Origin of the sequence: Paraburkholderia diazotrophica (assembly GCF_900108945.1) — a bacterium.
Lineage (GTDB): Bacteria > Pseudomonadota > Gammaproteobacteria > Burkholderiales > Burkholderiaceae > Paraburkholderia > Paraburkholderia diazotrophica.
Map to the genome: position 1 here is coordinate 1 of NZ_FNYE01000010.1, position 57157 is coordinate 57157.

Annotated in this window: 52 protein-coding genes and 3 pseudogenes (1 of these 55 cut by a window edge); 33 read left to right on the forward strand and 22 right to left on the reverse strand. The window is 61.4% G+C overall.

Translation table 11 applies throughout. The annotated features are described in order from the left end of the window. Positions 1–185 (reverse strand): annotated as a pseudogene (glyA, locus tag BMW76_RS14725) (serine hydroxymethyltransferase); the annotation flags it as partial. A 641-nt stretch (positions 186–826) separates the two neighbouring features. Here glyA and BMW76_RS14735 point away from each other — a divergent pair. Next, a complete protein-coding gene (locus BMW76_RS14735; RefSeq protein WP_090866137.1) occupies positions 827–1822 on the forward strand; it encodes a helix-turn-helix domain-containing protein in 996 nt (331 codons plus the stop codon). 568 nt (positions 1823–2390) lie between these two features. Here BMW76_RS14735 and BMW76_RS14740 read toward each other — a convergent pair. From BMW76_RS14740 to BMW76_RS14750, 4 genes are all read right to left on the reverse strand, one after another. Then, positions 2391–2714, reverse strand: coding sequence for a hypothetical protein (locus BMW76_RS14740; protein ID WP_090866138.1), 324 nt, complete (start codon positions 2712–2714; stop codon positions 2391–2393). Positions 2715–3433: 719 nt separating this feature from the next. Continuing rightward, positions 3434–4753, reverse strand: a complete 1320-nt coding sequence (locus BMW76_RS14745) for an NAD(P)/FAD-dependent oxidoreductase (RefSeq protein WP_090866140.1) — start codon at positions 4751–4753, stop codon at positions 3434–3436. Positions 4754–5419: 666 nt separating this feature from the next. Then, positions 5420–5605 (reverse strand): hypothetical protein, encoded by a 186-nt coding sequence (locus BMW76_RS40340; protein WP_143062261.1) that lies wholly within the window; start codon positions 5603–5605, stop codon positions 5420–5422. 551 nt (positions 5606–6156) lie between these two features. Then, positions 6157–7656 (reverse strand): aldehyde dehydrogenase, encoded by a 1500-nt coding sequence (locus tag BMW76_RS14750; protein WP_090866507.1) that lies wholly within the window; start codon positions 7654–7656, stop codon positions 6157–6159. A gap of 481 nt (positions 7657–8137) precedes the next feature. Here BMW76_RS14750 and BMW76_RS14755 point away from each other — a divergent pair. Beyond that, a pseudogene (locus BMW76_RS14755) lies at positions 8138–8341 on the forward strand (transposase); the annotation flags it as partial. Positions 8342–8651: 310 nt separating this feature from the next. Here BMW76_RS14755 and BMW76_RS14760 read toward each other — a convergent pair. Continuing rightward, the gene (locus tag BMW76_RS14760; protein WP_090866142.1) at positions 8652–9536 is read right to left on the reverse strand and encodes a LysR family transcriptional regulator; all 885 of its coding nucleotides are present in this window, start codon (positions 9534–9536) and stop codon (positions 8652–8654) included. Positions 9537–9636: 100 nt separating this feature from the next. On the opposite strand from BMW76_RS14760, the gene BMW76_RS14765 reads away from it, so the two are divergent. From BMW76_RS14765 to BMW76_RS14775, 3 genes are read left to right on the forward strand one after another with little or no spacing between them, the layout of a single operon-like run. Continuing rightward, positions 9637–10941 (forward strand): CitMHS family transporter, encoded by a 1305-nt coding sequence (locus tag BMW76_RS14765; RefSeq protein WP_090866144.1) that lies wholly within the window; start codon positions 9637–9639, stop codon positions 10939–10941. Between the two features lie 18 nt (positions 10942–10959). Then, positions 10960–12318, forward strand: a complete 1359-nt coding sequence (locus tag BMW76_RS14770; protein WP_090866146.1) for an acyclic terpene utilization AtuA family protein — start codon at positions 10960–10962, stop codon at positions 12316–12318. After that, positions 12305–12622: an AtuA-related protein gene (locus tag BMW76_RS14775; RefSeq protein WP_090866148.1), complete on the forward strand. Its 318-nt coding sequence runs from the start codon at positions 12305–12307 to the stop codon at positions 12620–12622. Before BMW76_RS14770 ends, BMW76_RS14775 begins: the two co-directional genes overlap by 14 nt. Positions 12623–12797: 175 nt before the next feature. Here the strand turns inward: BMW76_RS14775 and BMW76_RS41120 are convergent, their stop codons facing one another. The 3 genes from BMW76_RS41120 to BMW76_RS14790 all read right to left on the reverse strand — a co-directional run bounded on the left by BMW76_RS41120 (position 12798) and on the right by BMW76_RS14790 (position 15109). After that, entirely contained in the window at positions 12798–13379 is a 582-nt protein-coding gene (locus BMW76_RS41120; protein ID WP_177200389.1) for a hypothetical protein, read from the reverse strand. Then, a complete protein-coding gene (locus tag BMW76_RS41125; protein ID WP_177200390.1) occupies positions 13380–13715 on the reverse strand; it encodes a hypothetical protein in 336 nt (111 codons plus the stop codon). Between the two features lie 143 nt (positions 13716–13858). Continuing rightward, complete coding sequence (locus tag BMW76_RS14790) at positions 13859–15109, reverse strand: PAS domain-containing protein (protein ID WP_245763233.1); 1251 nt, start codon at positions 15107–15109, stop codon at positions 13859–13861. 238 nt (positions 15110–15347) lie between these two features. Here BMW76_RS14790 and bufB point away from each other — a divergent pair, with 238 nt between their 5' ends. Both bufB and BMW76_RS14800 read left to right on the forward strand, forming a co-directional pair. Beyond that, a complete protein-coding gene (gene bufB, locus BMW76_RS14795; protein WP_090866152.1) occupies positions 15348–16208 on the forward strand; it encodes an MNIO family bufferin maturase in 861 nt (286 codons plus the stop codon). After that, positions 16192–16956 carry an HvfC/BufC N-terminal domain-containing protein gene (locus tag BMW76_RS14800; RefSeq protein WP_090866153.1) on the forward strand — a complete coding sequence of 255 codons (765 nt, stop codon included), beginning with the start codon at positions 16192–16194 and terminating at the stop codon, positions 16954–16956. Before bufB ends, BMW76_RS14800 begins: the two co-directional genes overlap by 17 nt. Before the next feature lie 23 nt (positions 16957–16979). Here the strand turns inward: BMW76_RS14800 and BMW76_RS14805 are convergent, their stop codons facing one another. Together BMW76_RS14805 and BMW76_RS14810 are read right to left on the reverse strand one after the other, a co-directional pair. Further along, the gene (locus tag BMW76_RS14805) at positions 16980–18056 is read right to left on the reverse strand and encodes a sensor histidine kinase (protein WP_245763234.1); all 1077 of its coding nucleotides are present in this window, start codon (positions 18054–18056) and stop codon (positions 16980–16982) included. Beyond that, the gene (locus BMW76_RS14810; protein WP_090866511.1) at positions 18040–18747 is read right to left on the reverse strand and encodes a response regulator transcription factor; all 708 of its coding nucleotides are present in this window, start codon (positions 18745–18747) and stop codon (positions 18040–18042) included. The genes BMW76_RS14805 and BMW76_RS14810 overlap by 17 nt, the downstream gene beginning before the upstream one ends. A 137-nt stretch (positions 18748–18884) precedes the next feature. Between BMW76_RS14810 and BMW76_RS14815 the strand changes: the two genes are divergently transcribed. The 9 genes and pseudogenes from BMW76_RS14815 (at position 18885) to BMW76_RS14855 (ending at position 26902) form a co-directional block, all read left to right on the forward strand. Next, positions 18885–19304 (forward strand): BufA1 family periplasmic bufferin-type metallophore, encoded by a 420-nt coding sequence (locus BMW76_RS14815; RefSeq protein WP_245763235.1) that lies wholly within the window; start codon positions 18885–18887, stop codon positions 19302–19304. Between the two features lie 86 nt (positions 19305–19390). Next, positions 19391–19900 (forward strand): DoxX family protein, encoded by a 510-nt coding sequence (locus BMW76_RS14820; protein WP_090866156.1) that lies wholly within the window; start codon positions 19391–19393, stop codon positions 19898–19900. Positions 19901–19976: 76 nt separating this feature from the next. Then, entirely contained in the window at positions 19977–20759 is a 783-nt protein-coding gene (locus BMW76_RS14825; protein ID WP_090866158.1) for a 3-hydroxybutyrate dehydrogenase, read from the forward strand. A gap of 9 nt (positions 20760–20768) precedes the next feature. Further along, positions 20769–21833 (forward strand): annotated as a pseudogene (locus tag BMW76_RS14830) (patatin-like phospholipase family protein). A gap of 30 nt (positions 21834–21863) precedes the next feature. After that, on the forward strand, positions 21864–22889 hold the full coding sequence (locus tag BMW76_RS14835) for a YeeE/YedE thiosulfate transporter family protein (RefSeq protein WP_090866162.1): 1026 nt from the start codon (positions 21864–21866) through the stop codon (positions 22887–22889). Further along, positions 22886–23173, forward strand: coding sequence for a BufA1 family periplasmic bufferin-type metallophore (locus BMW76_RS14840; RefSeq protein WP_090866164.1), 288 nt, complete (start codon positions 22886–22888; stop codon positions 23171–23173). The genes BMW76_RS14835 and BMW76_RS14840 overlap by 4 nt, the downstream gene beginning before the upstream one ends. A gap of 30 nt (positions 23174–23203) precedes the next feature. Then, positions 23204–24553: an adenylate/guanylate cyclase domain-containing protein gene (locus BMW76_RS14845; protein ID WP_090866166.1), complete on the forward strand. Its 1350-nt coding sequence runs from the start codon at positions 23204–23206 to the stop codon at positions 24551–24553. A 105-nt stretch (positions 24554–24658) separates the two neighbouring features. Then, positions 24659–26062: an NAD(P)/FAD-dependent oxidoreductase gene (locus BMW76_RS14850; RefSeq protein ID WP_090866167.1), complete on the forward strand. Its 1404-nt coding sequence runs from the start codon at positions 24659–24661 to the stop codon at positions 26060–26062. 48 nt (positions 26063–26110) lie between these two features. Beyond that, entirely contained in the window at positions 26111–26902 is a 792-nt protein-coding gene (locus BMW76_RS14855) for an acetoacetate decarboxylase (protein WP_090866168.1), read from the forward strand. Positions 26903–27105: 203 nt separating this feature from the next. Here the strand turns inward: BMW76_RS14855 and BMW76_RS14860 are convergent, their stop codons facing one another. After that, positions 27106–27999 (reverse strand): LysR family transcriptional regulator, encoded by an 894-nt coding sequence (locus BMW76_RS14860; RefSeq protein ID WP_090866170.1) that lies wholly within the window; start codon positions 27997–27999, stop codon positions 27106–27108. A gap of 105 nt (positions 28000–28104) precedes the next feature. Between BMW76_RS14860 and BMW76_RS14865 the strand changes: the two genes are divergently transcribed. Beyond that, on the forward strand, positions 28105–29220 hold the full coding sequence (locus BMW76_RS14865; RefSeq protein WP_090866172.1) for an NADH:flavin oxidoreductase: 1116 nt from the start codon (positions 28105–28107) through the stop codon (positions 29218–29220). Between the two features lie 59 nt (positions 29221–29279). On the opposite strand, the gene BMW76_RS14870 is transcribed toward BMW76_RS14865, so the two are convergent. Next, a complete protein-coding gene (locus tag BMW76_RS14870) occupies positions 29280–30263 on the reverse strand; it encodes an AraC family transcriptional regulator (RefSeq protein ID WP_090866174.1) in 984 nt (327 codons plus the stop codon). Between the two features lie 111 nt (positions 30264–30374). Here BMW76_RS14870 and BMW76_RS14875 point away from each other — a divergent pair, with 111 nt between their 5' ends. Beyond that, complete coding sequence (locus tag BMW76_RS14875) at positions 30375–30914, forward strand: carboxymuconolactone decarboxylase family protein (protein WP_090866176.1); 540 nt, start codon at positions 30375–30377, stop codon at positions 30912–30914. Between the two features lie 120 nt (positions 30915–31034). Beyond that, positions 31035–32441 (forward strand): FAD-dependent oxidoreductase, encoded by a 1407-nt coding sequence (locus BMW76_RS14880; protein WP_090866178.1) that lies wholly within the window; start codon positions 31035–31037, stop codon positions 32439–32441. A gap of 327 nt (positions 32442–32768) precedes the next feature. Here the strand turns inward: BMW76_RS14880 and BMW76_RS14885 are convergent, their stop codons facing one another. From BMW76_RS14885 to BMW76_RS14895, 3 genes are all read right to left on the reverse strand, one after another. Further along, a complete protein-coding gene (locus tag BMW76_RS14885) occupies positions 32769–32978 on the reverse strand; it encodes a hypothetical protein (RefSeq protein WP_143062263.1) in 210 nt (69 codons plus the stop codon). A 23-nt stretch (positions 32979–33001) separates the two neighbouring features. Beyond that, the gene (locus BMW76_RS41130; protein WP_177200391.1) at positions 33002–33190 is read right to left on the reverse strand and encodes a helix-turn-helix domain-containing protein; all 189 of its coding nucleotides are present in this window, start codon (positions 33188–33190) and stop codon (positions 33002–33004) included. A 261-nt stretch (positions 33191–33451) separates the two neighbouring features. Next, positions 33452–34588, reverse strand: coding sequence for an adenylate/guanylate cyclase domain-containing protein (locus BMW76_RS14895; RefSeq protein WP_322789270.1), 1137 nt, complete (start codon positions 34586–34588; stop codon positions 33452–33454). A gap of 387 nt (positions 34589–34975) precedes the next feature. On the opposite strand from BMW76_RS14895, the gene fae reads away from it, so the two are divergent. From fae to BMW76_RS14940, 10 genes are all read left to right on the forward strand, one after another. Continuing rightward, positions 34976–35509: a formaldehyde-activating enzyme gene (gene fae / locus BMW76_RS14900; RefSeq protein WP_090866184.1), complete on the forward strand. Its 534-nt coding sequence runs from the start codon at positions 34976–34978 to the stop codon at positions 35507–35509. Between the two features lie 233 nt (positions 35510–35742). Beyond that, the gene (locus tag BMW76_RS14905) at positions 35743–36792 is read left to right on the forward strand and encodes an NAD(P)H-dependent flavin oxidoreductase (protein ID WP_090866186.1); all 1050 of its coding nucleotides are present in this window, start codon (positions 35743–35745) and stop codon (positions 36790–36792) included. A 21-nt stretch (positions 36793–36813) separates the two neighbouring features. Beyond that, complete coding sequence (locus tag BMW76_RS14910) at positions 36814–37209, forward strand: group II truncated hemoglobin (RefSeq protein WP_090866188.1); 396 nt, start codon at positions 36814–36816, stop codon at positions 37207–37209. Positions 37210–37490: 281 nt separating this feature from the next. After that, positions 37491–37826, forward strand: a complete 336-nt coding sequence (locus tag BMW76_RS14915) for a hypothetical protein (protein WP_090866190.1) — start codon at positions 37491–37493, stop codon at positions 37824–37826. Between the two features lie 126 nt (positions 37827–37952). After that, a complete protein-coding gene (locus tag BMW76_RS14920) occupies positions 37953–38339 on the forward strand; it encodes a hypothetical protein (RefSeq protein WP_090866192.1) in 387 nt (128 codons plus the stop codon). Then, positions 38336–38476: a hypothetical protein gene (locus BMW76_RS41135; protein ID WP_177200392.1), complete on the forward strand. Its 141-nt coding sequence runs from the start codon at positions 38336–38338 to the stop codon at positions 38474–38476. Before BMW76_RS14920 ends, BMW76_RS41135 begins: the two co-directional genes overlap by 4 nt. Before the next feature lie 44 nt (positions 38477–38520). Further along, positions 38521–39915, forward strand: coding sequence for an APC family permease (locus BMW76_RS14925; RefSeq protein ID WP_090866193.1), 1395 nt, complete (start codon positions 38521–38523; stop codon positions 39913–39915). Positions 39916–39931: 16 nt separating this feature from the next. Continuing rightward, on the forward strand, positions 39932–40609 hold the full coding sequence (locus BMW76_RS14930; RefSeq protein ID WP_090866195.1) for a hypothetical protein: 678 nt from the start codon (positions 39932–39934) through the stop codon (positions 40607–40609). Continuing rightward, positions 40596–40883, forward strand: a complete 288-nt coding sequence (locus tag BMW76_RS14935) for a hypothetical protein (RefSeq protein WP_245763236.1) — start codon at positions 40596–40598, stop codon at positions 40881–40883. The genes BMW76_RS14930 and BMW76_RS14935 overlap by 14 nt, the downstream gene beginning before the upstream one ends. A gap of 457 nt (positions 40884–41340) precedes the next feature. Then, complete coding sequence (locus BMW76_RS14940; RefSeq protein WP_090866199.1) at positions 41341–41829, forward strand: hypothetical protein; 489 nt, start codon at positions 41341–41343, stop codon at positions 41827–41829. A gap of 8 nt (positions 41830–41837) precedes the next feature. Here the strand turns inward: BMW76_RS14940 and BMW76_RS14945 are convergent, their stop codons facing one another. After that, entirely contained in the window at positions 41838–43721 is a 1884-nt protein-coding gene (locus BMW76_RS14945; protein ID WP_090866201.1) for a sensor domain-containing diguanylate cyclase, read from the reverse strand. A 72-nt stretch (positions 43722–43793) separates the two neighbouring features. Between BMW76_RS14945 and BMW76_RS14950 the strand changes: the two genes are divergently transcribed. Beyond that, entirely contained in the window at positions 43794–45608 is a 1815-nt protein-coding gene (locus BMW76_RS14950; RefSeq protein ID WP_090866203.1) for a histidine kinase, read from the forward strand. 21 nt (positions 45609–45629) lie between these two features. On the opposite strand, the gene BMW76_RS14955 is transcribed toward BMW76_RS14950, so the two are convergent. The 5 genes from BMW76_RS14955 to BMW76_RS14975 form a co-directional block, all read right to left on the reverse strand. Further along, positions 45630–46766 carry a porin gene (locus tag BMW76_RS14955; RefSeq protein ID WP_090866206.1) on the reverse strand — a complete coding sequence of 379 codons (1137 nt, stop codon included), beginning with the start codon at positions 46764–46766 and terminating at the stop codon, positions 45630–45632. 157 nt (positions 46767–46923) lie between these two features. Further along, positions 46924–47517 (reverse strand): dimethylamine monooxygenase subunit DmmA family protein, encoded by a 594-nt coding sequence (locus BMW76_RS14960; protein ID WP_090866208.1) that lies wholly within the window; start codon positions 47515–47517, stop codon positions 46924–46926. Between the two features lie 27 nt (positions 47518–47544). After that, positions 47545–49224, reverse strand: a complete 1680-nt coding sequence (locus BMW76_RS14965) for an APC family permease (RefSeq protein WP_090866210.1) — start codon at positions 49222–49224, stop codon at positions 47545–47547. Positions 49225–49372: 148 nt separating this feature from the next. Next, a complete protein-coding gene (locus BMW76_RS14970; protein ID WP_090866212.1) occupies positions 49373–50443 on the reverse strand; it encodes a heme-dependent oxidative N-demethylase family protein in 1071 nt (356 codons plus the stop codon). A 15-nt stretch (positions 50444–50458) separates the two neighbouring features. Next, complete coding sequence (locus BMW76_RS14975) at positions 50459–51415, reverse strand: PDR/VanB family oxidoreductase (RefSeq protein ID WP_090866216.1); 957 nt, start codon at positions 51413–51415, stop codon at positions 50459–50461. Positions 51416–51917: 502 nt separating this feature from the next. Between BMW76_RS14975 and BMW76_RS14980 the strand changes: the two genes are divergently transcribed. From BMW76_RS14980 to BMW76_RS14990, 3 genes are all read left to right on the forward strand, one after another. Further along, positions 51918–53030 (forward strand): aminomethyltransferase family protein, encoded by a 1113-nt coding sequence (locus BMW76_RS14980; protein ID WP_090866218.1) that lies wholly within the window; start codon positions 51918–51920, stop codon positions 53028–53030. Positions 53031–53186: 156 nt separating this feature from the next. Then, positions 53187–55379: an oxidoreductase gene (locus BMW76_RS14985; RefSeq protein ID WP_090866220.1), complete on the forward strand. Its 2193-nt coding sequence runs from the start codon at positions 53187–53189 to the stop codon at positions 55377–55379. Between the two features lie 151 nt (positions 55380–55530). Then, positions 55531–57157, forward strand: partial view of a heterodisulfide reductase-related iron-sulfur binding cluster gene (locus BMW76_RS14990; RefSeq protein WP_090866222.1) — the 5' portion only. It continues 536 nt past the right edge of the window; the window shows 1627 of its 2163 coding nt (coding positions 1–1627); it begins with the start codon at positions 55531–55533; its stop codon lies off the right edge, out of view.

Below are 57157 nucleotides of genomic sequence, written 5' to 3' on the forward strand. Positions count from 1 at the left end.
CCAGGATAGCCTTCGGCGTACTTGTTCGTGAGCTGCGAGCCCTGCGCGGCCATCACGGCCGGGCTCGTGTAATTCTCGGAAGCAATGAGCTCGATGTGCTCTTCCTGGCGCCGGTTCTCGTCCTGGATTGCCTTCCAGATTTCGGGGTCGATGTTTTCAACGGTGCTGGTAGCGCGATTGAACATGATGGATTCGCTGATGTGGGTTGGGAATTGAGGTGCTTGAAGTTATCGGACTCTTCATTCAATCGCACTCTGCATGTCCTGGCTAGAAGCATTGCGACATGCACCTGGAATGCGCGCGGCTACCAGTCCCGCTACGATTCGTCGACTTCGAAGAACGGCTTAATGATGAGCATGCCCGCGTGGTTTAAAGGGATGTCGGCATTACCGAACCGTTCGCGCGCCGCGCCGACCGCGCTTTGCAGGTCGCTCTGCTTCAGTACGTCCGCGCCGGTTCCGATAACTTCCAGCCCTTTATCGCGCAGATTGGTGGCGGGCGTCTAACGGCATCATCGTTGCCGTCGATAATGGCGACCTTCGCGCCTTGCGCCACAAACAGCTCGCATGCGGCATGCACCGCAACCGTCCCACGCACCGTCGTCGATAGCGACGTTGCCGGCGAGGCGGCCGCCAATCTTTGTACTCGTATGCACGTTCTCCGGGTCGATGGGATACACCCTGTCGAACCCGAAGTTATTGCACTGGAAAGCACCTCACTATCGGATTTCGGCAAGTAAGGGTTTTTACGGGCATCTGATTTGCCGCCTCCGCACGTTATCCTCTTTGGACGAAACACCATGTGATGCGGCAACCCGCTTTTTCTGATGAGTACGGCCCCTGTTTCGACGACTTCTTCCAGTGCCCGGCTTTTGGCGCGCACGGTCGCATTTTGCTCATTTACCGACGTGGACGAGCAGGCGCGTGCATTCGCCGGCTGGAGCCTCCAATACACGCAGATCTCAGGCGGACTTTTCCACGGATCGTCATCCATCGTTTCGCTCGGCGGGATCAGGCTGCTTGTCGAGCATCTGGACAAAGTCATCATGCAGCAGGGCTCCGTGCCCCCCGACAGGTTGGCTGTCGCCGTGCCACTAGAACTGGAAGGCCACGCCAGAATGTGCGGAGAAAAAAGCGAACGTGACAGCCTGCATGTGTTCTCCAGCGGCCCGGAGTTTGAGTTCTTTTCGCCGGACCGGCATGTTCTCGTGAACGTCGAAATAGAACCTGAGAAGCTGTCGACCGATTCCATGCGTGCGCTGGGCAAGTCGCTCGTCTCCCGACCGATGGGGCCGCTCATCCCGATGACCGCCGAAGCCGCAGGCAATCTGCGCGACCTTCTCAAGCAGACGCTCGCCGCCGCGGCGCAGTCATCGCCGGGTGAACAGGCAGACACTGACGATCGCATCCAGCTTCTCGAAAGAACCATCCTCTATGCCATTTCCGAAGTCATTTCGGTTGCGCCGGGTGCGGCCACCCATGTCGCTCCGGCAAAATACTGGTCGCTCGTGAATTCGGTGCAGGAAAAGCTTCAGGATCCAGCGAGTTGTCCATTATCGATCGCCGAGCTATGCGTGCAGTTGGGCGTTAGCAGAAGGACAGTGCAGTATGCCTTCCAGGAAGCGCTTGGCCTGAATCCAATCGCATACCTTCGGGCGGTGCGCCTGAATCACGTGCGTCGGGAGTTGAGGCTCGGTGAATCCGTCACGTCGGCCGCGACGAAATGGGGCTTCTGGCACCTCAGCAGCTTCGCGCATGACTATCGCGTCATGTTCGGCGAGTTGCCGTCCGCAACGGCCAGGCGTTTTTCGCGCCGCGATTAACAGGCCGTTCCGCGATACATCGAAAGGCTCCTCGCAGCGTCCGGACTCTTGGACTGACAAGCGGGCTCGCTCTCGTCGCGGCGCACATGAAAAGGACGGCCTGCGGGAGAAGAATCTGTTGCGATGGACCACAACAGCCGGGGCGGCGGGAAGGATGCTGCAAGCAACGATGATTACCAGGACGATCGTCACGACCACGTTTGCCAGCACATGCGGTAGCGAGCATGCCGCTCCGATTGCCCGCACTTTTTCGCACGACATCAGCAGATTTTGTTTCGTCGTTCGTTTTCGGCACCGTGCCATTCACGCATCACCGTGCCCTCTTCTTCGCCTATCCGTTCGTGGAATTGTAGGCACTCGGCGCACGGTCTCGCATTCTTATGCGTGGTCAGATAATGGTGACGATCGTGGAATTCGATTGCGTACTGCACCCGTCAAATCAGGCGGCCCTGTTCGACCTGACGATGCACAAGATGGTGCCGGCCAATCGGCCTCGTCTTTTTCGCCGTCGAAGCAACAAGCAGGTTAGCAGCGTCCATCGAAAGGAAACAGGCCCCGCATCATTTTGTTAAGAAGCATTTTTGTGGAGTAAGGCCGCGAATTCCGCACACCATCGCCGGAAAGCTGTGGCGCGACCATAATTCATGTGATAACCGACGGCCACCACGGCGCGGTGGCTCAGTAAATGCCCTCGATGGTCGGCCTGCCGGACGTCGGTCGCAAGGTCAATCTCGCCGGTCGCGCCAACTTGCCGCAGCAGTTTGGCAGCCTGTTCGCGCTTCACACCGTACAGGTGAGCAACCTGATGGAACTCGAACCAAGCCGCATTTCCTTCGAGCCTTCCACGGATTGTTCTGCTACTAGCGGTGCAGATAAACTCGACCGTCGTCATTGTGTGTGCTCCCTTAACCGTATGACGTCCTCTGTCGACCATGTGGGCCAAAATCGACGACTCACTCGTTCCAGGTTCTGGCTCCTGGTGGACTTCGGCACGCACCAACCTGCTTGGGAATCGTTAGGCCGTGCTCCAGTCGCTTTATCTTCTTTCCTCCACGTGGGCCCGCCAAAAGCAACGAGGACCCCGACACGGCTTCGTGCGCATCCATAGTTGACTATCATCCAATGGCCAAGCCTTCAGGAAGCGCTTCAGCTTTTCCGCTACCCGCTGAACGTTGAGGACGGGTCGGAGTCACCATTCAATCGCAGTTGGGATGTTTCGACTAGAAGAATTGCGACGTGCGGATGGAATGCATTCGTGATGTCGGGCATGCCAGGCAAGCGCATTCGTGAGAGCAGCGAGACGGCCCTGAAAAGCCCCGCGCAAGGAAACGAGCCGGGAGGAATCGGCTGCCCGCTTGAGAACTTTGTGGCACAGCGACCGTTTATCCGCCAATTTGCGGCGTGCCCGTACCGTACGTGGAGACGCGGTCGAGTCCGTCTAAATAAGGATAAGTACACGGGCGCAGCGCATCCCCGACGACGTGCTGCGCTTCGGGACAGTTAATGATTTGCTTTGCTACCGATGAATGAGTGAGCCCGTCTCCTGAAGACTCCGGATTTTGTTTCTGCGCGTTCCTCGTTGCGGCCCGTTCGTCGATGCTGGAACTGCGCTTAACTCTCAAGACCGGCCATTTTCTGCCCCCACCATAAAGTTGCGTTCACGCCCAATGAGAGGAACGGTTCGGGCGGAGCTGCCTTGGGTCCGGGAGATCTCAACAGATGCTCGACGAGCCCGTTACTCTTCCCAGCGATCCAATTAGCCAGCAGCGTTCCAGTCACCGTCCCGCGAGTGATGCCTAGACCGTTACAGCATAGCGCTCCGTAGACGTTCGGTCCCAGCTGACCAAAGAACCCCTCGTGGTTCTGCGAGAGCGCTAACGATCCGCTCCACGTGTAATCGAAGCCGACATCGGGCAGCATCGGGAACCTTCGCTGAAAGGACAGCCTATGCCTCTTCGCCATCCGCGCCAGAACTTGTGGTTTTGGGCGTCCATCGGGATTGAAGCTGAAGCTGTTACGAATCAGGATTCGATTGTCATGCGTACGCCGAACCGTGCTTCCGAACGGGTCCGCCGGAATAACACCCCAGAATTCCTTGCCGCCTAACGCCTTTTGCTCGTGCGTGGACAAAGGTCTGCTCAGGCTCGCGTACAAGAAAACGGGCAACATGGAACGTCTGAGGAAACCAAACCTCATGCCGAACGCGTTGTTGGCCAGGATGAGTTTGTCGGTGATGATCTGTCCTTGCGCATGGCCCAGCACGACCTTCTTGCCATACTCGACCTCAGTGATCGGCGTGCGCTCGTACAGCGTCACGTTGCCCGGCAGACTGTCAGCAAGACCTTTGACAAGCGCGGATGGCTGCACGAGGATCGTTCCCGGCGTGTAAAGGGCGCGCTTGTAGAAGCGCGTCCCGATGTGCTCAGGCAGGTCGCCTCCTTCGATCACCTCGTATTGCTGACCGAGCTTATCGAGACCGCGGCGATAGGCATCGAGCACGGCGAGCCCGCGGCTTTCCACTGCGGCCTGGTACTTGCCGGACGCGCGCATCGCACAGTCGATACTGTGCTCTTCAACGATATTGCGAAGAATCGACTGGCCCAAAAGATTCAGCTGGAGCGTCGCTTTCGCCGTCTCGATGTCGCCGATATAGTCGTCGGCACCGATGTCGTGCGGGAGATCAATTGCGAAGCCTGCATTTCGCCCGGCAGTACCAAAACCGACTTCTTGCGCTTCGACAAGGACGATCTCCTGATCAGGAAAATTCAACGCGAGCTGTCGGGCGGCGGCGAGACCGGTGTATCCGGCACCGACAACCGTCCAGCGCGTGTTCTTTTTCCCTGAGTGCGACGGCCTGGGTTCGCGGGGGCCGCTAAGGTGATACCAGCCACACGCGGAATCATCCGCTGGCGTTGAAGTGACCTTTTGCATTCTCGATTCCAAGGTTTGATTCCAGTGCGCACAACGTCGATTCAGACCGGCGCGAGAGCGACTTATGCACGCCATCAGTCGCTCGAGCCGACTTGCCGACGAGCGACCTCTACACCGAACTGGATCTCCAAAAATCAAAAGCCTCTTTTAAAATCCCGTGAGCATTCCGCAATCTCATCATCCGGAATGCGCTCATTCCATTCACGCACGCAGGTAAGGAGAATCAGCAGCGCGTCTTTGCAGCAAATTAGCAAACGTCCAGAACATGCGGGCTGCAAAACTACGTGGCGCGCGGCGAAACATCGCCGCTTGAATGGATCGCGTGTCTCGGGATTACATGGAAACATGTTGCGAAGGTGGCCCGCCACACCTGCCCGATCGAGTAGCGTTCAATCGCGAACTTCGGCCCAGATAACATTTCGTGCTCTTCTACTCTTTTTAAGGCATTTCCAACGGGAAACCTTGTCTCCTGAATCGGCTCTCTGAAAGCTGTTTTCTCGCGTGAACTCCCGAGAAGAACAGTGTGGCTGTTTCGAGAAGTATCTCAGGTGCAACAGTATCGAAATGACATCTACGCCGCCAACGATATCTTCTTGGGGCGTAGCGTTACTTCTCGTTATGAAGGAGATGACGACGTCGCGGCCGTCGTCGTCATCCGTACGGCGCTCAAAATCCGTTCAAGCTGGTGTCATTTTCGAACGGCAAGTGGTCGTCCATCCAGTCGTAGTGCTCGCCAGCTTCCGCCCAGGACCAGTTGCGAGCGGCTTCGCGAGCTTTGAGGCTCTGTTCAGTTCCCCGATTATGACCCGACGATGCCTGGACTTTCGTATCAATACCATGTTCGTGTTGCAATCCCCTCTCCCTTTAGTCAACGTTGTTCAACTGGGTCGCCGATGCCTTCGTGCCTTAATGCTGTTTCTGAAAGACCGAACGTTGTCGGACATGCCGAATTACGCTGCTCAAGCGCTCCAATTTTTCATTCAGCTGGCATCCGATGGATGCTCGGCTTGTGCGCTCGTGCTGCAGCGCCGAATGGTCTCCAGGTGAGGCGCTTTCCCTGCACGGTCCTTTCGTGCGAGGTGATGGCTCTATTTCATTTGATCTTCCCGAAGCAATGTTTCTTGTCTTTCTCTAAGCTGCGTTTCATGAAAAGTTTGACGCCATTTCCTTAACTTCGATGTACATATGTTTATGCACTGTGGAGATAGCTCAGGACCGATACGACGGTCGTCACCGGCGAATCGCGATGCACCCTTTTTGACTGCATCGCGTATCCATGATCGGATGGGACTCTTCTTTCCGTGTCGCTATTTGAAGTCAGACACGCATCTGTCGGCTAGCACGTTAGCGACGTATCGGCAGGATGCCGCGTGATGCGCACAAAACGAGCCTCTCTCATGCACTTACACTTCGTCCGTTTCGTCGTCGTTCAGATCGAGCCAGAGGGTTTTCAACTGTGTGTACTGGTCGTGTGCATGCAACGAGTTATCACGCCCGCCAAAGCCCGACTGCTTATAGCCGCCGAATGGAGTCGTAATGTCGCCCTCGCCGAAGGAGTTCACCGTCACGGTGCCTGCTCGAATCGCACGCGCAGCGCGCAATGCCCGCTTGCCATTGCCAATGAAAACGGAAGCACAGAGGCCGTATTCGGTGTCGTTCGCGACGTCGATTGCTTCCTTGAGACTGTTCACCGTGATCACCGCCAGGATCGGCCCGAAGATTTCCTCGCGCGCATGCTTTGCGTCGTTGTTTTCAACGTCGATGATGGTCGGGTGGACATAGCGCCCTGCGCTCGTCTGACCGCCCAAAAGCACGTTGATGTCGCCCGACAGATAGGACTGAACCTTCTCGAAATGCTGCGTTGAAACCAGCGGTCCGACCCGGTTGGCGGGATCGAGCGGGTCGCCCACGCGCCATTCGGCGGCCAGTTTCACGATCCGCTCGAGCAGCGCCGCCTTGATGTCGCGATGTACGATCAGCCTCGCGATCGCCGAGCAGTTCTCGCCCATATTCCAGAGCGCGCCATTGACGATGTGCGCCGCTACGGCGTCGAGGTCCGTCGCGTCGGGCATCACGATGCAAGGGTTCTTCCCGCCCATCTCGAGCACGACTCCCTTGAGATTGCTTTCCGACGAGTAGGCAAGGAAGCGCCGTCCTGTGGCAGTCGAACCGGTGAACGACACCATGTCGATGTCGGGATGCCGGCCGATCGACTCCCCCACCGAACGGCCGCTGCCGGTCACGACATTGAACACGCCAGCGGGAATGCCGGCCTCGAGCGCGAGTTCGGCAACTCGCATCGTGGTGAGAGAGGTTTCGACGGCCGGCTTCACGACGAGCGAGCAACCCGCAGCGAGAGACGGGCCAATTTTCCATGCCAGCATCAGCAGCGGAAAATTCCACGGCAGGACCAGACCGACCACACCGACGGGTTCACGCACGATCATCGAGATGTGATTGTCCGACGCGGGAGAGACCTGATCGTAGATCTTGTCGATTGCCTCGGCGTGCCAGCGGAGCACATTGACGGTCTCGGGAACGTCGACGGTCTGACAATCGAAGATGGTCTTACCGGCATCGAGACTTTCCATCACCGACAGTTCGAGCGCGTTCTTCTCGATCAGCGCCGCCAGACGGAGGATGGCCTGCTTGCGTTCAGCGGGATGCAGCTTCGACCAGCGGCCGTCATTGAACGCAGTACGCGCGCTTGCGACGGCCACGTCGACATCTGCTTTCGAACAGGCCGGCACGTCTGCGAGGCGGTCGCCCGTCGCCGGATTGGTGGTCGTAAACGTCTCGCCGGACAACGCTTTGCAGGGCTTGCCATCGATGATGGCAGAGGTCGGCAATCTCAGATCATGCGCGATTCTGTGGTACTCGCTCGCGGACAGAAAATCAGTCATATCGGTCTCCATTGATATAGGTTTTCGAAACCGACCGAACGCGCATGGCCGCTCTCGAAGTCAGAAAGAAATCGACACGTTCGCACTTTCGGCTGCGGCGCAGAAAGCCGCGTCTCATCGCGCGGGATGAGCACGCTCTCGCGTACGATTTCTCCGGCTGCTTCCACAAAGTCGCTTGCGAGTCGGGCACCGTGATACGTGATGTGACTTGCGCAGGAACCGGCCGAGTGTGGTCCGCATCCGAGCGCGGGATCCGGTCGGACAGGGGAAGGCGTCATGCCTGAGACGATATCGAACTGCCAATGCGCTCGCCAACGACATATTCTTGGAGGAAGCCGGTACTTTTAGTTATGGACGCATTCAAACCCGGCAGCTTTCTGCAATGCCCGGCGACTCAGGCACGTCTTCCCGATGTGGTCTTTCGCAAGGTGGTGAGCCGATTGGCCAAATCGAAAAGGAAATCACGCGCGAAGTCTCCAACGATGAGGTGGGCCAGCGACTGATGACCATTCCCGGCATTGGCGTAATCATGGCCAGTGTATTGGCGTCAGAAATGGGCGATGGAAAACAGTATCGCTGTGGGCGCGATTTCGCAGCCGCGATCGGGCTCGTACCACGGCAGCACAGTACAGGCGGACGAAATAACCTCCTCGGGACCAGTCGCCGCGGCGACAAAAACATTCGGTCAGCTGATGGCCGTATGGTTAGGCGCGCAATCGTAGGCGGGATCGCGCGCCGTCCGCACGCGCTCCTTCGACGATCGGCGGCATGCGCCCCGTCGGCGACGTTTAACATTTCCGGCTCATCCGTCAGATTCCAGTGGGCGGACCGTTCACTCGACACTTCGACGGCTTGCTTGCCTTGGGCGATGCTGCGCCGAAGGCATCGAGAGAATGAGACACTGCCAACTCATGTACATGGTCAGGCGATCGGCGGTCCAATCAGAGTGACTGCAAGTCGGGACTGAACGACTGAAACGCGACTGTTTCCTTACGTCACCAGCCTCGGCGCATCAGTTTCACGAACTTCTCCGTTATCGCCGGCAACGTCCTGCCTCTTTTCTTGACGATCGCGATCGACCGCACGAATGCCGGATGGTCGATCCTCTTCACGACGAGCCCTGCTTCGGCTCGCACCTCGCGCGCGGTCTCGGGCAGGATGGTCACGCCCAGGCCGGCACGCACCATCGCGACGGCCGTCATCATGTACGTCGGTTCGCACGCGATATCCAACGGCTCGCGCGATTCACTCAGCGCCGCATCGACGACCGCTCTCACGCTCGTTCCCGGCGCGGTCAGCACGAGTGGCGCCTGCGCCAGATCGTTCAGGCCGATTCGCCGCTTTCTCGCAAGCGGATGCGCCTGCGGACACACGGCGACGAGCCGGTCAACGCCCGTCCGCAGGACCTCGAGCATCGGATCGAGCACCTCGCCGCCGGTTAGACCGATGTCCACTTCCTCATTGCGCACGAGGGCATTGACCGTGCTCGCGACGACATCGCGGATCTGGAAGACGACGCGCGGCACCTCGCGCTTCATGTCGATGATCAACTCGGGCAGCACGCTCGCCGCGAACGTCGGCAAGCACGCGACGCGGACAATACCGCTCTCCCCTTCACCTAGCGCTCGGGCATCGCGCAACACGGTTTCCATGTCGTGCAATGACTTACGCAGCAGCGGCAGCAATTCGCGGCCGGTCGCCGTCAACGCGACGTTACGGCTATTGCGGTCGAACAGGCGCGCGCCGACCGCTTCTTCCAGCCGGCGTATCTGCACCGTGAGCGCCGGCTGCGACAGATGCAGGCGCTCCGCCGCGCGCGTGAAGCTGCCCGCCTCGGCCACGGCGACCAGCGCACGGATATCGCGAAGATTCAAATCCATTATGGGTCGTAATAGCTGCGATCAAATCATTTCAATTGTGTTATCACCGCTTCGAACTTACTCTTGACTTCACTACAAATCAAGATTCGGAGACGCGTTCATGCTGCCGTTGCTCGGCCTCGCCACCATCGTCGTCCTGCTCGGGGCGATACTCTCAAAGCGCATGTCACCGCTCGTCGCGCTCATCATCGTTCCGATCGCGGCATCGGTCATCGGCGGGTTCGGCTTGCAGACAAGCAAGTTCGTCATCGACGGACTGAAGAGTCTGGCGCCCGTCGTGGGCATGTTCGTGTTCGCGATTCTCTACTTCGGCACCATCACCGACGCAGGCACGCTCGACCCGATCATCGACCGCATCCTGCGTGCGGTCGGCACGAAGCCCACGCGCATCGTGATGGGCACGACGCTGCTCGCGCTGCTCATTCATCTCGACGGCTCCGGCGCGGTCTGCTTTCTCGTCACGATCCCCGCGATGCTGCCGCTCTACGAACGTCTGAAGATGGACAAACGCGTGCTCGCTGCGGCCGTGTCGATGGCGGCGGGCATCAACTTTCTGCCGTGGACGGGGCCGATGATCCGCGCCTCAGCGTCGCTGCATCTACCCATTTCATCGCTCTTCAATCCGCTGATTCCGGTGCAGGCGATCGGTCTCGTGTTCGTGTTCGGCATGGCGTGGTGGCTGGGCCGGCGCGAGGAGAAGCGTCTCGGCTATTCGAGCGCGAACGGCTCCATTCCAATGCCCGAGCGCAAGCTCACGCCGGAAGAAGAGGCGCTGCGCCGCCCGCAGAACTTCTGGTTCAACATCATTCTGACCGTCGTCGTGCTCGGCACGATGGTCGCGATGGGCGAGAAGATCCCGCCCGCGATCATGTTCATGGTCGGCCTGTGCATCGCGCTGATGGTCAACTATCCGAATGTCGACATGCAGCGAAAGCGCATCGATGCGCACGCGCGCGCCGCGCTGATGATGGCGGGCATCCTGCTCGCGGCAGGCGTCTTCACTGGCGTCATGCAGGGCAGCGGCATGCTGAAGGCAATGGCGCAGGCAGCCGTCGGTTTCGTGCCGCCCACGATGGCCTCGCACATTCCGGTTGCGCTCGGCGTCCTGTCGATGCCGCTCTCGATGCTCTTCGATCCCGATTCGTTCTATTTCGGCGTGCTGCCGGTGATCGCGGAAGTGGCGTCACAACTGGGCGTGCCGGCCGTGCACGTCGGACAGGCCGCGCTGCTCGGCCAGATGACCACCGGCTTCCCCGTGAGCCCCCTGACGCCCGCGACGTTTCTCGTCGTCGGCTTGTGTGGGATCGATCTCGCGGACCATCAGAAATTTGCGTTCCCGCTCCTGTTCGGCGCGTCGATCGTGATGACGATCGCCTGCGTCGTGCTGGGCGTGTTTCCGCTTTAATCGTGTTTGGATGACGTCATGAAAGACCACATCAGGATAGGCGCGGGCGCGGGCTATTCGGGCGACCGCATCGAACCGGCCGTCGAACTCGCGGAGCACGGCGCGCTCGACTACCTCGTGTTCGAATGCCTTGCCGAGCGCACTATCGCCATTGCGCAGCAGGCGCGCCGCCGCGATCCGTCGCAAGGCTTCGACCCGTTGCTCGAAGTGCGGATGCGCGCCGTGTTGCCCGTTGCTGCGAAGAACCGCGTGCGCATCATCTCGAACATGGGCGCGGCCAATCCGGGCGCGGCCGCGCGGAAGACGGCGCAGATCGCGCGCGAACTCGGCTTGTGCAGTCTCAAGATCGCGGCCGTGACCGGCGACGATGTGCTCGATGTCGTGCTGCGATCGCCTCTGCGCTTCGAGGAAACAGGCGACGACGTGAGCACGTATGCCGACCGGATCGTGTCCGCGAATGCGTATGTCGGCGCGGCGCCCATCGTCGCTGCGCTCGCGGCGGGTGCAGATGTCGTGCTGACCGGGCGCGTTGCGGACCCGTCGTTGTTCACGGCACCGCTCGTTCACGAATTCGGCTGGAAGATGGATGACTGGCACACGCTCGGGCAGGCGACCGTGGTCGGCCATCTGCTCGAGTGCGCGGGTCAGCTGACGGGCGGCTACTTCGCAGACCCGGGTTTCAAGGACGTGCCGGATCTCGCGCGGCTCGGCTTTCCTATTGGCGAAGTCGATGCGCGTGGCAACGTCGTGATCGGCAAAGTGCCGCACGCCGGTGGGTGCGTGACCGAGGCGACGTGCAAGGAACAACTGCTCTACGAGATTCACGATCCCGCGTGCTACTACCAGCCGGATGTCGTCGCAGACTTCACGCAGGTGCGGGTCGCGCAGGATGCGAAGGACCGCGTGCGCGTGACGGGCGGACGCGGCACGGCGCGCACCGGGACGCTCAAGGTGTCCGTCGCTTATATCGACGGCTATATCGGAGAAGGGCAGATTTCCTACGGCGGACCGGGCGCAGTCGCGCGGGCGCGGCTTGCGCTCGATATCGTGCGTGAGCGGCTCGCGATCACCGGTGTAAGTACGAGCGAGTTGCGCTTCGATCTGATCGGCGTGAATGCGCTTTACGGGGACCGCCTCGCCGCCAGCCACGACGATCCGTACGAAGTTCGCGTGCGCGTCACGGGCCGCACATCGAACGCCAGCGAGGCAGCGCGCATCGGCAACGAGGTCGAAACGCTCTACACCAACGGACCGGCGGGCGGCGGCGGTGTGACGAAAGCAGTCCGCGAAGTACTTGCGGTTCAATCCGTGCTGCTGCCGCGTGAACAGGTCAATCCCGTCTTCGCAATCGTGGAGGCAAGCGATGAAATTGCGTGAACTCGCACACGGCCGCACCGGCGACAAAGGCAACACGCTCAACGTTTCCGTGATCTGCTTCGACGCGAAGCATTATGCGCATCTGCGCGACACACTGACGCCCGAGCGTGTCAAGGCGCACCTCGCCGATGTCGTGACAGGCGATGTCGTCCGTTATGAACTGCCGCTTTTGGGCGCATTCAATTTCGTGCTCGGGCATGCACTAGGCGGAGGCGTCACGCGCTCGCTTGCGCTCGACGCACACGGCAAGTCGATCAGTACCGCGCTTCTCGATATCGACATCGACGAGCCTTCCGAAACCTGAGATCCTCGCGGCCGAAACGGGGCCGCCGTTGTGTCGGGGTTGTTGTGTCGCTCAACGGGCCCCTTGGGTAAGCGCGAATCCGCGATTGAGTTAGGGGTTCGGCACTCGCAACAGGTGCGTTGCAGCAAATCATCATGATGAAAAAATCATAGCCGAAGCGCGCGGCTCAGCCTGCTCATTCGCGACCCACTCGTACCTGATGCCGAAATATTTTCGACAGATTTCCAGTTGAGAGCCCCCAACTTTCACAACGAAGCTGCGTCATCTCCGCTCGAACGAAGTCGAGCAACCTCGTCTCCGATATCGCCTCGACAAGAATGACCCATTCATCCGTGGACTGATTGCGGCTCTGGCGGCTCTCCTCGGTGTCGAGTGACGATGAAGCCATATCAGGAATCGCGAACGCAATGCTTACGATTCCTGGATGGGAAACACCATCTTCGATAACCCAACGTTCGATCTCTCGCTTCACGCGTTCAGGTTCCGGCGGCATCAGCCGCATCATCATCACGCATGTACCTTCTGTCCTGGTCAACCTGCGCATAGCTCGCCAGCCCCCTCCCGAAGATTCGACGCGCCAATGAAAAATCTGACGATCGCCCTGAACCACGTTACCGGCTCCGATACAAAAGGCGGCCAACGGGGACGCCGCGAAACCCGGGTGCCGGAGATACTTGAAGCGGCCATCCGCGTGTTCGCGTCCGGGGGAAATGGCGGCTTTACGCAGCGCGGCGTCGCTTCTCGAAACCTGAAGCACTCAATGTCCGCGGAACACGTCGAGCAGTTGCTTCTGGAGATCCATCATCGTCTGCATGAACTCGCTTTCCATTTTTGCCATCGCCTGCTCATGCTCCATGGTCATCTGCATCATCCTGTTTTTGATCTGCACCACTTCGCTTCTTTGCTGCGCCGTCAGCTTGTCCATCGACATCGTAACGGGGCTATCCCACCACGGACCATAGCTGCCGCTACGGCCGATACCTTGCGCCTGTGCATGCGACGCGCCCAGTGCGCAAACGAGAGGAACAACAGCACACAGGAATGCATTGCGAACGGTTTTCATGATTGCTCCGGAGAAGAAATGCGCCGCCATTGCGACTGACGCGTCACACCAAAGTGCAGCACGGGAGCGCAAGCCTCTGGACCTCACTCACGGCCCATCGAACATGACCTCTCCAGGCTGAACCCTCAGGAGCGATTGTGGTTGTCGATATTCACGCCTCTATCAACTGGAAATCACATGTTCGTCACATGGGACGCGGGATGCGGCAGACCATTGACGCCGGACGCGTCGGGCATGTCCGCGAGGCTGGAATGCTTCAGACGTTCGAGCACGGCCTTGCGCTCGATTTCCGCAGCAGCACGAGTCGTGAAGATTTGATACACCGCGTCGGTCAGGACGTCCTGCTCCTTCATTTCCTTGTCGTTGAAGAAGGCCATGTGCCCGATCACGTCCCCTCGCGTGCCGAAGATCGGTATGCCGTAGTAGCTCTCGTATGCCTTGTCGCGCGGGAATAACTTTCCGACACCCGATGCATGAAAAACGGGCCGGCCATCGGTGTACACCGCTTCGCACGGCGTCCCTGCAAGTTCGAACTCAATGTTTTCGCGGAAATCGTCGCGAAGCCAGTACGCGAGCGTCTGAACATTTTTTGGCGGCCAGCCAATGCACTCCGTAATGAAGGCGCATGGCACGTCGAGCGCGGCAGCAAAGTGACGCACCAGCGCACGGAAGAACGCCTCTCCTCCCATACCGGCAGTACCTTCCACGATATGCCGCAGCACGCTCTCGATATGCTTCACCCGCGTGATGTCGGTATCGAGCGCGACGATACGCAACGGTTTCCCGCTCGCATGACGAATCACCGTACCGAGCGAACTCACCCAACGATACTGACCGTCCCTGTGCAGAAGCCTGAACTGGTGCTCGAACTGGCCTACGCGTTCGTCGATGCAACACCGCAGCGTGGCCTCGACCCCAGCGAGGTCAAGGGGATGAATATGTCTGCGCCAATTCTCGATCGAATCCGGAAATTCATCTTCGCCATATCCCAGCATGCATTTCCAGCGTGCAGAGAGAGCAAACTCGTTTGTCTGTAGATTCCATTCCCATGGACCATCGTCGGAGATGCGCATCGCGAGCACATATCGCTCTTCGCTGTACTGGAGTTCCGCCTGGAGTGCCGAGCGTTTCGCATCGGCGACATGCAGTGTCTGGCTGAGCGTGCCCACCCTGTTGCGAAGTTGCTCGACCGCGCACTGCACTGCCTGCACTTCATCGGCGGCCTTACCCGACGTATCGCCGGCTTCGATATCGCCAAACGTATGCAGAATGGCCCGAAGCGGCCGGCATACGCGAAGCTCCGCCATCATGCCTGTGACAACCAGCAGCACCGCAAGCGCTACGGCGACGACCACCAGAAGACCCGATCGCGCATGCCCCGCAGCCAACCCCGGTACCGGACCGGCAGCCAGCCAGACAAGCAACAGCAGCGCACAGGCGGCAGCCGGCCAGATCAGTTTCCATTTGAGACTCATACGCAGGGCCTCATCTCAAACGTCGAAGAATTCTGTTCTTCCAAAAGATAGGCGAACATCCCGCGCTGCACCAGCGCTCGGCAAGAATGCGTCATATGACGGGAGAAAAATTCGACGAACCTGTGACGGATTCGTGATCGCTATCGACCACACTGCTGCTTATTCATCCAGCCTCGAGGTAGACCAGATGCACGCCCTCGCCGCACCGTTTGCAACGGCTCAGACGGTCCCTGCTTCGGCAGGCGTCGGCCTGCGTCCCGTTCACTATCGGCAGATTCTGGAGGAACGGCCGCGCGTCGGGTGGTTTGAAGTACACAGCGAAAACTACTTCGGTTCAGGCGGTCAACCGCTGCACTACCTGGAGAGCATTCGGGACGCGTATCCGCTCAGTTTGCATGGTGTCGGCTTGAGCCTCGGATCGGCCGGCCCGCTGGATGAGGACCATCTAGGCCGTCTGGGCGATCTCATTTCGCGCATCGAACCGGGGCTCGTGTCCGAGCATCTCAGCTGGGGGCGCGTCGGTCCGAGGCATCTCAACGACCTGTTACCGTTGCCCTATACCGAAGAGGCGCTGGAAGTCGTGTGCGATCACATCGACGAAGTGCAGGAACGACTTCACAGGCAGATCCTAGTTGAAAACATATCGAGCTACGTCCAGTTCCGCCATTCGACCATGCCCGAAGGCGAATTCATCGCGCGTGTCGCACGGCGCACGGGTTGCGGGATATTGCTGGACGTCAACAACCTGTATGTGAATGAAGCGAATAACGGCATTGATCCTGTGGCGTATCTGGATGCGCTGCCCGTCTCCGCGATCTGTGAAATGCATCTTGCCGGTCACGACCGCGCCGGCACCCTGCTGATCGACACGCACGGCACGCGAGTCGCAGCCCCAGTCTGGGAACTCTATGCACAGGCTCTCGACCGCTTCGGCCCGGTCGCTACGCTGATCGAATGGGATACCGACATCCCGCCGCTCGAAGTCCTGCTGGAAGAAGTCCGCCACGCCGCCACGGTAATGAGGTCACGCCATGCATTCACTACATGAGCTACAGGCCGCCTTTGCTTGCGCGATTCTCGAACAGGATTCGTCCAGAATCGACGGGAGCGTTTGCGGCGGCAACGGACGAGAACGCCTGTCGGTCTATGCCGGCAACGTGTATCACAACCTGCGCGAAGCACTGCGCGCCGTTTATCCCGTTGTCGACAAACTCGTCGGCGAGCGGTTCTTCGACCATGCCGCGAACCGGTATATTCGCGACCACCCATCGCAAAGCGGAGACATACAGCGGTTCGGCTACACGTTTCCGATCTTCCTCGAACACTTTCCGCCCGCTGCCTCACTCGCCTACCTCCGTGACACGGCCACGCTCGAATGGCTCGTGCATGAGGTGTTTCATGCAGCCGATCACGCTCCGTTTCAGCTCTCGCTGCTGTCGAGCCTTGCCAGCGCCGAGTGCGCCACGCTGCGCTTCGAGCTACACCCGGCATGCCGTCTGTTCGAGTCTGCCTTTCCGGTCCTGAAGATCTGGGAAGTCAATCAGCCTGATGCGATGAGCGATGAAGTCGTGAATCTGGACGCGGGTGGCGACAGGCTCCTGGTGCGCCGCATCGGCTTTGCTGTCGATATCGACGCACTAACGGCGGCCGAATTTTCGATGCTGCAGGCGCTGCACGACGGACAAAGCGTGGAAGGTGCTTATGACGTCGCTTTACGCTCTGATCCAGCGTTTGCACTCGGCGAGTTTGTCGAGCGCCGCATTCTCGACTCGACCATCGTCGGCTTTGAACTTTGACTTCGGGCAGGCGGGCACGACGCCTACGCCATCGCCAGTTCGACCGTGAAGGTGGTGCCCGCGCCCGGCGCGCTCTCGACACGAATCCGCCCGCCATGCAGCTCGATGATGCGCTGCGTAATCGCCAACCCGAGGCCCGCGTTGCCCGCGTCGCTCGACTCGCCGCGATCCGCACGATAGTAGCGATCGAAGACGTTGCCGATGTCGTCGTGATCGATACCTTGTCCCGTGTCGCTCACCTGAAGCTCGACCCGGTCTCCAGCCCGACGCACGCCGACGCTGATCTCGCCGCCGGCCGGCGTATAGCGCATCGCGTTTTCAATCAGGTTCTCGAGCACACGCTCCATCATGCCGATATCGGCGCAAACGGGCGGGCAATCGGCGCTCACGCTCGCGCTCAGCTTGAGATCGCGCTTTTGGGCGCCAAGCGCAAACTTCTGGACGACGTCCTGTGCAAGTTCGCTGATCGGAAATGCCTCGACCTGCGGCCTCACTTCGTTCGCTTCGAGCTTGGTCAGATCGAACAGATCCCGCACGAGCCTCGCGAGCCGCTCGCAATGCTTTACCGCAATCTGCAAATACCGGCAGCGATCTTCCTGAGACAATCCGTCGTCCTTGATCAGCACCATCTCCAGATAACCCTGCATGGATGCAAGCGGTGTCCTCAGATCGTGCGATACGTTGGCAAGCAACTCGCGGCGCTGCCGGTCCGCTTGTGCAAGCTGCGCCAGTTGCATCGCAATGCGCTCCGACATCTCCTGAAACGCGGCGATGATGCGGCCGATTTCGTCGTCGTTGCTATCCGGCGTGTCCACTCGCATCGGGCTTACAAAACCGCTTGTCCGAAATGCTTCGATGGCGGATGCCAGCCGCCGAAGCCTGAGTGTGAGAAAGCGGAACACGACCAGCGCGGCGATCAGGCTGAATGCCACCGTGCCGACCACGAGGTTGGTCACGAGCTCGAACAGCCGCTGCGTCTCGAACATGCGTTGCGACGCCACGATCATGACGGCGCCGATCGCGATGAACACCACCATCAGCGAGCACGCGAGACGGCCATACAGGGTAGCGAACAGACGCAGGTTAGTTCTCGGGCGCATTGCGGAACTTGTAGCCGACGCCCCATACCGTCTGGATGTATTCCGGCGAATTCGGGTCGATTTCGATCTTTGCGCGCAGCCGGTTGATATGTGAATTAACGGTGTGTTCATAGCCGCTATGGCTGTAGCCCCACACCTGATCGAGCAGCTGCCCGCGTGTATAGACCCGTCCCGGGTTCTGCGCGAAATGAAGCAGCAACTGGAATTCTTTGGCCGTCAGCAGGATCGGTGCGCCACGCACGATCACGTCGCGCCGTTCGACGTCGATCTTCAGATCTTCGCATTCGATCAGCGTGTGCTCACCGGCAGCCGTATTGGCCATCATGTCGACCAGCCGGAAAATCGCCTTCACACGCGCAACGAACTCCAGCACGCTGAATGGCTTCGCGAGATAGTCGTCCGCGCCCATTTCGAGGCCCAGCACGCGGTCGAGTTCGGTCGACTTCGCCGTCAACATCAGAATAGGCGTATAGCGGCGTTCCGAGCGCAGGCGGCGGCAAATCTCCAGGCCATCGACACCCGGCAGCATCAGATCGAGCACCACCAGGTCGTAGGGTCTGGCAAGCGCTTCCGCCAGCCCTGCCCTGCCGTCATTGAGCACGGTCGTCTCGCAGGACAGACCCACGAGCTGCATGCGGACGAGTTGGGCGATGTCGTTGTCGTCTTCGATCACCAGAACGTTGCGAGACATGACCTGCATCCTCACTGGACTGTTGGTAGACACCGCATTGCCCGCACGAACGCGGCGAATGCACTGCGTGTAGATCATTCTAGATCGCCAGCGTAGCGTGTCCAGCGCGGCCGCGCGTCGTGACGAAAAATTGATTTTTGGGCGACAAAGCCGTGAGCTGCGTTTCGCACACTTCATCCCGGGACACAGGCAATCGCGCCTGTCCTCATCACCATCCTGGAGGAAGCATCATGAAAAGCGAACGCATCATTCAAGGCGCCATTGCAAGTCTGCTTGCCATTGGCGTCGCAACGGCAAGCACGGCCTCATTTGCAGCCGGCGGCGACTTCGAGAAATGCGCGGGTATTGCAAAGGCAGGCAAGAACGACTGCGGCACCAGCAAGAGTTCATGCGCCGCCACGGCGAAGATGGACCACGACACGGAAGCATGGATTCTCGTTCCCAAGGGGACGTGCGACAAGATCGCCGGCGCGCATCTGCAGATGTCAGAGTTCGCCAAGCCCGGTGGAAAAAGCGGCGTTCTCAGTCCCGTCGCCAAAGCAGCGGCCGCGGGCTGACATAGCCCACTCCATCCCGGCGCCGCACCGAGCCGGCTGCGGCGCCTTTCGATCCGCCGGCCTTCACGACGACCCGAGGTTCCAGCATGAAGCTCTCATCGCCACTTTCCGCGACGCACGACGCCGAACCGTCCGGCGTTTCCCACAAGGCAATTTCGCTTTGCCGTTCAGCGCTGCGCGCGCTGGAATTCGCGACACCCGTACTCGACCTCGGCATTCGCATCGTGATCGGCCTCGTGTTTTTCCAGTCAGGGCTCACCAAGATCGCAAGCTGGTCTTCGACGCTCGCCCTCTTTCAAGGCGAATACGCCGTACCGCTGCTGCCGCCCGTGCTGGCTGCGTACCTCGGCACGGCCGCCGAACTGGGCTTTCCGATCTTCCTCGTGCTTGGACTCGGCTCGCGTTTTGCGGCATTCGGGCTCTTCATCTTCAACATCATCGCTGTCATCTCCTATCCGGGGCTTGGCGAAGTCGGTCTGCGGGATCACCAGTACTGGGGCCTCTTTCTGCTCGTCACGCTGCTGCACGGTCCGGGCAAGCTGTCGCTCGACTACCTGATCAGCCGCTGGCTGGGTCACGCACCGTCACGCCCGTAAATACGGCGCTATCTCCACCCGGCGCGCGCACGACAAAGGCGCGCCCCGTCCTCCAGAGTGCAATTCGGAGAATCTCATGCTCAACGGAAAAGCAGCTATCGTTACCGGCTCGACGAGCGGCATCGGTCTCGCTATCGCAACAGCGTTCGCCGCGCACGGCGCGGACGTGATGCTCAACGGTTTCGGCGACGCGGATGCGATCGAAACGGCGCGTGTGCAACTGGAGCGCGAACATAACGTCCGCGTGCGCTACAGCCCTGCCGACATGGGCGTTCCACAAGACGTGCGGCGCATGGCGCAACAGGCCATCGACGCATTCGGCAAGGTCGATATCGTGGTCAACAACGCCGGCATCCAGCACGTCGCGCCCATCGACGAGCAGCCGGACGACCGCTGGGACGCCGTCATCGCGATCAACCTGTCCTCGGCCTTCCATCTGGTGAAGGCCGTTCTGCCCGGAATGAAGTCGCGCGGCTGGGGCCGCGTGATCAACGTCGCTTCGGCCCACGGACTGGTTGCCTCGCCGTTCAAGGCGCCTTATGTGGCCGCCAAGCACGGCCTGATCGGTCTTTCGAAGACGGTTGCCATCGAGGTGGCCGAGCACGGCATCACGAGCAACACGATCTGCCCCGGCTACGTGAAGACGCCGCTCGTCGAAGGGCAGATCGCCGAACAGGCGAAGGCTCATGGCATCCCGGCAGAGAACGTCATTCGCGATGTTCTGCTCGTCCATCAGGCGCGCAAGCGCTTCGTGACGGTCGAGGAAATCGCCGCGCTCGCATTGTTCCTCGCATCCGACGCTGCTGCGTCGATCACGGCCGCTGCCCTCGCGGTGGACGGCGGCTGGACGCAACACTAGGAGGCAGCCGTGAACAGGACAACCGTCAGCCCGCGCTCAAACGGCGGCACGAAGCAGATTGCGCTGGCACTGCAAGGCGGCGGCGCACATGGCGCATTTGCGTGGGGTGTGATCGACCGCGTTCTCGAAGATGGACGGCTCGAGATCGAGGGTGTGAGCGCCACCAGCGCGGGTGCGATGAACGCGGCCGTGCTGGCAAGCGGCCTTCAGCGAGGCGGCCCGGACGGCGCCCGCGCCGCGCTCCATGCATTCTGGCAAGACGTAGCCCGTGCGGCACAGTACGCGAGCCCATTTCGCAAGCTGCCTTGGGAAACGTTTCTTCACAACGGCCACACGGACGGCCATACGCTGGACTACTCGCCGATGTACGTGATGACCGATCTCATGCTGCGGATGTGGTCACCGTACCAGTTCAATCCGATGAACTTCAATCCGCTTCGCGACGTGCTTGAACGCCACGTCGACTTCGAAGCGTTGCGCGCCGGTTGTCCGATTCATCTTCATCTCTGCGCGACGAACGTCGAAACGGGAAAGGTACGCGTATTCGACGGCCACGAGATGAGCGCCGATGCCGTACTCGCATCCGCCTGCCTGCCGTTCCTGTTCCAGGCCGTGGAAATCGACGGAGAACACTACTGGGACGGCGGCTACATGGGCAACCCCGCGATCTTTCCGCTCATCTATCACTGAGGTACGCGCGACGTGGTGATCGTGCACATCAACCCGGTTGTGCGGCGGGGCGTTCCGAAAACGGCGTCGGAGATCATGAACCGCATCAACGAGGTCAGTTTCAACTCGTCGCTGATGCGCGAAATGAGGGCGATCAGTTTCGTCACGTCGCTGATTCAGGAAGGCAAGATCGATCGGCCGGACATGAAACAGATGTTGATCCACTCGATCCGCTCCGACGAAGCGATGTCGGCGCTTGGCGTGTCGAGCAAGCTCAACGCCGACTGGCCGTTCCTGTGCTTTCTTCGCGATGAGGGTCGTGCCCGGGCTGAAACCTGGCTGCACGACAACTTCGACGCAATCGGCCAGCGCTCCAGCATCGATATCCGCGCCGAGTTCCTGTAGCTCGTCCGTCCCGCCTTGCGGAGCAATGTCATGGTCAACCTCATGCCTGGCGCCGTCCCAGGGACACTCGCCGCGCTCTGCGCGCTCGCGATGGGCATCGCCATCCGGCGAGGGGCGACCTGCACGGTAGCCGCCGTCAACGAGATCATCGACGAAAGAAAATGCGGGCGCCTGCTCGCACTCATCGCCGCATCGATGCTCGTGCTGGGCGGCCTGCTGATCGCGCAGTCGTTCGATGTGCTGCCATCGCTTCCGGCCAGTGCGCCCGTCACCCTCGCGACGGTGTGGGGTGGACTGACGCTGGGGCTCGGTGCATCGGTCAATGGCGCGTGCGCGTTGGGCACGATCGCGCGCATCGGCGCGGGACAATGGTGCTATGTCGCAACGCCCATCGGCTATTACGCTGGCTGCCACGTTGCCGCACGCAGGCTCGCCGCGACCATCCCGATCCCCGTTCACGATTCACCGGCTCCGCACGCGTCTGCGTCCATCATCGTCCTGCTCGCGGCGATGGTCGCAACGCTTGCGGCCGGCGCGCTGCACTCACGCCGCGCACGCGCCACTTCCGGCATGCCGGGCGACGATCCGCGCGAAGCCAGGCATGCAGTGTGGTCGCCGCATGCCGCAACAGCCGCGATCGGCATCACGTTCGTGCTGCTGTTCGTGATCGACGGAGCCTGGACATACACCGATACGCTCTCCGGCCTTGCGCAAGGGCACGCAGACGCTACAGCCTCGCGCGCATTGTTGTTCGGCGCGCTGCTCGTGGGCGCCACGTCAGCCGGTATCGCGCGAGCGATGCGCGGCGAACGCTCTCGCCGTCCGCGCGTGACACTCTCGCAACTGGCGCGCTGCCTGGGCGGAGGCGCGCTGATGGGCTGGGCAAGCCTGATGATTCCAGGCGGCAACGACTCGCTCGTACTGGTGGCGATGCCTCTCTTGCGGCCTTATGCGTGGGTCGCGTTCGCAGCGATGTGTGTCGCGATCGGCGCCGTATCGCTATCGCGCAGAGTGCTGCGATCGCGCTGGCATCGCGAAACGAGGGAGCTGGCATGAATCGCCGCATCGGGAATGTCCTCGTGATCCTGGGCGCATTCGGCGCCATTGCAGTGGCTGTCGACCGCAACACGCATCTCGGCCCTCACTCAGCCGCGACTTTCAAATTCGATCGCGAAAGGTGCTTCGGTATCGTGCGAGCCGGGAGAAACGATTGCGGCACGGCGAAGCATGCGTGCGCCGGCCGCGCGCCGCGCGATGCGACAGGCGACGAATGGCTTCTGCTTCCAGCCGGCACATGCACGAAGATCGCGGGCGGTGCCATCCGGCCTTCATCGGGTTAGCACATTCCCGGACACGACCAGGATTTACGAATGTCGACGCTCACGCAATCATTCGTTTCGATGCTGGGAACGCGTATGCGCGCCGAAGCATGGCCCGCGCGCGTACTGCAAGAACTGGAACGCGAGCAGTACCGTAGCGAGCTGCTCGTGACGGCCGTTCAGTTGCTGATTGCAGCCGTCCTCGCTGTGCTGTATGCATTCACCCCGCCCGGCTTTTCGCCGGATGCGCCCATTCGGGCAGTGCCGCTCGGTCTCACACTCTTTTCGGTTGTTGCACTTATACGGCTCTATCTTGCCGTGACGGGCCAGCTTCAGCGGTGGATGGTGGGCGCGACCGTCGTGACGGAAATGGCCGTGCTGATGTTCGTGATCTGGGCGTATCACCTGCAGTATGAACAGCCGGCACCGTTCTCTCTGAAGTGCACTGAGTTCGCATATGTGTTCATACTCATTGCTCTTCGCACACTGCGCTTCGAGCCGATATGGGTCCTGCTGTCGGGCCTGACGGCGGCGTCGGGATGGCTGGCGTTGCTTGCGTACGCATTGACTCATGCGCAGGGCAACACGGTGACGTGGGATTACGTCACCTCGTTGCGTTCGACGCAGATTCACTTCGGCGGCGAGCTGGACAAAGTACTGGCGATCGTGGTGACGACAGCCGTACTCGCAATCGCGCTCGCCCGCGCGCGCCGCTTCGTCATCCTGTCGGTGTCGGGTCGGCAGGCCGTCACGGACCTCTCGATGTTCTTCGACGACCCGGTCGCGGACCGCATCACACGATCTGAAGTGCCTGCAGTGCCGGGGCAGGCGGATATACGTGAAGCGACCATCGTGTTCTTCGACATGCGCGGCTTTACGGAAGCGTCGCGCACGCTCTGCGTCACCGATCTCATCGCGCTGCTTCGGGAATATCAGCAACTGATCGTGCCGATCATCCGCTCGCATGGCGGCAGTATCGACAAGTTTCTCGGCGACGGCATTCTTGCGAGCTTCGGCGCCGTCATACCCGATACGCGGCATGCAGCGAATGCATTGCGTGCCGTCGATGCCGTGATGCACGCCGTCGATGGCTGGCGTGCAACGCGCAGCCGGTCCGGCCAGCCGGCGCCGGACGTCCGCGCTGGCATCGCCAGCGGTCCGGTGGTGTTCGGCATTGTCGGCGATGGAAAGCGGCTCGAGTACACGGTGATCGGCGATGCCGTCAATCTCGCTGCAAAGCTCGAAAAGCACAACAAGGCTGAGCGCACGCGCGCGATGGCGCCGCATGCCACCTATGCGCAGGCTATCGCCCAAGGCTACGCCGAGACCAGGCCGAGAAGGTCGGCGCGTTCTATCGCGGGCGTAACCGGCCCGGTCGACGTGGCCGTCTGGATGTCGTGACAAAAAAGTGAATTCCAGGCGACTTGCGCGTGAGGACGATTTCGCACACTACCTCATAGGCCCATGCAGGCCATTCCGGCCGAAGGGCGTGCAGCAGGAGTTGACATGGAAGCTGAGAAGAACATCGTGATCGTCGGCGGCGGCTTCGCCGGCACGACGCTCGCGCAGGCACTCGAAAAGAGGTTGCCTGCCCCTTATCGCGTCGTGCTCGTCAGCGACGAAAGCTTCACGACCTTCAATCCGATGCTTGCCGAAGTCGTTGGCGCGTCAGTCTTTCCCGAGCAGGTCATCGTGCCGATTCGCCAGATGCTCAGGCGTTCACGCTTCATCATGGCGACCGTCCAGGACATCGACTACGAGCGCCGGATCGTTCATGGCACGACGCTCGCCGGTCCTCGCGAGATCGCCTTCGAACACCTGATCTTCGCGTTTGGAACGCGTGCCAACCTCGATCTCGTGCCGGGCATGAAAGAACATGCGTTGCCGCTCAAGCTGATCGGCGACGCAATGTTCATCCGCAATCAGGTATTGCGACGGCTCGCATGCATCGAGCTGGAGTCGGACCCAGCCGTCAGACGGCGCCTTGGACACTTCATCGTCGTGGGCGGCGGGTTCTCCGGCGTCGAGGTGGCGGGCGAACTGGCCGACTATCTGCATAGCGTGCGGCACTTTTACAAGCTCGTGCGCGATGAGGAACTTGCCGTCACGATATTGCACGACGCAAGCCGGCTGCTGCCCGAAATGCCTGAAAAGCTTGGCGCGATGGCGGCACAACACATGGCGGATCGGGGCATCAACGTCAGGCTCGGCACGCGCGCGTCGCGCGTCGACGCAGCAGGCGTCGTGCTGCAGGACGGCGAGTTCCTTCCTGGATCGACGGTGATCTGTACGATCGGCACGAAGCCGAACCCGCTGATCGAGCGGCTTGCTGCGCGCATCGGCATGCCCGTCGAGCGCGGCCGCATCGAAACGCACGCCGATATGAGCGTGCCCAATCTCCCCGGCATCTGGGCTGCGGGAGACTGCGCGCTGGTGCGCAATGCAGCGACAGGGCAACCGTCGCCGCCTACTGCACAGCATGCTGTAGCGCAAGCACATCAACTCGCGGACAACCTCATGCGTCGTCTGACAGGCAGGGACACGCATGCGTTCTCCTTCGTGGCGAAAGGGATGATGGCCACCATCGGTCATATGAAGGGCGTCGCGTCGATTTACGGCGTACGCGTGACCGGCTTGCCCGCGTGGCTGCTGTGGCGTGCGTTCTATCTCTCGCGCATTCCGACACTCGGCCGCAAGCTGAGAGTCTTTGTCGAGTGGAGCTGGAGCATGTTCTTCCCGACAGACATCACGCACCTGCGCTTTACCCGATCGAACGAGGCCGAAGACATTAACGGCCACAAGCCGCCGCTCGCTGACCTGTCACCGGATCACAAGGCTCACGCGAGAACACTCCTGAATTCCGTCGCGATGTCACGCGACACGGCTCAACCCACCGACGCACGCAGCTGAAACCGATATCCCCAGCAATGCCGCTGGACGATTCTTCTGGAGACCGCCATGAAACGTGAAGATGTCCTCGCCCTGCCGTCGATGCCGGCCGCCTCGCCGTCGTATCCGCGCGGCCCCTATCGGTTCATCGACCGCGAATATCTGATCATCACATATGAAACGGATGCCGATGCGCTACGCGATGCATTGCCTGAACCCCTTCAACCAGATGGCAGCAACACTGCGCTTTTCGAATTCATCCGCATGCCGGACTCCGCGGGATTCGGCGATTACACGGAATCAGGCGTCGTGATTCCCGCAAGGCTCGGCGATGAGCACGTCAATTTCACCGCGCAGATGTATCTCGATGACGAGCCGCCCATTGCAGGCGGACGCGAGATATGGGGCTTTCCGAAGAAGAACGCGCGGCCCAGGCTTTCCGTCGTACAGGACACGCTGACGGGAACACTCGAATATGCCGGGGTCCAGGTCGCTGTCGGCACGATGGGATACAAGCATCAGCATCTGCTCTACGACGTCGAAGGCAGACATGCCTGTTCCCCTGCGTCGATTATCGACAAGATGAGTACCACCCAGGTCAATCTGAAGATCATTCCGGGTGTCGACGGCACACCCGCCATCGCGCAACTCGTCGGCTACAACCTGGCCGACATTCGCGTCAAGGGCGCATGGTCGGGCCCGGCGCGGCTCGGTCTTGTCCCGCACGTCAATGCGCCCGTTGCTGATCTTCCCGTCAAGCGCGTTTTCGGAGCCGTTCATTTCATTACCGACATCACGCTCCCTTATGGACGTGTGTTGCATGACTACATGGAGGTCGTCCCACGCCAAAGCCTGGCGTAGCACATCCAGCCGCAGCGCGATGGGCAGAGCTTCGCGCGGTTAGTGGCCGCAAGGGCCGCGGCCGCGCATTGCGCCTGCGGCGGCCGCCTGGTTCGTCAAGAAACACAAGTTCCTGCCCCGGCTTCTCGGCACAGCAGACGGCCTTCAGCTTCCATGCGCGCTGATTTCCGGGAGCAACACTCCGTAGCCTGGTCTCGGCACAGCTAGCCGCATGTTTTTGACAGGTCTGAGATTTCCTTCTGAAGCGCACTGAGGAAAATGTTCACCCGATTCGGCACATATCGCCGGCTAGGGATGACCGCCCACACCGACAGATCTTCCATCGCCGCGTCATCCAGCTGAACCTGAACGAGCGAGTGATCGGCCAGTTGCCTGAAGACGTCCCAGTAACTCAGCATTGCGAGCCCGAGTCCCTGCACAGCAAGCGCGCGTGCCGCTTCCACACTGGTCGTCGTGACATACCCTTCAATGCGCTTGCGTGTCAGCTTGCCGTCGACAACGAGGGGCCATCTTCCCACCGAGTCAAGTCTGATACAGCGATGCTGGTCCAGTTCCGCTGACGCCGCAGGTCGTCCGTGCCTCTTCAGATACTCGGGCGAAGCACAAATAAGGCGTGGATTCGGGGCGATCTTTCTAGCCACCAGTTCTGAATCTTCCAGCGGGGCAATGCGCAACGCGAGATCGAGCCCCTGCCCGACTATATCGACCTGGCGATCTGACAGATCGAGGTCGATACGAAGGTCCGGGTTGCCTTCCAGCAAGCCGGGGAGCATCGGCAACACGACCGATTGTCCGAAGCCACTCGGTGCGGTCAAACGCAATACGCCAGATGCAGTGCCCGGTGACGGACTCAGTTCAGCTCGCGCGCCCGCTTCCGCATCTACCATCGCCCTGGCATACGGGACAAAAGCCTCCCCTTCCGCTGTCAGGGTCAGGGAACGAGTGGTCCGATGAAAGAGCCGCACGCCAAGGTCTTCTTCGAGCGCGGCGATGCGCCGCGATACCTGCATGGGCGCCACGTTCAGCTGACGCGCCGCCGCTGACAGGCTTCCCGCTGATGCCACAGCCAGGAATGTCTGAACGTCTGGGACAAACATCGTTTATATCCAAAAGTGTTAGGGCGGCTTCACCGTCCGACCTCTGTTTCCTGCTGCTCGCGACGCCTACCATGCAGTCACCTTCTTCACGAGACGAGCAGCGAAATGAACGACGCAACCGCCCCCATCCTTTCCCCGTATAACCGCAACGGCATCGCAGTACGCAATCGCATCGCCGTCGCGCCCATGACGCGTATCACGGCCACGGAATACGGGCAGCCGACCCAAACCATGTTCGACTACTACAAGCGCTTCGCGAAAGGTGGCTTCGGGCTGGTAACGACTGAGGGGATTTACACCGACAAGGCGTTCTCGCAAGGATACCGGTTTCAGCCGGGCCTGGCCGACGACGAACAGGCGAAGGCATGGTCGACGTTCAATCGCGAGATGCAGGAGCACGGGACCCCGGTGTTCGCGCAACTCATGCATGCCGGGGCGTTGAGTCAAGGCAACGTTTATCGAAGCCATACCGTGGGACCGTCGGCCGTTCGCCCCAAGGGTGAACAGATGAAGTTTTACTTCGGCGAGGGACTCTATGCTGAGCCGAAACAGATGACGGACGCTGAGATCGATGAGGCTATTCAGGGCTTCGTCGACGCGGCACGACGTGCCGTGAATATCGCCGGGTTCAAAGGCGTGGAAATTCATGGCGCCAATGGGTATCTCCTCGATCAGTTCCTGACGGCGGGTACCAATCGTCGAACTGACCGTTGGGGCGGCGACACGAAGGCTCGGGTGCAACTGCTCGTCGATGTTGTGAATGCGGTCAGGCTCAACGTTGGAAATGCTGTGCCCGTGGGCATCAGGATTTCACAAGGCAAGGTCAACGACTTTGGTTCGAAGTGGTCGGGGGGCGAGGCGGATGCAGAAGTGATCTTCGGCGCACTTGCCGATGCAGGCATCGACTTCCTTCACGTGACCGAGTTCGAAGCCTGGCAGCCTGCCTTCGAAGGCACGCACGACAGCCTCGTGACGCTGGCACGCCGCTATGCGCCCAACGTCACCATCACCGCGAACGGTGGCTTGCACACAGCGGAGCGAATTGAAAACGCACTTGCCACCGGGGCAGACCTGGTGACGGTCGGACGCGGCGCGCTCGCTAATCCCGACCTTCCGAAACTGCTCGAAAACCAGCGCGAGCCCCGGACATTCGATAGTTCGATCCTCCAACCGATCGCCAGCATCAAGCCTGAAGAACTCGCGATGCAGACGGCCACGTGAGGTGGCACCCGATTGCGCGTCTGTTGGCCGTGCAATCGTTCTGCGGATCGACCCAGCCTTCAGGTTGCAAGCTCCGCATGTTGTTTCTCCTGTTGCGAACGACGCCAGTCCGCTGGCGTCATGCCCAAACGTTGACTGAAGGCGCGCCGGAATGCGGCAACGGATTGATAGCCGACTGTCTCCGCCACGACCTCGGTCGAAACGCCTGGTCGTTTCAGTTCGTTGGCCGCCAGCGCCATCCGGATATCGGTCAGGAGGTCATTGGGCGAACGGCCCAGCTTGTCCTGAAAGTGACGAATCAACGTCGCACGCGACATGCTGCAGAGGCTCGCCAACTCAGGCAGCGTCCATGCTCGTGCCGGGTCGCTGAAGATTGCCGTGAGCGCGGGAGAGAGGCGCGGGTTGCCTGCGAGTGCAAGCAGCCCGACAGGTGTTTCGTCGGACTCGCTCGCCACGCGCATCGTCAGCGCAAACAGCGCCGCCGATAGCGCGTTCATCATCGCGTATCCGCCCAGATTGTCTGCACTGGCCTCTGTTCGCATCAGGGCCACGAGACCGTTTAGCTGTTCGTGGGCTGCGCCAAGCCGTTTCTCGCTGTCGTCACCGTTTGCCGCCGACGTATGCGTGACAAGCCGTGCAGGCAGATACGCACGGATGAACCGGTCGTGTGGCGGCGCCAGAATGATTCGCCCGCAGAGCATGTCGAGACGCGGGCCGGTGCCCTTGTTTTCGCTGATGGTCAGGTTCAGGGCGGCGCGCTCGTGCGCACGCTTCGGCCGCGCGCCGCTACCGTCGTGCAGCGTGTGGGCGGAGCCGTGCGCCAGCATCACGATGTCGCCTGCGCAAAGGTGCTGCGGCTTGCCGGCGCCCGGCGTCTCCAGAATGGCCGACCCGCTGAGCACGATGTGATACGGCATCTCCCCAAGGTCCGAATCGCCATAGATCACTTCCCAAGGCGCGCCATACGAGCAGCGCAATTCGAGTTGACCGCGCACAGTCATCATGCCGAGCAAACGGCTCAGCCAATCTTGGGAAAGTGACATCGCTGCCTCGTATGATACTTTTGAGCATGATATTGCGAATTCAGCGACTCAACAAGCTCATGCGAGCAACCTAAAGTGGAGGCTCCTAACCATCACTGAATGAGGTCCAACATGAGTCGCATCGCCATCCCCGCAGTCCAGAACGCAACGGGCGCCACCGCCGAAGTCTATGGCCGGGTTCGCAAAATCGCCGGCGGCAGCGTGCCGAATCTGTTCGCGGCGCTCGGTCATCTCGCGCCCGCGACATTGAATGCGGCGCTGGACGCCGAAGGTGCGCTGGCATCGAGCAGTCTGAGCAAGCGGGATCTGGAAACCATCAAGTTGCTCGTGAGCGAGCTAACGGGTTGCGACTACTGCGTTGCCGCGCACGTGATGCTGGGCAAGATGACCGGCCTGTCGCCGGAAGCGCTCAAAAATATTCGCTCGGGTCAGGCGACCGGCGATGCCCGACGCGACGCGCTCATCCGTTTCGTCCTGAACCTGCAGACGACGCGCGGCACGATCGGCGAAAGCGAACTCGCAGCCATTCGCGCCGCAGGCTACAGCGACACGCAACTCGCGGAAATCTCGCTGGCGATTGCCATGACGATTTTCACCAACACGTTCAACCGTATCAACGATACCGAGGTCGATTTCCCGCCAGTCAAATAACGCTCACTCTGACGCGCGGACAGGCGGCGCTATGAGGTGCTGCCCGCTCGGCACACCTATCGCGCCGACGGACCTATCGCGATCGTCGCGCACACACCCATAGCTGGATTGGAGAAAGTCATGTCTCAGGTTGAACAGTTCGATACATTGATTCTCGGTAGTGGCCAGGGCGGCAAGCTGCTGGCCTGGCATCTGGGCCGGTCAGGTCAACGCGTGGCCGTGGTCGAGCGGCAGTGGGTGGGCGGCTCGTGCCCTGCCGTCGCTTGCCTTCCCAGCAAGAATGAAATCTGGAGCGCGCGCGTGGCTCATCTGGCGCGGCATGCCGCCGACTTCGGCGCGAAGACGGGACCCGTCGCCATCGACATGGCAAAGGTTCGCGAACGCAAGCGCGGCATGGTCGAACGCGAAGCCGCGTTTCACGTGCAGGCGTACGAGTCAAGCGGCGCAGAGCTGATCATGGGCGTCGGCCGGTTTGTTGAGCCGAAGACCATCGAAGTGCAGCTGAACGACGGCGGCACGCGCACGCTCAGGGGAAGCCAGGTCGTGGTAAACGTCGGGACACACGCCGCAATTCCTGACGTGCCAGGACTGCGCGCGGCCGAGCCACTGACGCACATCGGCGCGCTCGATCTCGACCGTGCGCCCTCACATCTGATCGTCCTGGGTGGCGGCTATATCGGCGTGGAGATGGCGCAGGCTTACCGGCGCTTCGGCAGTCGCGTGACGATCGTCGAGCGCGGTGCACGGCTGATGGGCCGCGAAGATGCGGACGTCGGCGCGGAGATGCTGCGCATTCTTCGCGCGGAAGAAATCGATGTCGTGCTGGACGCACGGACAGTCAGCGTCGAGGGACACTCGGGCACGCATGTGCGCGTCGTCGTGCGTACGCCTTCGGGTGACCGGACTCTGGACGGAAGCGACATTCTTGTCGCCGCCGGCCGCGTTCCCAACACAGCCGACGTTGGGTTGGAGCACGCAGGCATCCAGCTTGACGAACGTGGATACATCCGCGTGAACGACCGGCTGCAGACCTCGGCACCCGACGTCTGGGCAATTGGCGAAGTCGCGGGCAGTCCGCAATTCACGCATGTATCGGTCGATGACTTCAGAATCGTGCGCGACAACCTGACGGGTGGCAATCGCAGCACCGGCGACCGTCTGATTCCGTACACGCTCTTCACCGATCCCCCACTCGCGCGCGTCGGGCTGAGCGAAGGCGACGCGCAACGCCAAGGCGTCGCCGTTCGTGTCGCAACACTGCCGATGAACAACGTCCTGCGGACGGAAGCGACCGACGAAACGCAGGGTTTCATGAAAGTGCTCGTCAGCGCAAGCGACAATCGCATACTGGGCTTCACGATGATCGGCTCGGAAGCTGGTGAAGTGATGGCGGCGATGCAGACAGCGATGATTGCGGATCTGCCCTACCAGAAACTCCGCGATGCGGTGATCTCTCATCTGACCGTCGCCGAAGGCCTGGGACCGCTTCTGTCAAAGGTGCCCGAGCGAGCTGGAGTGAGAATGTAATCGAGCTTGAAAGAAGGCGCATCTGTGTCGGATGCCCATCACACCGTGATGGGCATCGCACGCAGCGAAAAAGCCTCGCACTGATGGCCGAACTCAAGCGGACGATCAACGCTACAAACCGACCCTACCTGGTCATTCATCTGATTCGCGCGCGAATGGCCGGTAGTTAATATAATTCGGCCGTGGCATTGGCCTGCGCCGAAACTTGCTTGGCTGGCACAAGGAACGCAGTTTGCGCTTTTCCATGGACGTCGCTTCTCAAGAGTCTCAACCGACGGAATGCCTTTGCCGGCCCGCCGAGCGACAGGCCTCGGCGAGCGACGATAGTCACGCGCCACTAATACAGACCCTCTTCATCCAGTTAAGCTTGCTGAGTAGATTGGCATTCAAGTTGACGTCGAACTCGACATCGAGCCCCGGATATCGCTCTTTTAGGTTGTTTATGATCGTAATGAGCGAGCGCATCGCGATGGCCTCACCCACGCCGATGCGCACGATTCCTTGTCCCACTACCATTTTGCCGGCCGCCACTTTCAACCGAAGGGGCGCGAGTTTCTCGGTTATGCCGAACTCAGCGTCAGGGCGACGGTGCGACCGATGCATTCGAACAGTAGCACATCGAGTTCGCTTTCGAGTTCACGGATGCGCGACGATACGTTTGCCTGCGATGTGTGCAAGTACTCCCCCGCGGCGGCAAAGGTGCCTAGCCGGGTGATCCAATAAAAAGTCTCCAATTGCTGAATGTTCATAGGGCGGTGTCTCCGGTATCGTCGGGTTACGCTCAATCGGACGTACCAGGCGTGTGTAATACACGGAATCATGCACGAACTGGTCGACCAGCGCGCGCGCCGCACATGCCTCATCGAACCGATCCAGATTGACGGCAGGACAAATCGACCCGTTCGCTCCCGGACACCGAAGGCAAACGGGCTGCCGTGACCGGCAAGCCCACGCGCAAAGGCGTCGATCCCGAACTCTGGCTGCGGTTCGCCCGCTCATAGCGGCATCCGTCAATCCGACGGTCCGGAGAGGCGCCTGCTGGAAAACTCCACGTGCTCCGCATCATCGCCGCCAGAGGGTCCGAACGAGATCCAGCCCTGCCCCCATAGCGTGACCTCGTCGCGGCGGAGCATGAGCTCATGGCCACCGTCGATAGTGATGCGGGTGCCGTTCGCGCTGCAATCGCGCAACACATACTTTCCGCTGCGGCACTCGATCGATGCGTGCACCCTCGACGCACGGCGATCGTGCACGACAATGCTCATATTCGCGCCGCGCCCGATGGTCACCAGCGCGGACGCTTCACTCATTTCCACGCAGATATCCCCATACCGCAGGGTCAACAACGACGGACAAGGCAGGCGCTGCAGGTCGTTACCTGTGACCGTCAGATCAGCGCCTTGTTGCCAGATCGCCTCGAACAACTCCGTTGGCTGTCTTTTTCCTCGCACCTGTATCGGATAAAGGTGGCGCGCCATCTGACGCAGTCTCGCCGGGAGACACTCAACCGCGTCTTTGCTCGTGACGACCTGTCCCGGCGCAGCAAAGTCGGTCAGTCGGGCAGCCAGGTTCACGGTATCGCCAAATACGTCTCCCCTTTCGTCGGGCAATACGGGGCCGTGATGAAAGCCGATTCGCAGCGACATCGGCTGTCCCGCGACCTCGGGCAACCCGGAGACGGCCAACTGCATGTCGATCGCGGCCTGCATCGCATGTTCGGCGGAGGGAAACACCGCCATGACTTCGTCGCCGATAGTCTTGACGATTCGCCCTCCCAACGCTTCCGAGCACGATTTCATCAGCACAATGCACTGTGCAATCGCCTCGAAGGCAAGCATGTCCCCGACAGTCTCGTAAAGCTCCGTACTGCGGCTCACGTCCGCGAACATCACGGACCCATGAGACATCGGACGTTTCGGTTTGTCATCCATGAGCAACCCGTCGTCAGGTCGTCCAACCGGCATCGAAGCGCTGTTCGTCAGCCAGCCGGCGCAGCGCGCCTGCTCGTCAGTGTAGTACTGTGCCGTGCCGAGGGCAGCATCGGGGTCGCCCGTACGATTCTGGTGCAGATCGGCTCGAAGTTTCCGGCCCGTCAAGGTCACCGACGTGCCGATCAGATTTCCACGTTCGGGGTCAGACCGTCTCAATCCTGCGCTGCGGGATTGTCCACCGGGGTCGGCGGATGGATAGTGCCATCTGTATTTGCACAAGCGTTGCCGTAGAGCACCGTGTCGATCCGAAAATATTGAATTTATAGGCAATCACCACCGTTTCGGTATTCTTCCTTAACCAATATATAGGGACTACTACGTAACCTTAAAAATTCTATTCGAGAGATGGCAACTGATTGCGATGCGGTCAACGCGTCCGCGCAGGCCAACTTTTGCGCGACGGGACGCCGCGATTCGCATTTGCCATTTTGTCACGAAGACGATACATATTGTGTAGCGCTGTAGTTGCTCGGGCGCATTGAATCGAATGGCATCGTCCTTGCATTCCACGAATCTTCGGTATCCAACCCAAGGAGGTCGACAATGAAGCTCGATTTGACGTTCCGCGCAGGCGAAGCGACGGTGTTCGCCGCCCCCGGCCAGGTCACTGACGCGATGCCCGAAATCCTGATAGGCCGTGTCGACGGACCTGTCGGTCACGCGTTTGCCAACATGATGGCGCAGAGCAAGGGACATACGGCCATGTTCGCGATCCGCGCGTGCAATCAGATGGTGCGCCCTGCCACCATGATCGTCCCCAAGGTGACGCTCAGGGACATGACCACCATCGAGCTATTCGGTGGCGTCGTGCAGTCGGCTACGGCGGATGCAATAGTCGATTGCCTGATCGAGGGCATCTTGCCAAAAGATCAGGCTAACGAGCTATGCATCGTCAGCCTCGTGTGGATCGATCCACGCTGCGCCACGGAGACAAATCTCGACAAGAAAGATATGTACCGCACGAACTATGAAGCGACCAAGCTTGCCGTACAACGTGCAATGAACAACGAGCCGAGCGTCGAGACGCTGATTGCCAACCGGCACTCCATCAAGCACGATATGGACGACTGGAGCTGAAACGCGCGCGTTGCGGTGCAAACGATACTGGCGTTTCGACAATCGCGTATGCGCGCCCCGGTCCAGCGCATCGGCACGTGCTTCTGCCGGAGTTGGTATCGCCTCTACCCCTTCAGGGAGAGGCCGGCACGATGCCTGCCACCTATCATGGACGCACTGACGTCAATTGGAACGACGCGCCGTGCTGACGGCTTGCCGGAGGCGTTGCCGTAATCGTTACAAGAGCATCTTGTATGAACGTGAATACCGACGCAGGCCCCTATCGCAACGAGCTGACCCGTCTGTTGGGCTGCCAGCATCCGATCATTTCGGCTGGCATGGGCGGACCGGCACGATCCGAACTCGCGGCAGCCGTTTCCGAAGCAGGTGGATTCGGCCTGCTTGGAATGGTGCGCGAAACGCCCGAGCTGATCGAACGTGAAATCGCCGCCGTGCGCGCCGCGACGCAGCGGCCGTTCGGCGTCAACCTGATTCCGGCAGCAACCGAGCCGTCGCTATTTGCCGCCGAACTCGGCGTCTGCATTGCGACTCGCGTTCCGGCGCTGTGCTTCTTCTGGGATGTCGTGCCCGAGGTCATCAAGAAGACGAAGGATGCCGGGGCTATCGTGCTGTATCAGGTGGGCTCGCTCGAAGACGCGATCGCGGCTGAAAAGGCCGGCGCCGATGTGGTGATCGTTCAGGGTATCGAGGCGGGCGGCCATGTCCGTGGCCGAGCCGGCATCCTGACGCTGCTTCCCGAGGTCGTGCGGCACCTGCGCGTGCCCGTGGTCGCATCGGGCGGAATCGCGACGGGCGGCGGGCTGATCGCTGCGCTCGCAATGGGTGCGTCGGGCGTGCATTGCGGCACGGTGTTCCTGACGACACACGAGTCGTTCGCACACGACTATCACAAGCAACGCATCTGCGAGGCGCGCACTGGCGACACCGTCTACACCGATCTCTTTGCAATCAACTGGCCGCCCAATTCGCCCGTCCGCGTGCTGGCCAACAGTGTGACGGACGAAGCACGCGGGCAGCTTTTCGGACATCACCCGGATCAATTGCCGCGCGAAGTGATTGCGCATGAGGACGGGCGGCCGATCTACCGTTTCAGCACCGATTCGCCGTTGCGCGACACGGTTGGGGATCTGGAGAAAATGGCGCTCTTCGCAGGCGAATCGTCCGCGCTCGTGAGTACGCGAACCTCTGCCGCCGACGTGATCGCTCGCATGTTGCGTGAGGCGAAGGAGGCGCAGCGCGTCATCGCCGCCTACGGGACGTCGGTCAGCAAAGGCGTTGAATAGGCCAGCAAACCAGAGGACATCATGGAGCCGAAACGGCAATCGGTGCACCAGTTGATCGGTGGCGAAGCAGCAGTCGCGCGCCTCGTAAAAACGTTCTACGACATCATCGAAAGCGACCCTGACGGCGCGATCATTCATGCGCTGCATTTAAAGGGCTTCGGGCTCGCGCACGTGCGCCATGCGCAATTCGAGTTTCTGTCGGGCTACTTCGGCGGACCGCAGTACTACCTGGAGCGGATGGGCCACGCAAGTCTGCGCTACATGCACGAGCACATCGAAATCGGGCCATTGGAAGTCGAGGCCTGGTTGACGTGCATGAAAAAAGCGATTCTGGCACTCGGCTATGACGCCCACGTCGAGGCCACGCTGATGCGGCATTTCACGCGAAGCGCTCAAGCGCTGCAAAACAAGGCATAGCGGGCGTCGTGATCTGTATCGCGGAGCCACGGGCTGTCGTACGGCCTATGCTCTGCACTTCCTCGCATCGAGCACTGCCGCGCGCCCGATCTCTGCTCGATTACCCGCATATCGCGCCGCGCACTGGGCCTTCCGCGCATCTACCCCCTCAAACCATATTGACAAGCACGCGTCGAACAACAAATATTGTCGGGAAACTTTGTTGACCAGTGGGAACTAGCAGGAACAGCCGGATCGTTGACAACCGCCGGTGCTGCCGGCACGTCCAAGGAGTTGCCAGGATGGAACACGCAATTCGCAAACGCATCGAGCAAATGTTCTCCCGCGACCGACGCATGGCGCAAATCGCCCTTCTGCTGCTGTGGATCACGTTGGCCTACGTCTATTTCGCCATCACTTCGCAGACGACCGATTCATCCGTGCGCATCGCGCTCACCATCGGCGTGGGCGCGGTGCTCGTTTTCAACTCCGCGTCGATTCTTGCGATGATCCGTCATTACAAGGAAGACAAGGATCACATCTACGGCCTCGACATCCGTCACCTCGACGAGAACCGCGCCCGCAAGGCCGAACTCGCACGGCGCGACGACGAAGTACTCAGTCCCGCCGTCAAGTAAGCGCTCGAATCATCCATCTTTCGCGCATGCCGAGGTCCCTCTCGTTGCCATCCAGGCGACGGAGGCGGTACCCGTATTGACTCCCGGCATGCAGTCCGAAATTGCTAATCAGAAAGGAGACCAGCCATGGCAGCCGATTATGTGCCCCCCGTCCAGAAAGGCTTCGGCCAGCTTGTCGACAGCATCTTTCTGCTCGTGCTGGTGTACTGCAGCCTGCTTGCGCCGCTGTTGCTCAAGACGCCCGACAAGCCGCCAGAAGCCGAAACGGCAAAAGCGCACGTGACGTGGAAAGAGCTTGGACAAAACCCCGCCATGGAAGCGCAATGGCGCAAGCTCGGCTATGACGCCCAGCAAGCCAAGCCGATCATTACCAGCCGTTTCGATTACCAGATCGAACCCGTCTCGCTCATCGTGACGGCGCTCGTGATCGTCGGCTATTTCGTCTTCGTGTTGCGCGTGTCGGAAAAGCAGTACCGGCAAGTGATCGCGGAAAAATTTGGAGAGACATCGTGAACTTCTGGCAATGGCTAAGCAATGCCGCGTGGGGCCTGTCGATTCTGATCTTCGCGTGGATTCTCATCGACGCGTTCAAGGTCCACCGCGATTACGACGACGATTTCCTGACGAGTTCGACGGAAGGCAACGAGTAGATCGACAGACCGACGACAGGCATCATGCCGCAGAGGAGCAGCTCATGAGTGAGGCAGCTGGAGTAGCACAGCCAGGCGAGCGCATCGCGCTACTGAAAGTGTTGGGGCCGATTCACGTGTGGGCGCTTGGCGTCGGCATAGTGCTGGTCGGGGAGTTCATGGGTTGGAACTTCTCCGTCGCAAAGGGCGGTGCGTATGGATCGCTGATCGCCTGCTGGATCATTGGCCTGCTCTATACGTGCGTTGCGATGATCGACTCGGAGGTGACGTCGACCGTCGCGGCCGCAGGCGGGCAATACACGCAGGCAAAGCACATCATCGGGCCTCTGATGGCGTTCAACGTGGGGCTTTATCTGGTGATGGCGTACACGATGCTCGAAGCCGCGGATGCCCTCGTGGTCGGCGACCTGATCAAGGCCGTCGCCACCGACTCGGGCTACGCGAACTTCGACTCGCGTCCATTTACGCTTGTCACGATCGCGTTTCTCGCATGGCTCAACTATCGAGGTGTCTTCGTCACGCTCACGGTCAACTTCGTGATTACGGCTGTGGCGTTCATTGCGATCGTCGTGCTCTTCCTCGGTGTCGCGCCGTGGAACCCCGGGCACATGCTGATTCATCAAGAGTTGCTCACGCAACTGCCGTATGGATGGCTGGGCGTTGTCGCGGCCTTGCAATTCGGCATGTGGTATTACCTCGGTATCGAAGGCACCTGTCAGGCCGCGGAAGAGGTTCGCTCGGCCGGCCGCTCGATTCCGCTCGGTACGATGTGCGGCATGATCACGCTTCTCGTCGCGGCGGCGATGACGTGGTATGTCGCCACCGGCCTGATGCCCTGGGAATATCTCGGTCAGGCAGTGACCCCGCTCTACGACGCAGCGCGGCTCTCCGGCAGCAAAGGCTTGCAGACGCTGCTCTTCGTGGGCACGTTGTTCTCGGCGGTCGCGTCGGCCAATGGCTGCATCAACGATGCGTCACGCGCATGGTTCTCGATGTCCCGCGACCGCTATATGCCAAGCTGGTTCGGCGCCGTGCATCCGCGCTACCGCACGCCTTATCGCGCGATCATTTTTCTCGTGCCGATTGCCATTTCGTTTGCGTTCACGGGCCTGCTCGATCAGGTGATCACGTTCTCGATTCTCTCTGGCCTGCTCGGCTATACGTTCATGTCGATCAATATCGTCAAGTTCCGCCGGCAGTGGCCTCTTGGCAGCATCAATCGCGGCTATATCCACCCGTTCCATCCGATTCCCGCAATCGTGCTGGCGATACTGTGCATTGCGACCTACTTCGCAACCTATCTTGGCTATGGCACTTCGCTGCTGTCGATCATGGCGTTTTACATCATGGCCTCGATCTGGTTCGCGCTGCATCGCTACAAGTACGTCAAGCGCGGCGATCAGTTCACGATGGACTGGCCACGCCCGAAGCACTATTGATGTGGCGCGTCTTGACATGCAATCGACCGGGATCGTCCTTGCCGTCGTCTTTCTCGCCGTGCTAGCGGTGATGCACCAGCGCGATCGCCGTGCACTGAGAGCGGAACGACGCAAACTGTTCGACGCGTGCTTCGCGCTCTTCGAACGACATCGCCTGACACAGGACGCCGTCGCCTGGCCCGTGCTGGCCGGCACCTATGATGGGCATGAGGTGCATATCGCGCCGCTCGTCGACGACGTCGGGTTTCGCAAAGTGCCGTCGCTCTGGCTGCGCGTGACGGTCAAGCGCGCATTGCCGATGTCGGGAACCGTCGATATGCTCGCGCGCGCACAGAACACGGAGTTCTATTCACCTGCCGATGGCTTGCCCGTGCGGGTCGCGACGCCGCACGCATGGCCAGGCCAGATGACAATCAAGGCCGACAGGCCCGCTGCGCAACTGCCGCTTGCCGTGCTCGATCCTCATGTGAAGCGATTCTTTGCCGACCCGCGCGCGAAGGAGATGCTGGTTACGCAGCATGGCGTGAGGATGGTCTATCAGGCACACGGTGCCGGGCGCAGCGAGTATCTCGTGCTGCGTCGGGCTGTGTTTCGCGACGCGCGGTTGCCGGCGACGCTGGTCAGATCGCTGCTGGATCAGGCAGTACAGGTGTGCGCCGATGTGATGAAAGGAGATGTTCATGGTCAAGCCTGACACCGCACGGCCCGTGCATCCGTATATCGTGCTGCTGGCGGCCGTGCTGTTGCCGGGTGCCGGGCAACTGATCAACAGGATGCCGACGCGCGCGCTGATCATGCTGTTTTTCATGCTGTCGCTTGGGTTCGTTACGCTGCAGCTTGCGGCGCCGGGGCGCTCGTTTATCGGACGGCATGCGGGAGGCGTGTTCGTCTATGCCATCGCCGTGATGGATGCCTATCTGATCGCCCGGTATCGCTGGGAGATGTTTCGTAGTCGCCTCGCTGTCTGATGACGATTTTCCGACCGGCTTATCGGCACAGGCCACTGTGCTGGCCGCGCTTCGTGTCGCTCTGCTTCAGAGCCGCCGACCTTCCATCATGTGCAAGCGCGTCTTTTCGGCCGGCCCGTGTGTCGATAAGGCCCGCGACGGCGTCGCGCTGGAAGAGTGAAAAGCAGCCTCGATGCGCGTGCAACCGCCAAGGCGCTGTCATTCGACGACACAAAAAAGAAAAAGCTCACGGCGATCGGATAGACACGTGTTACCTACCCTGAGGTATTGCGGGTCGCCTGTTGAGCATTGCACCATGGACCCGTGAATCGCTACTCGAAATCGGCGGATGGCTGGCGCGAAGCGGTGTGCGGCATGTGATCAAGAGCCGTAAAAGCCGAAGCTGCTGGCCGCTACCATATCGTCACGTGGCCATCACATCATTTCGCCGTGTTTCCGGCGTAGTGGAGAATCGAGCTTGAACAGAACCGAATACATTGCCCGGATCAAGGCAGCGTACGAAGGCGAACTCTATGGGGAAACGTGGTTCGCCACCATGGCCGGCCACGCGGTCGCACCAGACCGACAGCGCAAGCTCGCCGCGATCGCGCAACTCGAATATCAGACGCGTAGCCGCATGACGCCGCTGATCACCCGCCTCGGCATCACCGGGATCGACGAAGCGGCTCAACGTGAAAAGGGAATGCGGCTCGCACGGGAACACGCGAGGCAGTCGTGGCCGGCGTTCATCGGATGGTTTATCGAAGAGATCGGGCGCTTCGTCACGCTTTACGACGAGATGGAGCGCAACAGCACGGAAGAGGACGCGGCGATACTAGGCGAACTGGCGCGCCATGAACGCGCGTTGCTCGAATTCGCCCGCCTTGAAGCGGCGGGTCTGCCCGACCGTTCGCTCGAACCCGTGCTCGCGCTGCTGAACACGCGGAGCGCCGTGAACTCCGGCTGACACAGCGCTCACGTCACGTCAACGGCGTCGCCGCCGACGTCCCATCCGGAAGCAGCCAGCACATGATCGAGTACTTTCTTTGGGTCGGTCCTGCCATGTCCGATCGACGCGCAGCCGATCCGCGTCGGCACCTTGAATTCGTGGCCCTCCACGCGAACGGGTGCTTCAAGCAGTTTCTGCAGATTCTCCTGCAGCTCGTCGAGCACGGCATCCGGATGCTCCGCTGCACGTTGCGCCAGCTGCTGCGCATCGCCGCACCACGCGAGCGCATCCGCGCTGAAGTCGACCACGAGCACGACGAACACATGCGGGTCGAGCAACGTCGCACAATTGAGCTGTCCTTGCGTGACCTCGAGCCGCCTGCCGAGGTCGATCATCACCCGATCCGCGTAGTCCTGGCCAAAGCGTGTTGCCACGTGCTCAAGTTCGCCGACGTTGATCGCGAACACCGCGCACGGCAGCGCAGTGCGCGCCGAAATGGCCGCGGAAAACTCCAGCCGGTCGATAAACATCGACGCGCTCGTGAGCCCCGTCGAGTGCTCGAACGTCAGCCGTCGGTGCGCATTCTCTTCGACCATCTGCCGGCGCGCCACCTCCACGATGAACCCTTCGAGTCCCATCAGCTCGTCGCGAGCCGAATAGACACCGCAGCCCTGATCCCACACCCACTTGGTCTGACCAGAGCGGTCCACGATCCGGTAAGTCAGCTCGTAGGGCTCGCGAGCCACCACGCGCGCCTGCACTTCGTTCCAGACGAATTCGCGATCATCCGGATGAATCAGCGAGCGGAACGTCATGCGGCTCTCGTCGATCAGCTCGAACGCCTCGTAGCCCGTCAGATCGAAGCATCCCTCGCTGACGAATTCCATCGACCAGTCGCGGTTGTTTTGCCCGCGATAGATCATCGCCCGCAGATTGGACAGCAGCGTGCGCAAGCTGTGCCGGCTCGCGCGCAGCGCTTCTTCGTTGCGGCGGCGATTCGACACGTCCGTCACAAGACCGACGGCGCCGACCAGACTGCCTTCGTCGTCGGTCACGGCGTGGCAGCGCAGTTCGACGTGAGCCGTCGTATTGTCGGCGCGGATGAGCCGCGCTTCCGTCACCAGTTCGCTCAGGTGGCCGTCGAGCAGCGCCTTCACGCGCGCATTCAGCGTTTCGGCATCTTCGGGGTGATAGAACGACGCGAGCGGCTTGGGCTCGGCGTCGGTGCCGACCGCGCGCACGAGGTTGCGCCAGGCAGGATTCCAAAAGATCAGACGTAACTCGCGGTCGACGCGAAAGAGCGCCTGAGGCAGTTGCAAAACGGCATCCTTGCAATGGTGCAGCAATTGAAGCTCGCTGCGCTGCGCGTCCACGCTCGTATAAGGCGCGGGAAACTGCAGCAGCGTCATGCTCGAGCCCCGCGCGCGCAACGCCGTGACGGAATGCAGACGGAAGCCGCCGTCGCCATAGGCGATCCGCAGCGAGCCCGAGGTGCGCTCTTCGCCGTCGCGAGACTGGGTGAGCAATGCCGTCAAATCGAGCAGCGACTGCGGATGCACGAGGTTGCTGAACGGCATGCCGACGATTTCATCCGCGTAGGGCTCCCAGCGCGCATGCTTGAGAAACGCGCTGTTGACGAACACGAGCGCGTCGTTATCGAGCAGCACGGCGGGCGTCGAAAGATTGGCGGCAAACGCGCCGAGTTCGGGCGATGAGCCGGTCGCGCGCACGATGCGCGGCGCGGTGCGGCGCGCGCCATACGCCATGCTGAGCAGCAAAGCCGCAACGCACCCTGCCAGCCCGATCGAGACATACAATAGACCATTGCTGTCGGGGCTGTATCCGAGTCTGGGAATCACCAGTGCAGCCACCGCAGCCAGCAATACCGTGGCGAACAGATAAACCGACATGACGTTCTCGCTTCAGAAAACTGGATCACTGATCGTGAGCGCGTGCGTTGCGCGTCACGACTTAACCCGCCCATGAATATGGACAAGTCTGCGCCCATTCACCGCTATCCGCTATACGCAAAGGTCTGCCTGCTGCTCACCTGCATCGTCGCCCTGATTGCGTTGCTCTACGTGGGCACGCTGATGCAGACGAGAGGAAATGAAGGCTTCCGGCAGACGCTGTTCTCTCTCGACGAAGCGATGAGATTGAGGCACAGGGCGGTAGATCTGCAGTCGGGTTCACCCGATACGGCCCGTGCACTGAGGGATCTGGCCGACTCGCTTGTTCGCAACGATACGCTACTGAACGACTGGAGGCAACGCGGTGCGCCCACGCCCGAACTCACCGCGTCGCTTGCGGCTGCGAACGCGGCGTCTGCGGCCGAACGTGAGCGAGTGCCGGATACGAAGCTCGCGACGCTCGACGCGCTGCGCTCTCAGGTTGCCTACCAGGCTCAGGTGCATACGGCCGTGCTGGGACTGCTGCAGGCCTGCACCGTGTGTCTGCTGGTCTTCGGCATCGTTTTGCTGGCATGGAGCGCGCGACGCGCGCTTCTCACGCGGCCACGCGAGGCATTGCAGGCGCTCGCGCAAACGGGTGAGGCCGTGCCGCAAGGCCGCGATGAAATCGATCGCCTGCTGAAGCTCCTGGCGCAACTCGCCGTGCGCCTGCGCACCGAGCAGGACGAGTCGGCGCGGCTCAAGCGGATCGTCGAAGACTATATTGCGTTCGCCGACCAGTCGCTCGAACTGCTGCATCACATTTGCGCGCAGCTCGCCGAAGAAGAGCCCTCCGGACGGACGCTCGAAGCCCTGCTGCAACGTCTCGTCGCCGTGCTTCGCGCGCGGCGCATCGCGCTGGTGATGACGGAAGCGACCGCGCAGCTGCTCGACGTCGATTCCGTCGTCTCGCCGAACGGCGATGTGCCCGCCATCGTGCGTTCACGCGTCACGAACGAACTGATGACGCTCGTCGGCACCCACACCTTCTCACCGCTCGAAGGCGGCGACGCACCGCCCGTGCTGGCGGCCCCCGTGCGCGTGCCGCTCGCAAGCTACGGCGTGCTGATCGCGGAAGGCGAGTCGGACACGCGCTTCGAGCAACGTCACCTGTATCTGATGGAGACCATCGCGAGCGTGCTGGCCCACGCGATCTCCAACGTCAGCCGCGATGTGCGCGACCGGCGCATGGCACTGTTCGAAGAACGCAATGCCATTGCGCGCGAGTTGCATGACTCGCTTGCCCAATCGCTGTCGTACATGAAGATCCAGCTTGCCCGCCTGCAAGCCGTGCTGCCGCCCGAACTCGCGCAAACCGACATCGCCGAAATTGCGCGCGGCATCCGCGAGGGCATCGACAGCGCCTATCGGCAGTTGCGAGAACTGCTGACGACGTTTCGCTCGCCGATGCACGCGCATGGCCTTGCTTCCACGCTCGAAGAGCTCGCCGAGGAATTCGGCTCGCGCAGCGAAGTGCAAATCTCTATTGACAACCGTGTGCCGCGCGTACGGTTGACAGTCAACGAGGAAATGCATGTCGCGCAGATCGTGCGCGAAGCACTGACGAACGTGATTCGCCATGCGCGCGCGACGACGGCACAGGTGCAACTGATGTCCGACGGCCACGCGATGACGGTGTCGATCGAGGACGACGGCCGCGGCATCGACCGCACCCAGGGCGACGAACATCACTACGGTCTGTCGATCATGCGCGAGCGGGCCCGCAGCCTCGGCGGCCGGCTCGAAGTAAAGGCCGTCGAACGCGGCTCGCGCGTCGTATTGAGCTTTGTCCCGGCTGCGCTCGCCGCACACAAGGCGCGCGCCGTCAGCGGCGCGGGCGTGCGTTGAACGGCTTTTCGGAAGGCGATCCTAGAACTTGTGCAACATCGCGATCCGGGCAACCGCCTGATTGCCCGACGAAGACACACCGCTCGAACCAATGATGTGCGCACCGTCGAAGTCGGTTCCCGTCTTGCCGTTCGTGTGCTGCCACGCGCTCTGTACATAGACCGAGGTCCGCTTGCTGAGACTGTAGTTCAGCATGAGCGCGACCTGGTGCCAGTTTGGACTGTCGCTGCCCGTGGCGGATTCGAGCCGTCCGTGCGTGTAGGTATATGCGCCGATCAGCGCGAGCTCCGGCATCAGGTAGTACTGTCCGTTGATCTCGACGTTGTCGAATTTCCACGATGTCCACGCTTGCGTGCCGATGTTCGGGGCATAGGCATTTGCGGTGGGCGACGTAACCGATACGTGCGAATACGCGAGCGACACATTGGCGTTTTCCGAGAACGTCCATTTCACGCCCGCGTCGATGTTCTCCTGCTTCGGGGCGACGAATACGGCGTCGGACGTAATAGCGCCGTCTGTCGTCGTACCGACTCCATTCAGATGCAGGTAAGCGACCACGAGCGACAGCGGACCGACGGTGTACGTCAGCCCCGCGCTATAGGCCCGGTTAGCGGAAAAGTTCGTCGCGTTGCTGAAGCCGTACACGCCTTCCAGCTGGAACCCGTACAAGGCCGGAGAGACGTACTTGATCGAATTGTTGAGCCGGAAATCGAAGTCCGCGTTGTCATTGTCGAACGGATGCGCAGCCAGATCGCCGATCGAGCTTCCAGCAGCCGTGAACGGACTCCACATATCGACGGTTGCATCGTACTGTCGGCCGAGCGTGAGCGTGCCCGCCGGTGTCGACGACAATCCGACGAATGCCTGGCGGCCGAACAGGCGGCCGCCCTCATTGAGCTGACCCGTATTCAGATTTGAGCCGTTTTCGAGGGTAAAGATCGCACTGAGCCCGCCGCCGAGATCTTCCGTGCCCTTCAGGCCAAAACTGGTTTCTGCCGTGTCGCCGCTCACCATCGCGAAGCTATGATGGCCACCTGAGTTGCTCGTGTAATTCAAGCCCGTATCCAGCACGCCATAGAGCGTCACGGAGCTCTGCGCATAACTGTTTCCACTCAGGCACAGCGCTAGAAAGGCCGCATTGCGAAGCATGTATTTCATCTAGGGTTCCCCTTGGGCGATACGCCGCCGCACATCGGGCGGGCAACTGCCATGCGCGTAAGCACATCGCGCCGCCAAAGCGGTGCGATGTGCATTTCGATCAGACCGGGAGCGAACTACAGAACTGCGGAATTACAGAACTGCGGAACTGCAGAAACTACAGATAGGGCTGCTCGATGGCGGGCAATTCGCCGGGGACTTCGGCATCTGCCTTTACACCCATGAATGCAGCAAGGCGCCGCGAAAAATGATCGCGCACGAAGAGCTGCCGTCCACAGCCGCTGCAAGCCACGATGTTTTGCGTGACGCGCTCGTTGAACGCGTGACAGTGAATGCAGTACACGCGCCGCTGCCAAGTACCGCTGTGCTGCAACCGGATCGCTTCGGGCGCAAGCGCGTACCGCTGCGCAATGCGCCCCACGGACCAGATGAACGGCTCACTGCCGAGCGCATAGATGCGCAAGCCGACGGTCGCCGTCGCCGGGTCGCGCAACGCCTCGTCCAACGCATCGAAGAGCGCGGCTTCGTTCGCGAACTTGCGCTCTGTCGCGTCATGAAACGTGACGCCCGCCCCGTGCCTCGCGGGGTCATTCACTTCCCACACGTCCATCGGCAGAAGCCCGGCGAGCGCGAGGCTCACACGCACGCAATCCTCGTTGCTCGCGCCGTTCGTGACGAACCAGTGGCGCGTGCCGCTCGGGTCGGGAGCAAGCGGCACGTATTCGGGCCGGCTTTTGTTGGTCGATATCATGGCTGTTCGATCCGTTCGACAAGAGGTTCAGTAGATAGCGAGGCTATGCGTCACCGCGACGACCACGATCCCCGCCACCACCGTCACGTATGGCAGGATGCCCGCGCGCCGGGCGACCTGGCCCGAGCCGACGAGTTGCATGTCCTCTTTCATCGCATCGGGGAAATGCCCCTTGTCGGTCACGTAGTGGCGGAACAGGAACACGGGCAAAATCAGCGCCGCGAAGCACAGTCCCGAGATCAGCGTGCCCGAGCCCCAGATGTCCGCGCCCATGCCGAGCAGCGCAAGATTGACGAACGAAAACAGCGTACCGAGCGCGAGCAGCCAGTTCGGCGCACGGAACGGCCGGCTCCAGTCGGGTCGGTCCAGCCGGTGAATCCACGCTGAATTGAGGTTCAGGAAGTTGAAGATGATGTAACCGACGTTCGACATCGCCAGCACGAACACATAGTCGGACATCAGCAGCAGGACCAGGTTGAAGCACAGGTCCGTCCACATCGCACGCGTCGGCGCGCCGTGCTCGTTGACGTGCGACAGGTACTTGGGCAGCCAGCCATCGACGGATGCCTGATACAGCGTGCGCGAAGACCCCGCCATCGACGTCATGATCGCCAGCACGAGCGCCAGCACCAGCATCACGATCAGCACACGTTCGACCAGCAGCCCGCCGTGAATCATCGGTGCCATCGCTTTCGCGACGCCCATCCCGCTATAGATATCGGGCGAAAGCATGCCGTCATACACGGCCGGCGTGACGATATTGCCCGCTGCATCCTTGACGGCAGGCGACACCATATGACCGAGACCCAGCACGCCCTGGAACGCCAGCGGCACGACGGTGAACACGAAGATGCACAAGAGGCCCGAATACAGAATGGCCTTGAACGTGTCGACCTTCGGATTGCGGAATTCACGCGTATAGCAGACGGCCGTTTCGAAACCGTATGTGGACCACGCCGCGATGAACAACCCGCCCGCCATCAACGTGATGCCCGCGCGATCCCAGGTGCCGTCGACGATCTGACCGGCGCCGTCCTTCGCGAACGGCACGAGCGGAAAGAGGTTGTGCATCGGCAGATCGCCGCTGAAAAGCGGCACTGTCCCGACGAGGATCAGCGGGACGAGAGCGGCCACGCCGAGTATCGTCTGGATGCGCGCTGCGTTCAGAATGCCCCGGTGCTGGATCGCGAACGTGATGAGCAGCACGACGGCGCCGAGTATGAACGTCGAGTTGATCCGCAGGCTGAGCCCCGAACGGATCCAGTCGAGACTCACCAGCGTGATCTGCCAGGTATTGATCGCCGCGTCCGCGGGGAATAGCACGGAGAGAATGTAGCCGGCTGCGAGTCCCGAGCCGATCGCGAGCACGGGCGACCACGCGAACCAGTTGCACCAGACCGACAGTGGCGCGAACAGCTTCGAATAGCGGACCCATGCGATCGCGCCATAGACGGACGCGCCGCCCGACTTGTGAGGAAAGAGACCCGCAATCTCCGCATACGAGAACGACTGGATGAAGCCGAGCCCGATCGAGACGATCCATACCGCCCAAGACAGCTTGCCGACCGTCGCCGCGATCGAACCGATCGAAAACAGCACGAGCGCGGGTACGCCGCTCGCCACCCAGAATGCACCCGTCCAGCTGATCTTTCGATGCAAGGTACCGTCGGCTGTTTCGACGGCGTAGTCTTCGGAAACCGCACTCATAACTGTCATCCTTTTTCCGGTGGAATACCGATTGTGGGAATCGTTCCGCGTGAAATTGCCCGCACCACGCCGCAGCAACGCGAGCGCGGGAAGGAAGCACTGCAACAGCTTGTGATTGTAAAAACCCTGTACCCCGGCGAATATCGGCCTAGGCGACTTCCGCCCCGAGCTGCTCGACTTCCGGATGCGTGCCCTTCGCGATCTCGGCGCCATCGTCCAACGGTGCGAGCCAGTCGATGGCCGTCTGGCGATAGCGCGTGAGGCCCTTGTATTCGGCCAGCTCCTGCGGCAGCGTCGACAGCACACGATGCAGACGCTTGCCCCACTTCGGCACGCGCGCCAGTTCGCCGAGTCCGATCAGGTAGCAGCGCACGCAAAAGAGAATCGCGTTGCTGCGGGGCAGGCGAAAGAGCGTCTGCAGCTCGACGCGCAGATGCAGCTTGTCGCCGACGTTTTGCGGCGTCACGCTCGCCCGGTCCGGGCCCCACTCGTGGTAGTTCTCCGGCGAGGTATCGAGGCGCGGATTGACGGTCATCGTCCAGTTCAGCCGCCGCACCGGCGCGCCCAGTTGCAGACGCAACAGGAACTTGAGCGCGCGCTCGAAGATGCCTGCCTGGTGCGCAAGCGGCACAGGGCCGTGCCATTCGACGAAGTTCATACCCAGATCGAAGTCCAGCGACCAGTCCGCCTGGGTCGTGACCATGCCGCCGTCCATGAACAGGTTGTCGTCGCGCTGGTCGATCAGGACGTAATCGCCCTGCGCCTGGCGCGTAATGTATTCGAACGGAGGACAGGGCAACGTGCTGTCGTCGCCGAAGGTGAAGGTCTGCTCGAGACCGAGCGGACGGTTTGTCCATTTCCACCTGTCCCCGCTGCGCTCCAGCGCGAAGTGCTCAGGGTAGTCCTCGGCGAGGCTTTCCATGATGAGTTCGAGCGTGTCCCACTGCGCCGGTCCCATGTGGTCGAGCACCTGGCAGCGCATCGGATCGCGTTCGAGCGTCAGTGCGCGGTCACGGCATTCCGCGACATAGTGTTCGTCGATATCGAAGGCCGACAGGAACACGGGCGAGTTGCCTTCCTTCACATGCGGCTCGATGTTGACCGAGTACATGTACTTGTCTTCCGGGAACGGAAATGGAAAGCGCAGGATCGCCTCGTCGCTGTTGCGGAACGTGAACGTATCGCGGAAGGTTTCTTCCGTCTTGAAGTCCATGGCCATGATCTACCCCTGACTTTAGATGTTCAGTACGAGGCGTTCGCTTCGCGCGCGGGACACACAGGGCAGCATCTGCCCACCTGTGGCCCGCTCCGCCTCGCCGAGGCAGAAATCGCGATGGTCAGGCTCGCCGTCGAGCACTTCCAGCGCGCACGTCCCGCATGCGCCGCCCCGGCACATGTACGGTGCGTCCACGCCCTCGCGTTCCAATGCTTCGAGAAGGCTTTCGTCGCTGCGCACATTCACCTCGCGGCCCGTTTGCGCGAGCACCGCGGTAAAAGGCGCGCCGTGCGAGCCGCCGCCGAAGCTCTCCTGATGAAAGTGGCTCGCGGGCCAACCCAGCGCGCGCGCCGTGCGGGCGACGCCGTTCATCAGCCCTTCCGGTCCGCACGTATAGAGATGGGTGCCCACCGGTTGTGCAGCGAGCAGCGCGCCAAAGCGTTCGCTCGCGTCGCACAGATCGGTGTAGACGGCGATGTCTGCCGAGGTGCGCTTCGCGATCAGCTCTCTGAACGCCGCCTCGTCTTCGGGACGGCAGCACAGATGCATCTCGACACGCGCACGCGCTTGCGCCAGGTCCGGCAGCATCGACAGGAACGGTGTGAGGCCGATACCTCCTGCGATCATCACGTGCTTCGCAGCACAACGCGCGATCGGGAAAAAGTTCGACGGCATCGAGATTTCAAGCTCGCTGCCTTCGTGCACGTCGCTGTGCATGAAGGCCGAGCCGCCGCGCGACTGAGGCACGCGTCGCACCATGATCTGATAAGCGTCACGCGAGCCGGCGGGCGTCGTCAGCGAATAGGCGTTGCGCCAGAGGCGTTCCTTGCCGCGCATCGTCACCACGACATGACTGCCTGCGGAGTACGCCGGAAGCCGTCCGCCCTGGGCGCTCTCCAGCGTAAAACGTCGCACGTCCTGCGTCACCGATTCGACGCGCGCGACACGTACGGGGATCGTTCTCGAAGCATTCATGCCGTCGACACCTCCATAGGTCTGATCGGGTGGGCGTGAGTGACAAGCGATGCTTGCCCTTCGCGTCGTTGCATTCATGGACGTAGCATCGGCCTGCAATAAACCGTTATCAATGATTCAGTGGGGGTAGTCCCTGCGCAGTAATGGTTGCCGCGCACTACCCTGCCCGCCGCGCCATCTTCTTCTTTGCGAAGCTCCCCCTTGCGTGCGCGCAAGCCGCGCTGGCAATGGTTCTGCGGCCTCGCTTACCGACGCCTTTCGCAAGCTTTGCAGTCTCGCGCCGACGTCGCATGGACTCGTCGCGTCATTGCGCGGGCGCAGCCGGAGTAGCGCGATCTACCCATCGGGAGGTAGCGCCAGCGGGCGATTGTGAGGCGAAATTGAACGGCAGAGACTTGCGGTCATCGACGCTGGCGTACCCGAGCCGTCCGATATCACCGCCTTCGCAACACAAACGCGTGCAGTCATTCCCCAGCAACGGTCCTTCTTTCGGGAAAACATCATGACAAGGCAATCCATTCTCAACGTCCGTCATCGTGAGCTAGGTTCGAAGCTCGATGGCGATTCCTGGAACGACATGCCGATCCCCTGGTACTACTCGGGCGATCCGTATGACGACGTGGTAGCCGTGCGCACGGCAGCGGGCCTCTACGACATCAGCGCGCTCAATATCGTGCGCGTGACGGGCCCCGATGCAGCAGCCGTGATCGACAGCCTCTGCGCGATCGACGTGAGCCGCATGAAACCCGGCACAGCACGGCTGGCGGCCGAAGTCGACGAGCGCGGCGGTGTCTGCGACGACCTCATGGTGATCTACGACGCTCCACAGCATTTCCGGCTCTCGCACGGCGGCGGCACCACGCAGACGCATCTGGAACGCGCCGCGCACAAGCGCAACGTCGAATGGCGCCAGGACTTCGATGTTCACATGCTGTCGCTGCAAGGCCCGCGTTCGACCGACATCCTGCAACCGCACATCGGCATCGAGCTGAACAGGCTGCCCTACTTCGCCCACGTCGAAACGCAACTGTTCGGCCGCAAGATCATCGTCTCGCGCGGCGGCTACTCGGGCGAACAGGGCTTCGAAGTGTCGTGCGCATCCACCGACGCCGTCGCGCTGTGGGACGACATTCTCGACGCGGGCAAGCCGCACGGCGCCGTGCCCGCATCGTGGATGTCGCTGGAAATCGCGCGTATCGAAGCCGCGCTGCTCTTCTATCCGTTCGACATGCCCGAAGGCAACACCACGCCCTGGGAGCTGAATTGCGACTGGATGGTCGACCTCGACAAGGCTGGCGACTATGCGGGCAAGCAAGCTTTGCTCGCCGCGCGCGGCAAGGAGCGCGTGAAGCAGGCGGGTGTCGTGGTGAAGCACGATGCAGCCGTCAGCGCCGGTTCGCCCATCTACATCGGCGACGAGCAGGTCGGGGTCGTGACGAGCGCGATTTTCAGCCGCTATCTGATGCAGTCGCTTGCGATGGTGCATCTGAAGCCGAGCCATACGGCACTCGGCACCAAGGTCGAGATTCGCGATACGGCAGGCAGGTTCAGCGGCGTCGTCAGCAAGACGCCGTTCTACGACCCGATGCGGCTTCGCACCCGCGTCGCCGCCTGAGTCCGTAGTCATCCGTCATCCCACGATACGGCGGCGCGCAGCGCGTGCCGCCACCACCAGAAAGACAGAGGCAGAGCGAAGCACAGCAACTGTCCAGCGGTCCCTGATCGGCCCCGCCTTTGTCTCACGTAGTCCATGCTAAAGGAGACACTTTCCATGCCCCGCGATCCCCGTCATGACGTGCTGTTCCAGCCGATCCAGATTGGCCCCAAGACGCTGCGCAACCGTTTCTATCAGGTTCCGCACTGCATCGGCGCGGGCAGCAACCTGCCAGGCTTTCAGGCGGCGCACCGCTCGATGAAGGCTGAAGGCGGCTGGGCCGCGATGAACACGGAATACTGCTCGATTCACCCGGAGTCGGACGACACGCACCGCCTTTCGGCCCGCATCTGGGATGAAGGCGACGTGCGCAACCTGCGCGCGATGACGGAAGAGGTACACAAATACGGCGCGCTGGCGGGCATCGAAATGTGGTACGGCGGCTCGCACGCGCCATGCATGGAAAGCCGCGCGACGCCACGCGGTCCGAGCCAGTACGCGTCCGAGTTCGAGACGCTGACGTATTGCAAGGAGATGGACCTCGACGACATTCGCGATGTCCAGCAGTTCTATGTCGATGCCGCGCTGCGCGCCCGCGATGCCGGTTTCGATATCGTCTATGTGTATGGCGCGCACTCGTATCTGCCGCTGCAATTTCTCTCGCCGTACTACAACAAGCGCACCGACGGCTACGGCGGCTCGCTCGAAAACCGCGCGCGCTTCTGGCTCGAAACGCTTGAAAAGGTGCGCCGCGCCGTCGGCAGCGACTGTGCAATCGCGACGCGCTTTGCCGTCGACACGCTGTACGGCAGCGGCGGCATCGAAGTCGAGAACGACGGGATGAAGTTCGTCGAAATGGCCGATTCGCTTGTCGACCTGTGGGACGTCGACGTCGGCGACATCGCCGAATGGGGCGAAGACGCGGGACCGTCGCGCTTTTATTTGCAGGGTCATCAGGTGCCGTGGACGCGCTTCATCAAGGAGGTGTCGAAAAAGCCGGTGCTCGGCGTCGGCCGTTTCACCGATCCCGAGAAGATGACCGAGATCGTCACCAAGGGAATCGCCGACATCATCGGCGCGGCCCGTCCATCGATTGCCGATCCGTTCCTGCCGAAGAAAATCGACGAAGGGCGTATCGACGACATTCGCGTCTGCATCGGCTGCAACGTGTGCATCTCGCGCTGGGAAATCGGCGGCCCGCCGATGATCTGCACGCAGAACGCAACGGCCGGCGAAGAATATCGCCGCGGCTGGCACCCGGAGAAGTTTGCCGAGTGCAGCTCGAACGACTCGATTCTCGTGGTCGGCGCGGGCCCGTCCGGATCGGAGTGCGCGCGCGTGCTGATGCAGCGCGGCTACACGGTGCACCTCGTCGATCAGGCGGAGAAGATCGGCGGTCATCTGAACAGCGTGGTCACGTTGCCGGGACTCGGCGAATGGGGCTATCACCGCGACTATCGCGAGACGCAGATCGCCAAGCTGCTGAAGAAGAACCGCCACAGCCAGCTCGCGCTCGGCCAGAAGCCGCTCACGGCCGACGACGTGCTCGACTACGGCGCGGAAAAAGTGGTGATCGCCACGGGTTCGCATTGGGTCGGTGACGGCACCAACTGCCTGACGCACGACCCCATTCCGGGCGCCGATGCATCGCAGCCGGACCAGCTGACGCCCGAACAGGTGCTCGCGGGCAAGAAGCCGATCGGCAAGCGCGTCGTGATCCTGAATGCCGACACGTACTTCATGGCGCCGAGCCTCGCGGAAAAACTCGCGGCGGCCGGTCACGAGGTGACGATCGTGAGCGGCGTGCATCTCGCGAACTACATGCACTTCACGCTCGAGTATCCGAACATGATGCGCCGCCTGCACGAACTGGGCGTGCATGAGCTGGGCGATCATTTCGCGAGCCGCGTCGAGCAGGGCCGCATCCAGATCTACAACATCTGGGGCGATGGCTCGCGCCGCACGTACAAGGGCAAAGGCCAGTTGCCGCGCGACGGGAACAAGACCCATCGCTGGCTCGAATTCGATTCGCTCGTGCTCGTGACGGGCCGCCGCTCGAACGACGGCCTGTATCGCGAACTGAAGCAACGTCAGAGCGAATGGGACGGCAAGGGCATCAAGTCCGTGTACCTGATCGGCGATGCCGAAGCGCCGCGCCTGATCGCCGACGCGACGTTCACGGGCCACCGCCTGGCACGCGAAATCGAAGAGCAGAACGCGCAGATCCCGCTGCCATACAAGCGTGAAGTCGCCGTCTGGGGCACGCCTCACAAACCCGGCGGCACCTTCGAGATCGTCTACAAGAAGTAGCAGGCGGCACGCGAGCCCGGCGGCTCGCGCCACCGTTCCCCGTCAGTCTGGACGCCACGCGCATCGCGCCGCCCGGCTCATCCTCACGGGATGATCCGCGCAGCCGGTGCCGTGGCGGGGGACCCCTTTTCCTCTTTCAACGGACGAGCCCATGTCGAGCGCAGCGACCTTCGATCCCGTCAACGTCACCCGGATTCTCTTCGAGGGCTTCCCCACGTTCGCGATCGTACTGTTCTATCTGGCGGGCGTCGCAGCGATGGCCGCGTTCGCGTGGGGCGTCTACGTGCAGGTGCGCAAGTACGGGCGCGGCAAGCCCGTCACGGGTCCCATCGATCTGCGCGCGCGCATCGGCGCAATGGTGCGCGTCGTGCTGAACCACCGCACGATTGCGCGCCGCGATCCCGCCGCGGGCCGCGCGCATCGCTTCATCTTCTACGGCTTCGCCGTGCTGTTCCTGGGTACGGCGACTGTCACCGTCGACTACGACATCACGGCCCGCTTTCTCGGCTTTCATTTCTGGAACGGCGATTTCTATCTGTTCTTCAAGCTGGCGATGAACCTCGCCGGCCTGTCGCTGGTGGGCGGCCTGATCTACATGATGGTGCGGCGCGGATGGATCAAGCCGCCGAAGCTCGATTACACGCGTCCAGACCGCAAGCCCGGCGACCCCGACTACGACCGCAGCGGATACCGCCGCGAAGACTGGGCTTTCCTGTGGTCGCTCGTGCTGATCGGCATCACGGGGTTCGTGCTGAGCGCGTTGCGGCTGGTGTGGCTGCAGGATCGCGCTGTCGTCTGGGACACGCGCTGGTGGTCGCCTGTGGCGGCGCTGCTTGCCGAAATCATGTGCGGCGCGGGACTCGGCGCATCGGCGGCTTACGTGTTGCGCACGGGCCTATGGTGGTTCCACGGCGCGCTCGCGCTCACGTTCATTGCGCTGATTCCCTACACGAAGGTCAAGCACATCTTCACGGCGAGCGGTTCGCTGCTGATGCGCGATCCGCTCGCCGCGCAGCGCCTGCCGAAAGTCGAGCCGGACGCCGAGCGCGCCGGCTACAAGACCATCACCGATTTCACGTGGAAGCATCTGCTCAATCTGGATGCCTGCACCAAATGCGGCCGCTGCCATGAGGCCTGCCCCGCGCGCGCCGTCGGCGCACCGCTGTCGCCGCGCGACGTGATTCTGTCGCTGCGCGAATTCGCGAACGACGCGCTGGAGAAAAACACACTGCCCGAAGAGGTGAAGCTCGACGTGCATGGCAAGGATATCGGTCAGGTGTTCATGGAAACCGTGTGGTCGTGCCGGACCTGCATGGCATGCGTCGAGATCTGTCCCGTCGCCGTCGAGCATGTGCCCATCATCGTGCAGTTGCGCCGCAATCTCGTCGAAGCCGGCGAAATGGAACCGCAGGTGCAAAAGACGTTGCAGGCGATCCACAAGAACGGCAACTCGTTCAACGAGTCGAAGCGCAAACGCGCGGCGTGGACGAAGACGCTGCCGTTCCCAGTCAAGGACGCACGCAAGGAGCCCGTCGACATGCTGTGGTTCGTCGGCGACTATGCGTCGTTCGATCCGCGCAACCAGCGCGTGACTCAGGCCTTCGCGAGGCTCCTGCACGGTGCGGGCGTGGATTTCGGCCTGCTGTTCGAAGGCGAGGCGAACGCGGGCAACGACGTGCGGCGTGTCGGCGAAGAGGGCCTGTACGAGCTGCTCGCGACGCAGAACATCGCGACGCTCGGCACGTCGCAGTTCCGCCGCATCATCACCACCGACCCGC

What these genes read in the sequence shown, in the direction of transcription:
- BMW76_RS14735 (WP_090866137.1), top strand. Translation starts at nt 827, where the DNA reads ATGAGTACGGCCCCTGTTTCGACGACTTCTTCCAGTGCCCGGCTTTTG.
- BMW76_RS14740 (WP_090866138.1), bottom strand. Translation starts at nt 2,714, where the DNA reads ATGACGACGGTCGAGTTTATCTGCACCGCTAGTAGCAGAACAATCCGT.
- BMW76_RS14745 (WP_090866140.1), bottom strand. Translation starts at nt 4,753, where the DNA reads ATGCAAAAGGTCACTTCAACGCCAGCGGATGATTCCGCGTGTGGCTGG.
- BMW76_RS14750 (WP_090866507.1), bottom strand. Translation starts at nt 7,656, where the DNA reads ATGACTGATTTTCTGTCCGCGAGCGAGTACCACAGAATCGCGCATGAT.
- BMW76_RS14760 (WP_090866142.1), bottom strand. Translation starts at nt 9,536, where the DNA reads ATGGATTTGAATCTTCGCGATATCCGTGCGCTGGTCGCCGTGGCCGAG.
- BMW76_RS14765 (WP_090866144.1), top strand. Translation starts at nt 9,637, where the DNA reads ATGCTGCCGTTGCTCGGCCTCGCCACCATCGTCGTCCTGCTCGGGGCG.
- BMW76_RS14770 (WP_090866146.1), top strand. Translation starts at nt 10,960, where the DNA reads ATGAAAGACCACATCAGGATAGGCGCGGGCGCGGGCTATTCGGGCGAC.
- BMW76_RS14775 (WP_090866148.1), top strand. Translation starts at nt 12,305, where the DNA reads ATGAAATTGCGTGAACTCGCACACGGCCGCACCGGCGACAAAGGCAAC.
- BMW76_RS41125 (WP_177200390.1), bottom strand. Translation starts at nt 13,715, where the DNA reads ATGGCGGCGCATTTCTTCTCCGGAGCAATCATGAAAACCGTTCGCAAT.
- bufB (WP_090866152.1), top strand. Translation starts at nt 15,348, where the DNA reads ATGCACGCCCTCGCCGCACCGTTTGCAACGGCTCAGACGGTCCCTGCT.
- BMW76_RS14800 (WP_090866153.1), top strand. Translation starts at nt 16,192, where the DNA reads ATGCATTCACTACATGAGCTACAGGCCGCCTTTGCTTGCGCGATTCTC.
- BMW76_RS14805 (WP_245763234.1), bottom strand. Translation starts at nt 18,056, where the DNA reads ATGCGCCCGAGAACTAACCTGCGTCTGTTCGCTACCCTGTATGGCCGT.
- BMW76_RS14810 (WP_090866511.1), bottom strand. Translation starts at nt 18,747, where the DNA reads ATGTCTCGCAACGTTCTGGTGATCGAAGACGACAACGACATCGCCCAA.
- BMW76_RS14820 (WP_090866156.1), top strand. Translation starts at nt 19,391, where the DNA reads ATGAAGCTCTCATCGCCACTTTCCGCGACGCACGACGCCGAACCGTCC.
- BMW76_RS14825 (WP_090866158.1), top strand. Translation starts at nt 19,977, where the DNA reads ATGCTCAACGGAAAAGCAGCTATCGTTACCGGCTCGACGAGCGGCATC.
- BMW76_RS14835 (WP_090866162.1), top strand. Translation starts at nt 21,864, where the DNA reads ATGGTCAACCTCATGCCTGGCGCCGTCCCAGGGACACTCGCCGCGCTC.
- BMW76_RS14840 (WP_090866164.1), top strand. Translation starts at nt 22,886, where the DNA reads ATGAATCGCCGCATCGGGAATGTCCTCGTGATCCTGGGCGCATTCGGC.
- BMW76_RS14845 (WP_090866166.1), top strand. Translation starts at nt 23,204, where the DNA reads ATGTCGACGCTCACGCAATCATTCGTTTCGATGCTGGGAACGCGTATG.
- BMW76_RS14850 (WP_090866167.1), top strand. Translation starts at nt 24,659, where the DNA reads ATGGAAGCTGAGAAGAACATCGTGATCGTCGGCGGCGGCTTCGCCGGC.
- BMW76_RS14855 (WP_090866168.1), top strand. Translation starts at nt 26,111, where the DNA reads ATGAAACGTGAAGATGTCCTCGCCCTGCCGTCGATGCCGGCCGCCTCG.
- BMW76_RS14860 (WP_090866170.1), bottom strand. Translation starts at nt 27,999, where the DNA reads ATGTTTGTCCCAGACGTTCAGACATTCCTGGCTGTGGCATCAGCGGGA.
- BMW76_RS14865 (WP_090866172.1), top strand. Translation starts at nt 28,105, where the DNA reads ATGAACGACGCAACCGCCCCCATCCTTTCCCCGTATAACCGCAACGGC.
- BMW76_RS14870 (WP_090866174.1), bottom strand. Translation starts at nt 30,263, where the DNA reads ATGTCACTTTCCCAAGATTGGCTGAGCCGTTTGCTCGGCATGATGACT.
- BMW76_RS14875 (WP_090866176.1), top strand. Translation starts at nt 30,375, where the DNA reads ATGAGTCGCATCGCCATCCCCGCAGTCCAGAACGCAACGGGCGCCACC.
- BMW76_RS14880 (WP_090866178.1), top strand. Translation starts at nt 31,035, where the DNA reads ATGTCTCAGGTTGAACAGTTCGATACATTGATTCTCGGTAGTGGCCAG.
- BMW76_RS41130 (WP_177200391.1), bottom strand. Translation starts at nt 33,190, where the DNA reads ATGAACATTCAGCAATTGGAGACTTTTTATTGGATCACCCGGCTAGGC.
- fae (WP_090866184.1), top strand. Translation starts at nt 34,976, where the DNA reads ATGAAGCTCGATTTGACGTTCCGCGCAGGCGAAGCGACGGTGTTCGCC.
- BMW76_RS14905 (WP_090866186.1), top strand. Translation starts at nt 35,743, where the DNA reads ATGAACGTGAATACCGACGCAGGCCCCTATCGCAACGAGCTGACCCGT.
- BMW76_RS14910 (WP_090866188.1), top strand. Translation starts at nt 36,814, where the DNA reads ATGGAGCCGAAACGGCAATCGGTGCACCAGTTGATCGGTGGCGAAGCA.
- BMW76_RS14915 (WP_090866190.1), top strand. Translation starts at nt 37,491, where the DNA reads ATGGAACACGCAATTCGCAAACGCATCGAGCAAATGTTCTCCCGCGAC.
- BMW76_RS14920 (WP_090866192.1), top strand. Translation starts at nt 37,953, where the DNA reads ATGGCAGCCGATTATGTGCCCCCCGTCCAGAAAGGCTTCGGCCAGCTT.
- BMW76_RS14925 (WP_090866193.1), top strand. Translation starts at nt 38,521, where the DNA reads ATGAGTGAGGCAGCTGGAGTAGCACAGCCAGGCGAGCGCATCGCGCTA.
- BMW76_RS14930 (WP_090866195.1), top strand. Translation starts at nt 39,932, where the DNA reads ATGCAATCGACCGGGATCGTCCTTGCCGTCGTCTTTCTCGCCGTGCTA.
- BMW76_RS14935 (WP_245763236.1), top strand. Translation starts at nt 40,596, where the DNA reads ATGGTCAAGCCTGACACCGCACGGCCCGTGCATCCGTATATCGTGCTG.
- BMW76_RS14945 (WP_090866201.1), bottom strand. Translation starts at nt 43,721, where the DNA reads ATGTCGGTTTATCTGTTCGCCACGGTATTGCTGGCTGCGGTGGCTGCA.
- BMW76_RS14950 (WP_090866203.1), top strand. Translation starts at nt 43,794, where the DNA reads ATGAATATGGACAAGTCTGCGCCCATTCACCGCTATCCGCTATACGCA.
- BMW76_RS14955 (WP_090866206.1), bottom strand. Translation starts at nt 46,766, where the DNA reads ATGAAATACATGCTTCGCAATGCGGCCTTTCTAGCGCTGTGCCTGAGT.
- BMW76_RS14960 (WP_090866208.1), bottom strand. Translation starts at nt 47,517, where the DNA reads ATGATATCGACCAACAAAAGCCGGCCCGAATACGTGCCGCTTGCTCCC.
- BMW76_RS14965 (WP_090866210.1), bottom strand. Translation starts at nt 49,224, where the DNA reads ATGAGTGCGGTTTCCGAAGACTACGCCGTCGAAACAGCCGACGGTACC.
- BMW76_RS14970 (WP_090866212.1), bottom strand. Translation starts at nt 50,443, where the DNA reads ATGGCCATGGACTTCAAGACGGAAGAAACCTTCCGCGATACGTTCACG.
- BMW76_RS14975 (WP_090866216.1), bottom strand. Translation starts at nt 51,415, where the DNA reads ATGAATGCTTCGAGAACGATCCCCGTACGTGTCGCGCGCGTCGAATCG.
- BMW76_RS14980 (WP_090866218.1), top strand. Translation starts at nt 51,918, where the DNA reads ATGACAAGGCAATCCATTCTCAACGTCCGTCATCGTGAGCTAGGTTCG.
- BMW76_RS14985 (WP_090866220.1), top strand. Translation starts at nt 53,187, where the DNA reads ATGCCCCGCGATCCCCGTCATGACGTGCTGTTCCAGCCGATCCAGATT.